Genomic DNA, 53,131 nt, shown 5'->3' on the forward strand with positions numbered 1-53,131 from the left:
CGGAAGCGGGAGGTGATGAACAGCGCGTAGTCGATGCCGACCGCGAGACCCAGCATCAGCGCCAGGATGGCGACGGTGGACGTCAGCCCCAGCGGGACGGCCAGCGCGCTGACCAGGCCGAAGCTGATCGCCACGCCCCAGAACGCGGTCAGCAGCGACAGCCCGGCCGCGACCAGCGACCCGAGGGCGAGGATCAGTACCACCGCCGCGACACCGACGCCGATGAGCTCCGTCGTGCCGCCCGGCGCCTCCTCGGAGTCCAGGGCCGAGCCGCCGACCTCCACGGTCAGCCCCGCGTCCCGTGCCCTGCCCGCCGCGTCCGCCAGCGCGCGCCTCGCGTGCTCGGTCAGGTCGACGGCGTCCACCGCGTAGGTGATCGTGGAGTAGGCGATGGTGCCGTCCTTGCTGACGGCGCCGCTCTGGTAGGGGTCGGTGGTCGAGGCGACCTGGTCGCCCTTCGCCAGCGAGCCGAGCGCGGCGGCGACGGCCGTCCTGCTCCGCGCGGACGTCATCCGCTGGCCGTCGGGCGCCTGGAACACCAGGCGGGCCTCGGCGCCCTGGGAGTTGCCCTGCGGAAACCGCTGATCCAGCAGGTCGAACGCCTTCTGCGACTCGGTGCCGGGCATGGCGAGGTCCTCGTCCTGGCCGGACGGCGCCAGGGCGGCGGCGACCACCGCCAGCACCAGGCCGACCAGCCACAGGGCGCTCACGAGCCGGCGCCGCCTGAAGGCCCACCGTCCGATCCGATAGAGATATGCCGCCACCTGTTGATCACTCCAGACGCCGTTGGAAAGGGGAGTGCGTGAGATTCACGCGCCTCCCAGATTTCCCTCCGGCGCCTACGCCCGGCATCGTCTCCCGCCGCCGTCTTTTCCCTGGTGCGCCTGGACCAGCCGCTCGTATCGCCTAGTGCATATGCACCAGGCCGAGCCGTCCGTTCCCCGCGGGACGCGGGCGCCGAAATCCGGTTGGACGAGCGGCAGGCCGCCGCTAGTGTTCGTCGCACCTCACGGCTGCTGAACCTCGGGGGAGCCCATCGCCCACCGGCGATGTCCCGTGCGTCCACTGCGGACGATCACGTGCCTGACCCATGCCCGAATTCCAGCAGCCACGAAGGAAAAGCCCATGAGCGCATCCCGGCAGGATCCGCGCCTTGTCCGCGCCGACGAAAGTTGGCTCACCCTCCCCAACCGCTGGGGCATTCCCGTCGACATCTGCGCCGGCACCGATGTGCCGATCGAGTCCAGCGCCGTCGACGAGATCCTCACCGTCCTCGAAACCGCCGACACCCTGGAGAGGCTCGCCGCCGCGACCGGGCAGGGGGAGGCGGCCATCGACCGCGTCGCGCTCACCCCGGACCTGCACAAGGGCGCCGGAATCCCGATCGGCACCGTGCTGCGGACCAGCGGCGCGCTGATCCCGCAGGCGGTCGGCAACGACATCAACTGCGGGATGCGCCTGGAGGCGACCTCGCTCACCGTCGACCAGGTCCGGCCCCGGCTGGGGGCGCTGGAACGCCGGCTGCGGCACCTGTTCTTCGAAGGCGGCCGGCGGATCGCGCTGACCGGGGTCCAGCGGGAGGCCCTGCTCCGCGACGGGCTGCCCGGCCTGCTCGGCGTCCCGGGGGAGCGCGCGGACGGGATCTGGTCGCGGCACCGCCGCGAGGACGGGCGGCCGGGCCGGATCCACGGCGAGCGGTACCCGACCACGACCGCCGAGCCGTTCCGCGACTGGATCGCCAGCGCGGGCGGCACCAGCCACGACAGCATCATCGGCAGCGTCGGCGGCGGCAACCACTTCGCCGAGCTCCAGTACGTCGCCTCGATCCACGACCGGCAGGCCGCCTACGCGTGGGGGTTCGAGCTCGGGCAGGTCGTGCTGATGGTGCACAGCGGCTCGCTGTCGCTGGGGCACCAGGCCAACGCCGAGGGCCTGGACCAGGCGAGGAAGGCGTGGCCCGCGTCCGTCCGGGTCCCGGACAACAAGATCCTTCCGATCCTGTCCGGCGGGCGGAACGAGGCGGCGCTCCAGCGCTACCTCGACGCGTTCGGCAACGCCGCGAACTTCGCGGTCGGCAACCGGTACTTCCTCTCGCTCATGCTGCGCCAGGGGCTCGCCGCCGAGTGCGGCGACCTCACCGCCGACCTGGTGTACGACGCCCCGCACAACCTGCTGTGGCGGCACGACGACGGATCGGTCGTGCACCGCAAGGGCGCGACGCCCGCGGGCGGGTACGCCGACGTGGTGGACGGGCCGTACGCCATGTGGGGCGAACCGGTCATCGTGCCGGGGTCGATGGGGGCGGCCAGCTACGTGCTGCGCGGGCACGGCAACGCGCGGACGCTGGCGAGCGCGTGCCACGGCGCGGGACGCCGCGTCCCGCGCGGGGCGGCGTCGCGGGCGAGCGACGCCGACCTCGACGCGTTCCTCGCCGGGTTCCGTGTGGTGACGCCGCTCGACCACCGCGACCCCTCGGTCGCGCGCCGCGCGGACGTGATGGCCGCCTGGCGGCGCGACCTCAAGCAGGAGGCGCCGTGGGTGTACAAGGACATCGGCCCGGTCGTGTCCAGCCTCGAAAGGGCGGGCGTCGCGGACCCGGTGGTCGAGCTGCGGCCGCTCCTGACCGTCAAGGAGTAGCGAGAGGCCGCCCGGACGCGGGTCAGGTGCCGATGCCGTCGAGGAGTGATTCGACGACGGCGTCGGCGCCCTTGGCCGGGGTGAGCTCCGGCATCTCGTGCGCGGCCAGGTTGGTCAGGTGCACGAGCAGGGACCGGGCCCAGCGGTCGGGGAGACCGGGCCGGACCACGCCCTCGCGCGCGGCGCGGTCCATGAACGCGTCGAGGCGGCCGAGCAGCTCGCGCAGGCGTGGGGCGGACTCCGCGTCGTCCGGCAGGCGGCCCAGGTCGATGGGCCAGCGGCGACTGACCCCGATGATGCCCTCGGCGTACCGGTGCAGCGCGACGGTGACCGGCGCCTCGTCCAGCCGGGCGTCATCGACGACCTCCCAGCAGGCGTCGAGCTTGGCCCGGTGGATGGCGGCCACCAGCGCCTCACGGGTGACGAACCGGCGGTAGACGGTGCGCCGGTCGACGCCCGCCCTCGTCGCGATCGCCGCGATGCTCGCGTTCGGATCCTCCCGCAGCAGGAGCGCGGCGGTCTCCAGAACCGAGTCCAGGTTGCGTGCGGCGTCAGCTCTCATGGCGACCCCGATCCTACCCATCCGGCAGGCGGATCCACGCCGAAGAGACTCACTATGGTGGCGCATATTCACCTAAGTGCTACATTGATGTGACAGTATTCAGGTGCGGGAGGGCGTTGCCGATGAAGAACTTCGTCATCACGGGCGGCACGGACGGCATGGGACGCGCGCTGGGGCTCACCTACCTGGAGCGCGGCGACGCGGTCGCGGTAGTCGGCCGCGACGCCGGCAGGGGAGCCGCTTTCCTCGACGCGGCCCGGCGCCTCGGCGCCGCCGAGCGGGCCCGGTTCGTCCGCGCCGACCTGAGCGTGATGGCGGAAACCCGCGGGGCCGTTCAAGAGGTGAGAGCGCATTTCGCCAAGGTGGACGCGCTGGTGCTGTGCGCCCGCCATTTCCGCTCCACCCGCCTCGTCACCGCCGAGGGGTTCGAGAACACGTTCGCGCACTTCTATCTGAGCCGGTTCCTGATGAGCTATGAGATGACCGACCTGCTGGACGCCGCGGACCGGCCGGTCATTCTCAACGTCGCGGGACCGGGGCCGAACCCCGAAGCGGTTCGGTGGGACGACCTCGGCCGCGAACGGGACTACGACGGCCAGGGCGCGCTCATGCAGGGCGGCCTGCTGAACGACCTGCTCGGCACCGGATACGTCCGAATCCGCCCCTCGAAGAAGGTGCGGTACGTGCTGTACAACCCCGGCAGCGTCGCGACCGCCCTCTCCGGCGAATACCACCCGCACGTCGCGGCCCAGATCGAGGTCATGCGCAGGCACGCGCAGCCGGTCGACAAGGCCATCGTGCCGATGCTCGACCTGTTGGACGACCCGCCCGCCGAGCCGCTCAGCGCCGTGGTCATGGGCCGGCCGATCCCCCTGGACGGCCCGGGCTTCGATCCCGGGGCCGCCCGGCGGCTCCACGACCTGACCCGCGAACTCCTCGCCCCCACGCCCTAACCGGAGCGGTCGGCGGCGTGATACTGGCGGATGAGCCAGGTCCCATCATGGTTTTCAGCGACGACGGACAGCCGCACGGGACGGTGCTCGCCGGTGGGAGAGGTGAAGGTCACCTCCGCGAACCCACTTACCAGACGTTCGCCCAGGCGGGTTTCGCCGAGCACTTCGACCTTCGCGGTCGTACCGGTGGGGACATCGCTGTAATAGCCGACGATTTCGGCCGTGCCTTGGCGCAGGACCGGACTGACACCTTGGAAGAGCGCGTCGGGGCTGAACAGCGCGCCCAGATCGGCTGACCTGTGCTGGTCGAAGGCGCGCTGCCAATCGTCGAGTAGTCCCGTGAGGATCCCGGCCGGCGCGGCCCGACCGGTGTGCAGAATTTCGTGCTCCCACCGGTGGCGCGGCTGGGTGTGCAGGCGCCAGTAGTGCTCCGCGATGTCGTCGGGATCGAAATCGGTGCCCGGGGCCACGGGGCCGGCGACGGTGACACTGGCGGCGTGCACCCCGGCGGCTCCGTACTGCTGGTGGAGGAGCCGCACCAGGGTCCGGACCCCTGCCTTGCCCAGCGACAGGCTCACATACTGCGGCTTCGGCTCGGGCATGCCTCCGGTGATGAGAATCGATCCGCTCCCGCGGCGCGCCATTTCCGGCGCCAGGTGACCGGCGGCGGTGAGCGCGCCCACGACGTTGATCGCCCATGCGTCCGCCTGCGCCCGCGCCGACAGTTCCCCGGGCGCGTCGGGCCGGACGAGCGCGGCGTTGTAGACCACGACGTCGGGCACGCCGAACTCGGCGACGGCCCGGTCGAGGGCGGCGCGTAGGGCGTCCTCGTCGGTGCCGTCGGCCGCCGACGTGAGGACCGGCACCCCGCTGGGCGCGACACCGTCGGCCGCGCCGCGCAACGTCTCCTCGCTTCGGGCTATGAGGGTGATCGGCAAGCCCTCCCGGGCGAACCTGCGAGCGACCGCCTGACCGATCCCCGGCCCGGCTCCGACGACAACCACTCCGGACATGACTCCTCCTCGAATATCCCCTGGTCGGGAATATCCGGCACGCTAAGGCGTCACATTCATGTGAAGGTCAACCCGGAGGGGGAGCGGATGCGGATCGGTGAACTCGCCAGCACGACGGGGGTGAACCGGCGGCTGCTGCGCTACTACGAGGACCAGGGGCTGCTGCACCCGACCCGGCTGGCCAACGGCTACCGGGAGTACGACGACGCCGACGTCGCCGCGGTGCGCCACATCCGCGCGCTGCTCACCGCCGGACTCCCCACCACGGCCATCGCCGGGCTCCTGCACTGCGTCCACGACGAGGACGGGCGGATGGTCCCGTCGCCGTGCCCGACCATGATCACGAAACTGCGGGACGAGCGGTCCCGCATCACCGAGGCGATCACCCGCCTGCGCACCTCCCAGGAGGCGCTCGACTCGATACTCGACACCGCGTTGCGGCAACGGCCGGTACCGCTCGCGTGAGCGGCGGAAGAGTCAGGCGCGCGCGGTGAGGAGGCGGCGTCCCGCGTAGACGGCGGCGCCCAGCGCGATCACCGCGGCCCCGGAGATGACCGAGGTCGCCGGTAGGGCGAAGGCCAGGACGAGGCATCCGGCCAGCCCGGCGGCGGCGACCAGGCGGTGGGGGCGGCCCTCCTCGGGGGCGAGGGTCCAGGCGGAGGCGTTGGCGACGGCGTAGTAGAGCAGGACCCCGAAGGAGGAGAAGCCGATCGCTCCTCGCACGTCCGCCGTCGCCGCGGCCAGGGCCACCACGGCGCCGACGAGGAGTTCGGCGCGGTGCGGAACCTGGAACCTCGGGTGCACGGCGGCCAGGGCGTGGGGGAGATGCCGGTCACGGGCCATGGCCAGGGTGGTGCGCGAGACGCCGAGGATCAGCGCGAGCAGGGAGCCGAGCGCCGCCACGGCCGCGCCGGTGCGGACGGCGGGGACCAGCCACCCGGCGCCCGAGGCCCGCGCGGCGTCGGACAGCGGCGCGGCCGCCTCGGCCAGCCCGCCCGGCCCCAGCACCATCAGCACGGACCCGGCCACGGCGCCGTAGACGACCAGGGCGATGCCGAGCGCGAGCGGGATCGCGCGCGGGATCGTGCGCGCGGGATCACGGACCTCCTCGCCCAGGGTGGCGATGCGCGCGTACCCGGCGAAGGCGAAGAACATCAGGCCCGCCGCCTGGAGGACGCCGCCGGCCGTGGCGTCGGAGCCGACGTCCAGCCGCGCCGCGTCCGCCGTGCCGGCGGTGAGGGCCGCGACCACCACGGCGGCGAGCACCGCCAGGACCACGGCCACGATCGCCCGGGTCAGCAGCGCGGACTTCCGCATCCCGGCGTAGTTCACCGCCGTCAGCGCCGCCACCGCCGCGACCGCGACCGCGTGCGCCTGCCCCGGCCACACGTACGAGCCGACGGTGAGCGCCATCGCCGCGCAGGAGGCCGTCTTGCCGACGACGAAGCTCCAACCCGCCAGGTAGCCCCAGAACTCGCCGAGCCGCTCGCGGCCGTACACGTACGTGCCGCCCGAGGCCGGGTAGCGGGCGGCCAGCCGCGCGGAGGAGGTGGCGTTGCAGTAGGCGACCGCGGCGGCCAGTGCCAGCCCGACCAGCAGCCCCGAGCCCGCGGCGCGGGCGGCCGGGGCGAGCGCGGCGAAGATCCCCGCGCCGATCATCGAGCCCAGGCCGATCACGACGGCGTCGGGCACGCCGAGCGTCCGCCGCAGTTCCCGCGGGACGTCGCCTGCGGTGGACGGCCTGCTCATGGGCACACTCCAGGCGACATCAGGCCGGACGCGCTACCGACAACCGACAGCGAACCACATGCCGCCCTCGGCGGCCACCGTCAGCGGCGGGTGGTGCTACCGGAGCCGCTGCTTGCGCGCATGGGTCCGCGCTTTCATCCGGTTGCCGCAGGTCGCCATCGAGCACCACCGCGCGGTCCCGGGACGGCTGTGGTCGATGAGGAACAGGTTGCACTCCTGGTTGGCGCAGGCCCGCAGCCGCCCCGGCAACTCCGTGCCGACGCGCGACCACGCGAGGACGACGCGAACGGCCAACTCGTCCTCGGGCGCCGCGTCCAACCGCCACGACACGCCCTCGGCCGAGACGGCGGGACGCAGCCGCGCCTGATCGAGCACCGAGGCAAGGTCGCCGACCTCCGAGGACGTCCGCCGGATGAGCCGTTGCAGGGTGTCACGCACCAGCCGCAGGCGGTCGCGTTCCCCGCTCGTGCCGCGTCCTCCCAGAGCCCGTGCCCAGTCCGCGGCCCCGTCTCCGGCCAGGACGTCCGTGGAGCGCCCGTCGACCACCGGGGTGCTGTTCAGCACGGCGAGCAGCAGTTCCTCGTCCTCGACCACGGCTCCCTCTCCTTGACACGCCGTCGGGCCCTGTGCATGATGAGCATAACCTAACCAGTTAAATCCATTTAAGGGGTTACCGTGGTCGCTGTTCATCACCGCACCGTGGACGTCGACGGCCTCACCGTCTTCTACCGGGAGGCGGGCCCCTCGGACGCCCCCGTCCTCCTGCTGCTGCACGGCTACCCGACGAGCTCGCACATGTTCCGCCACCTCATCCCGGCGCTGGCCGGGCCCTACCGGGTGATCGCGCCCGACCACATCGGCTTCGGCCGCTCGTCGGCGCCCAGCACGGAGGACTTCACCTACACCTTCGACAACCTCACCGAGGTGACCCGCGGCTTCCTGGACCGCCTCGGCGTGGAGCGCTACGCGATCTACGTCCAGGACTACGGCGCACCCATCGGCTGGCGCCTCGCGCTGGCCTCCCCGGAGTCGGTCACCGCCGTCGTCTCGCAGAGCGGCAACGCCTACGAGGACGGGTTCGACCAGGAGTTCTGGAAGCCCATCTGGGCCTTCGGAGCCGAGCGCACCCCGGAGAACGAGGCGGGCGTGCGGGGCGCCCTGGACCGGGAGGCCATCGAGTGGCAGTACACCCACGGCGTCCCCGACCCCAGCCTGATCGACCCCGACGCCTGGGAGCACGATCTGGCGCTCCTCGCCCGGCCCGGGATCGACCGCGCCCAGGTCGCCCTGTTCGGTGACTACGCCGGCAACCGCCCCCTGTACCCGGCGGTGCATGAGTGGCTGCGGTCGAGCCGCGTCCCCGTCCTCGCGGTCTGGGGCCGCAACGACGAGATCTTCCTGGCCGCGGGCGCGGAGGCGTTCCGGCGGGACGCGCCGGACGCGGAGATCACCCTGCTCGACGGCGGCCACTTCCTCCTGGAGAGCCACCTCGACGAGGTCGCCACCGCCATCGTCAAGTTCCGCCCCCGCGTCCTCGAAGCACTGGAGGCCCCCCCGGGGCCGTCCCAGCGCTGACACCACGGGTAGACACGGCCACCACCGCGGCCGCTCGCCGCGGTGGTGGCCGCCGTGTCCACCAAGGTCAAACGAAAAACCGTTTGTCACCTGCGCGGACCTCCTGTGATGATCTTGGTTCTATGAGCCTTCCCGTCATCGCCGAGATACCGACCGGCCCCGTGGACGTACCCGAAGCCGTCGCGGCCCTCGCCGGAGGCGACACCGTCACCCCGGTGTGGCGCAACGAGCTCGGGGGGCTGACGTTCCGCCTCGCGGGCGACGCGGTCAGGTACGTCAAGTGGGTCGCCGCGGGCACGCCCGAGATCGATCTGGCCGGGGAGGCGGAGCGGCTGGCCTGGGCGAGCCGGTGGGTCCCCGTTCCGCGGGTCATCGAGCACGGTGCGGACGACGACGGCGCCTGGCTGGTCACGGCGGAGATCCCGGGCCGCTCCGCCGTGGACCCCCGGTGGAAGGCCGAGCCGGAGAGGGCGGCGGCCGGGATCGGGCGGGGGCTGCGCCTGCTGCACGACTCCCTGCCCGTCGATCGCTGCCCGTTCGACTGGAGCGTCGAGCGACGGCTCGTCCGCGCCGATGAGCGCATCGCCGACGGGGAGGGACCGGGCGACTGGTCGCCCGAGTACCGGCACCTGGACCTCGCGAAGGCCCGGGCACGCATCGGTGAGCCGCCCGAGATCGACCGGCTCGTCGTCTGCCACGGGGACACCTGCGTCCCCAACACGCTGCTGCACGACGACGGCGGGTTCGCCGCGCACGTGGACCTCGGCTCGCTCGGGACGGCCGACCGGTGGGCCGACCTCGCGGTCGCGGCGTGGAGCACGGAGTGGGACTACGGTCCGGGGTACGACCGCGTCCTGTACGAGGCCTACGGGGTCGCCCCGGACCCTGAGCGCATCGACTACTACCGCCTGCTCTGGGACATGGCCTGAGCGCCCCGGGGCGGTCCGCGAGGTTCGGGGCCGCCGACCCGTGTGCGAGGGTGGGCGGCATGGCCGACCACGAGCGCGCCCCGTCCGCACCGCCCAGGCGGTACGTGCTGACCGGGGCGCCGGGCGCGGGCAAGACCACGATCGCGCACCGGTTGCGGGCTCGCGGGTACACGGTGATCGACGAGGCGGCCACCGACGTCATCGCCCGCCTGCAGGCCGGCGGCGAGGCAGAGCCCTGGACGCGCCCCGGATTCGTCGAGGAGATCCTCCGGACGCAGGAACAGCGGCGGCGGGCGGCCGACGCGTCCGGCGCGGTGGTGCAGATCTACGACCGCTCACCGCTGTGCACGCTGGCCCTGGCCCGCTATCTGCGGCACCCCGTCCCCGCCGCGCTGACGGCGGCGATCGACCGCATCACGCGCGAGGACGTCTACCAGCAGGTCTTCCTGATCCGACCGATCGGCTTCGTCACCCCGACGGAGGCGCGCCGGATCACCTTCGAGGAGTCCCTCGCCTTCGCGCGCGTGCATGAGCAGGTCTACCGGGACCACGGCTACGAGCTGATCGACGTGCGGCCCTCGCCCATCGAGCAACGTGTGGCGGCGATCGAACACCACATCCGATCCGGGGTCCCTTCGGCGGCGGAGGGCTGAGCGCGAGCCCGCCTCGTGCCCCTGGGGCCTCGCCGTTCGCCGGACGCGGTCGCGCCCGGCGAACGGCGGAGAGATCAGGCGGTCAGCGCCACGTCTCCTCGTCGGCGACGCCCGGGACCGGCTTGCCGATCACGGCGACCGCGGACCAGAAGGCGACCTGGCCGATCCCGATCATCAGCGTGGCCAGCGCCTTCTCGTCGAAGTGCTCGGACGCCTCGGCGTACAGGGCGTCGGAGACCCGCTCCCCGCCGGCGGCGGGCAGGAACACGCCCTCCGCCAGCGCCAGCGCGGCACGCTCGGCGCCCGTGAAGTAGGGCGCGTTCCGCCAGGACACCACGGCGGCGATCCGCTCCTCGGTCTCCCCGGCCTTACGGAGCGCCTCGGTGGACCGAATGATCAGATAGGTGCTGCCGACGATCTGGCCGATGCGCAGGCCCGCCAGGCCCATCGGTCCCTCTGGCAGCGAACCGCTGCCGGTGGCCTTGGCCAGCGCACCCGCCACCGGGATGAGTTCGGGCACCAGGACGGTGGGGTTGGACATCCGCGATCCCATGGTTCCTCCATGATGTTCAAGACCGGCTCTCTGACCGGCGTCCTGTCGGTCGGACGGCGCTACGACGTCCGGACGCGGCGGAAGGTAACGCCGGTGCCGCGCGTTACCTCACCGTCGTGCGGTGCGTCCTGGTGGTGACACCGTCCTGGACCGGGGGAGACCATGACCGAAGAAGAACAGCTCGCCGCGAGGTTCGAGGACCAGCGTCCCTATCTCCACGCGATCGCCTTCCGCGTGCTCGGCTCGCACGCGGACGCGGACGACGCCGTCCAGGAGGCGTGGCTGCGGCTCGTGCGGAACGGCGGCGGCGACATCGAGGACCTGCGCGGATGGCTCACCACGGTGACGGGCCGGATCTGCCTGGACGTGCTGCGCAGGCGCGGGACGCGCGGCGAGCAGCCGCTGGAACTCGACATCGGCGCGCTCCAGCGCGAGCCGGTCGGGGGCGCGCGGCTCGATCCCGAGGAGGAGGCGGTGCTGGCCGAGTCGGTCGGCCTGGCGCTGTACGTCGTCATGGACGCGCTCACCCCGGCGGAGCGGGTGTCGTTCGTCCTGCACGACGTCTTCGAGGTTCCGTTCGACGCGATCGCCGCCGTCCTCGGACGCAGCACCGCCGCGTCGAAGATGCTGGCCAGCCGGGCCCGCGGAAGGTTGCGGTCGGGCACGCCCTCGCCCGACTCCCACGCCGCGGCGCGGGAGGTCGTCGAGGCGTTCTTCGCGGCGGCCGGCCGGGGCGACGTCGCCGGGCTGCTCAGCGTCCTCGCCCCCGACGTCGAGGTGCACGCCCAAGGGCTGGAGGGGGAGTTCGTCGTGCGGGGCGCGGAGAGGCTCGCGGCGCGGGCGACGACGTTCGCGCGCCCGGACGCGCGGGTGCATCCGGCGCTCGTCGGCGGGGTTCCCGGGGTCCTCATCACCGTCGAGGGGCGGCCGACGACGGTGATGGCCTTCACCGTCGCCGGCGGTGTGGTGACCGCGATCCGCACCGTCACCGACCCGGCCCGGCTGGAGCAGGTCGTCCCCTCCTGGGTCGCGTGACCGCTCGGCATCGCCGCACCTTTGGAGGTGCGGCGCGCCGAGGGCTGCGTTCTTCTGTCCCTGTCGGTGCCGATTCGCCGTGCCCCCGCCGACCCCGGCGAAGGACACGGTCACACCCCTCCGCCGCCGTTCGTCACGGCGGCGACCCATCAGAGAACCTAGTCAGGCGGAAAATGACACACACAACACAGCGGCGCGGGCTCGCGCTCGCCCTCCTCGCCGCCACCCAGTTCGTGCTCGTGCTCGACGCGTCGATCGTCGGCGTCGCCCTTCCCTCCATCGGCAAGGACCTGGAGTTCGCGCCCGAGGACCTCTCCTGGGTCGCCAACGCCTACACGCTGACGTTCGGCGGACTGCTGCTCCTCGGCGGACGCGTCGCCGACCTGGTCGGACGGCGCCTCATGTTCATGGTCGGCATGGGGCTGTTCTCCGCGACGTCCCTGGTCGGGGCGCTGTCGGTGAACGCCGGGATGCTGGTGGGGGCCCGCGCCGTGCAGGGCGTCGGCGCCGCGATCGTGGCCCCGGCGGCGCTGTCGCTGATCATGACGATCTTCACCGCGGGTCCGGAGCGCAACAAGGCCATGGGCGTCATCGGCGCGGTCGCCGGGGCGGGCGGCGCGGCCGGGTCGATCCTCGGCGGCGGCCTGACCGAGTGGCTCGGCTGGGAGTCCACCCTCTACGTGAACGTCCCGATCGGGATCCTGGCGATCGCGTTGTCGCCCTGGCTCCTGCCCGAGGCGAAGGACCCGGGCGCCCGCGGCTTCGACCTCGCGGGGGCGGTGACGGCCACCGGCGGGCTCGCGTCGCTGGTCTACACGCTCGTCGACGCCAACAACGCGGGCTGGCGGTCCGCGCAGACGTTCGGCCTGGGAGCGGTGTCGCTGCTGCTGATCGCGCTGTTCTTCGTCATCGAGTCCCGGGCCGCGCAGCCGCTCATGCCGCTGCGGATCTTCCGCCTGGGGATGCTGCGCGGCGCCAACATCATCGCCCTGCTGAGCACGATGGCGATGTTCCCGATGTTCTTCTACATGACCTTCTACATGCAGCAGGTGCTCGGCTACGGGCCGGTCAAGGCCGGGATGGCCGCGCTGCCGCTCGCGCTGACGATCGCGGTGACGGCGGGGGCGGCGTCCGCGCTGATCACCCGGATCGGCGTCCGGGCGCCGATGGCGGCCGGGCTGGTCGTGACCGGCGCCGGGCTGGCCTGGTTCTCCCGCATGTCGGTCGACGGGAGCTTCCTGGTGGACGTCCTCGGCCCGTCCATCGTGATCGGGGTCGGCAGCGGGCTGGCGTTCGTCACCACCACCGTCGGGGCGACGTCGGTCGCGCGCCAGGAGGAGGCCGGACTCGCCTCCGGCCTGTTCAACACCGCCCAGCAGTTCGGCGGCTCGCTCGGCCTGGCGGTGGTGGTCGCGATCGCCACCGCCCGCACGACCGACGTCCTGGAGGGCGGCGAGCGCGTCGCCGCCGTCGCCCTCACCGAGGGCTACCGGATCGGCATGCTGACCGCGGCGGGGATCGCGGTGGCGGCGGGCCTGCTGGCGCTCGCGCTGATCCCGGGCCGTTCGGCGGCGGGCCAGGGCCAGGAGGTGACGGCCACCGCCGATCCCGCGACGATCTGACTTGTGGCGGGTTCGCCGCCCGTGGTGGGCTGTGCGTGGTGGGCTGTCCGTGGCGTTCGCCACGGACAGCCATTCTTTGCGACGGCGGAAATTGGTCGCCCCCTCCACTTCGCGGGTCCCGTATATCGCGAGCGTATTGAAAAGCGAATACGCCATGGCAACAGGCATTCCTCTTCAGTGGAGGTATGCACAACGCACCACTGCCATCGCCGTCCCACCGAAGACGCTGGATCGTGTTGGTCGCTCTGGCGACGATCCTCAGTGCGGCGATCGCCGTGTTCGCCGTGGTGCGGTCGCTCGGGTCCTCCGAGTCCTCCGACCCGTCGGGCACGGCGGGTGTGTCGGTGGAGATCAGCCAGTCGACCAGGCGGCTGACCCCGGACGAGGCCAACGGCGTCATTCCCGAGAACGCGCCGTTCTCGGTGTTCGACCGGAGGCCGGCGGTGAGCAGGCTCGACCCGGACCTCCGCGCCGCCCTGCGCCGGGCCGCGCAGGCCGCGCAGGCCGCCGGCGTCCGTATCCGCGTGAACAGCGGCTGGCGGTCGCCCGCCTACCAGCGGCGCCTGCTGCGGAACGCCGTCACGAAATACGGTTCGGAAAGGGAGGCGGCGCGGTGGGTGGCCACCGCGGAGACCTCCGCCCACGTGTCGGGCGACGCGGTCGACCTCGGCCCTTACGCGGCCACGAATTGGCTTTCCGAACACGGCGCCGCATACGGGCTGTGCCAGATCTACCGCAATGAACCATGGCATTACGAACTGCGCCCCGGCGCCGCCGGCGGCGGTTGCCCGTCGATGTTCCCGGACCCGACCTTCGACCCGAGGATGCGGCGGTGAGCCGGAACCCGGTCGCGCTGGAGCGCCGGACGGGCGCCTTCCGGCCGCCGACCTTCCAGACGCTCCCCGCCGCGGTGGCGGCGAACGTGGCCGAGATCCGCGCGCGGACCCAGAGCACGATCATCGCCCTGGTGAAGGCGGACGGCTACGGCCACGGCGCCGCCACGGTCGCCCGCGCCGCCGTCGCCGCCGGCGCGGAGTGGCTCGGGACGACGAGCATCGCGGCGGCCTCCGAGCTGCGCGCCGCGGGTCTCACGGTGCCGATCCTCACCTGGCTGCACTCCTCCGGAATCGACGCCGGGGCGGCGGTGGCCGGCGGGATCGACGTCGCGGTCGGGTCGGTGGACGAACTCGACGCGCTCGTCTCACAGGCCGCGTCAACGGTGCGGGTCCACCTCCATATGGACACCGGAATGGCCCGGGGCGGCTGCCCCCGCTCCCGGTGGAAGGAGCTGGTCGGTCTCGCTCGGCGCGGTCAGCAGGCGCGCAGGATCCGTGTCGCGGGTGTCATGGGGCATCTGCCGCTGGCCGATCATGCCGATCCCCTCGCGAACGCCCCGGCGGTCTCGGAGATGGAGGAGGCGCGGCGGGCAGTCCGGGAGGCGGGGCTCGGGTCGCCGCCCGCCCATCTCGCGGCCACCTCGGGGACGCTGACCGATCCGGCGACCCACTTCGACATGGTCCGCGTGGGCGCGGGGCTGGTCGGGATCGATCCGTCGGGGACGGTGAAGCTGCACGGCGCGTCCCGCCTGACCGCGCCGATCGCGCACACGGCGGCGGTGGAGGCCGGTACTCCGGTCGGCTACGGCGGCGCGTACGTCACGGAGCGTGCCACCCACCTGAGCATCCTGCCGGTCGGCTACGCCGACGGAATCCCGCGGGGGTGCTCGCCCGAGGCCGGCGTCGAGATCGGCGGCAGCCGTTTCCCGGTCGTCGGACGGGTCTCGATGGACCAGATCGTGATCGACACCGGCGCCGCGCCGTTCCCGGTCGGCACGTCCGCGACCGTGTTCGGGCCGGACGGCGGCGCGACGCCGACCGTCCAGGACTGGGCGCGCTGGGCCGGGACCATTCCCCACACGATCGTCACCGGCATCGGACCGCGCGTGAGAAGGAGTGTCGCGTAACACCGCGTTACCCCGGTGTCGTCCCCCCGTACAAACGACCACCGTACGTCACCATATGTCAGCGATATGCCGTGACGCATAAGCTTCAGGGATGCGCGTGTTGATTGTGGAGGATGAGCCCTACCTGGCCGAAGCCGTCCGGGACGGCCTCCGGCTGGAAGCGATCGCCGCCGACATCGCGGGCGACGGGGACTCCGCGCTGGAACTACTCAGCGTCAATTCCTACGACCTCGCGGTCCTGGACCGGGACATCCCCGGCCCCTCCGGCGACGAGGTCGCGCGGCGGATCGTCGCCTCGGGCAGCGGCATCCCGATCCTCATGCTGACCGCCGCCGACCGGATCGACGACAAGGCGTCCGGTTTCGAGCTCGGCGCCGACGACTACCTGACGAAGCCGTTCGAGCTCCGGGAACTGGTTCTGCGGCTGCGGGCGCTGGACCGGCGCCGCGCCTATGCCCGGCCCCCAATCAGCGAGATCGCGGGCATCCGGCTGGACCCCTTCCGCCGGGAGGTGTTCCGCGACGGGCGCTACGTCGCGCTCACCCGCAAGCAGTTCGCCGTGCTCGAAGTCCTCGTCACCGCCGGGGGCGGCGTCGTGAGCGCCGAGGAGCTGCTGGAGCGGGCCTGGGACGGGAACGCCGACCCCTTCACCAACGCGGTCCGGATCACCGTCTCCGCGCTGCGCAAGCGCCTCGGTGAACCGTGGATCATCGCCACGGTGCCCGGCGTCGGCTACCGGATCGACACCGAGCCGGGAGGTACCGATGAATAGCCGCCGCTCATGAACAGGCGCCCGGGGCTGAGCGCCCGGCTGAAACTCACGGTCAGCTACGTCGGGTTCCTGCTGCTCGCCGGTGCGCTCCTGCTGGCCGTGGTGTGGGCGTTCCTGCTGCGCTACGTCCCCGACACCACGCAGTACGGGCCCGGCGGGTTCAGCCCGAGCCGCACCGACCTCACGCGCGCCTTCACCCCCGCCGCCGTCACGGCGATGATCTTCCTGCTGGTCTTCGGCTCCCTCGGCGGATGGGTCCTCGCCGGCCGGATGCTCTCGCCGCTCACGCAGATCGCGGAGGCGGCGCGGTCGGCCGCCAACGGATCACTGTCCCACCGCATCCGCATGCGCGGCCCCCGGGACGAGTTCCGCGAACTGGCCGACGTGTTCGACACCATGCTCCACCGGCTCGAATCCCACGTCGCCCAGCAACGGCGCTTCGCCGCGAACGCCTCCCACGAACTGCGCACGCCGCTGGCGATCTCGCGGACGCTCCTGGACGTCGCCCGCAACGACCCCGCGCGGGACAAGGGCGAGCTCATCGAGCGCCTCCACACCGTCAACACGCGCGCGATCGACCTCACCGAAGCCCTTCTGCTGCTCAGCCGGGGCGACAGCGGGAGCTTCACCCGTGAGCCGGTCGATCTGTCCCTCATCGCCGAGGAAGCCGCCGAGACGCTGCTCCCCCTCGCCGAGCAGCGCCAGATCACGCTCGACGTCACCGGCGAGAGGACACCGGCCGTCGGCTCGGCCGAACTCCTCCTGCGCGTGGTGACCAACCTCGTCCAGAACGCCATCGTCCATAACCTGCCGATCGGCGGTACCGTGCGGGTCCACACCGAGTCGCTGTACGACGCGAGCGTGCTGTGGGTCGAGAACACCGGCGCTCCGCTCCCGCCGGAACTGGTGCCGACGCTCACCGAGCCTTTCCAGCGCGGAACGGAACGCGCCCGGAGCGACGAACACGCGGGCGTCGGGCTGGGGCTGGCCATCGTCCAGAGCGTCGTCGGGGCACACGACGGGACGCTCACCCTCACGCCCCGCCCTGATGGCGGTCTCCTCGCGCTGATCCGGCTACCCGTGACGCCGCGCGCATCGGCCTCGACCAAGGCGACGAGATGGCTGACCGGAGACCCGGTGCCCTCGCCGGACTGAGCCTTCCCCCGATGTGATTGGATCAGCGGCCAGCCGTCACGAGGGGGGACCAGCGCATGAACACGCCGTCGTTTCGAGCGGGACAGGCCGACGGGACCTCCATCCGGATCGGCGCTCTCGTCCCGCTGACGCGACCCGGTTGGATCGAGGCGGGCCGGCATCTTCTCGCCGGGCTCGAACTGGCCGTCCGCGAGGTCAATGACGCCGGCGGCGTCGCCGAGCGGCCGATCGACCTGGTGGTCCGCGACACCGCCGCCGACCCGCGGAGGGCCGCGGCGGCCGTCGAGGAACTCGCTCGGCTCGGTGCGGTCGCGTTGGCGGGGGAGTACCACAGCGTCGTCGCCCGAACGGCCGCCACCAAGGCCGCCGCCCTTTCCCTGCCCTACCTTTGCTCGTCAGCGGTTCTCGACGAGCTCACCGAGCAGCCGACGGAATGGGTCGCGCGCATCGCTCCGGCGCAGTCCCGGGGCTGGCGTATCTACGCGGACTTCCTGCTCGGCGCGGGACACAGCCGGATCGCCGTGGCGGCCGAGTCGAGCGTCTACTGGACGGCCGGAACCCGCATCCTGCGCGACCACCTCGCTCCCCGCGACGGCACCGTCATCGAATTCGACATGCGCGCGCTCACCCCCACGGCACTGTGCGACGAACTCGCCGACAGCCGCGCGACGGCCCTCCTCCTCCTGGTCGGCAACCCTGATCCGGCGGTGCCGATCGTGAAGGCCGTCCGCCGCGACCGCCGTCTCACCGAGGTCCTGATCGGCGCCCCGGCGGGGCAGCCGGAACTCCCCGCATGGGCGGAACTCCTGGGCGCGGACGGCGCCGGGATCCCGTTCTTGCGCTACCTGCCCGAGCACCTCGGCCCCCTCGGCGCGCGGATCGGGACGGCCCTCCGGGAACGGCTCGCCGAAACCCCGTCCTTCGTCGCCTTCGAGGGTTACGACACGATCACCGTCCTCGCCGCGATGATGAACGAGTACGGCGCCGACCGGCGGAGCCTTGCCCGGGCCTGGCCGCGCATCGCGGTCGAGGGCACACGTGGGCGAATCCGGTTCTCCCGCACGCCGGGGATCAGCGTTCGGCAATGGACGTGGGCGCCGATCCACGTCGCCGACCGGGACCCGGCGGATCCCGATCGCTTCCGGTTCCTTCACGCGGGGTGATCCGACCATCCCGGCTGAGCGCCCGGAGAGAACAAGGCGGTGGCCTGACGGCCGGAGGCGGTTCCCAGGTGGGCGGGAGGCCGAGCCTGGCGAATAGATCGGGGCCGCCGGAGAACACGGTGACGCGGGCGATGCCCCGGGGGGTCGCGGTGAGGACGCCGAGGCCGAACGCGCGGTGGGTTCCGCCGGCGTCGCGGAGGTAGGCGGCAGCGGCGGGCTGTCCGTTGGCGAGAGTGGGGGTCATCCGCCAGTCGCCGGGTGGTCCGCTCACCCGGGCGAGGTAGCGCAGGCAGGTCGCGACGCCGGAGAACCAGGTGCGGGTGCCGACCATCTCGATGGCGGCGTCGGTGCGCAGGGCTCGTTCCAGGGCCCCGGTGTCGGCGTTCTGGAATCCGACGATGTACTGCTCCAGCAGCGCGCGGGCGTGGGGAGCGGTGGGCTCGATGAGCCGCTCGCGGTCGGGGGCGGCCTCGTCGAGCCGGGCGCGGGCCCGTTGCAGCGCGCTCTTGACCGCTGGGACCGTGGTGTCGAGCATGGCCGCGACCTCTGCGGCGGAGAAGCCGAGCACCTCGCGCAGGAGGAGCACCGCGCGCTGCCGAGGGGGCAGGTACTGGAGCCCGGCGATGAGCGCGAGCCGCAGGTGCTCGCGCGCGGCGGCGATCGCCCCGGGATCCTCCTCGCACGGGGTGACCAGCGCGTCCGGGATGGGCTGCAGCCAGGCCACGTCCGGGTCGGCCCCGTGCTCAGGTGGGACGCCGGGGTCGTCGGCCGGAGCCCCGAGTCCGGACGGCAACGCCCGCCTGCCGCGGTCGCGCAGCGCGGTCAGGCAGGCGTTGGTGGCGATGCGGTACAGCCAGACCCGCACCGACGACCGCCCCTCGAAGGTGCCGTAGGAGCGCCAGGCCCGCAGGTAGGTCTCCTGGACGAGGTCTTCGGCTTCGTCGAGCGATCCGAGCATCCGGTAACAGTGCGCCAGCAGCTCGCGCCGGAACGGCTCGGTACTGCGGGCGAACTCGTGCTCCTCAGGCACCCGTCCCTCCTCTTCCTTTCCCGGCGGCGGGCTGGTCACAACCCGAGCCGGGGAGCCACCCACGCGGCCATCCTGCCGATCGCGTCATCGGCCTCCGGCGCCCTCCCCGCGGCCATCTGGAAGGTGTGCTGCATCCCGGGAAAGACGTCCAGCCGCACGTCGACGCCGGCCTTGCGGGCGTGCTCGTCGAGCATGCGTGCGTCGTCCAGCAGCGACTCATCCCCTCCCGCCTGAATGTAGATCGGGCCGAGGCCAGCCAGATCGGCGTACAGCGGGCTCGCCGGCGGGTCACGGGGATCGCCGCCCTCGCCCAGGAACGTGGCCGCGAGCGTCCGCACGGTCTCGGGGTAGAAGAAGGGGTCCTTCTCCTGGTTGGTCTCGTAGGACTTCCCGGCGGCCTCCAGGTCCGTCCACGGCGAGAACGGCATCGCGGCGGCGGGCAGCGGCAGGCCCCGCTCCCGCGCCCGGAGCTGAGCGGTGACCGACAGCGCGCCCCCGGAGGAGTCACCGGTGAAGGCGATGTGGGCGGGGTCGATGCCCTGGTCGAGCAGCCACCGGTAGGCGTCGGCCGCGTCGTCCACCTGCGCAGGGTGGGTGTGGGCGGGGGCCAGGCGGTAGTCGACGACCAGCGCCCGCACCCCGGCCGCCTTGGCCAGATGACCGAACATCTTGCGGTGCGTGTAGAGCGAACCGCCGATGTAGCCGCCGCCGTGCAGGCACAGCAGCACCCGGTCCTGGACCCGCCGTTTGGGCACCAGCCACATCGCGGGCAGGCCGCCCGCCTCCACCTCGATGTAGTCCACCCCCCGCGGTTCGGCGGTGAGGTCTCCCCAGGACTCACCGTCGGGCTGCTCGGCGTCCGGGCGGACCATCGCCAGCCGCGCCGCCGCCCAGTGCCGCCTGACCGCTTCGGACTGCTTGCTCGCCATCGCCGCTCCTCCGTTCAGGCCGCGCGGTTGTGGAAGGACTCGGCGCGCCGGGCGCCGTCCCGCTCGCGGGCGGGCAGGTGCGCCCCCGGCGGGACCGCCGCGGCCGCCTCGGCGTGGACCTCGTCCAGCACCGCGAGCACCTGTCGTTCATCGGTCATGGTGAGCCTCTTCCGTTCTTTCGGGCGTGCCCTTCACCCGTGCAGACCGCCGTCCGCCCGGAAAGGAATCGCTCGTGCGAGACTCCGGGGACCGCTCAGCCCGCAGGACGGCGGTCGCGGCGGATCGAGTACAGCGCGATGAGTAGGCCCAGGGCGGTGAGGGCGGCGGCGGCAGGGTAGATGGAGCGCGGCCCCGGGCCGTCGATGAGCCGCCCGCCGAGCCATCCGGCGGACGCGGCGGCGAGCTGGAAGCCGGAGGCGTTGACGGCGACGGCCAGGGTCGGCGCGGCCTGGGCGGTGGTCACCACCCGGGTCTGGAGGCCCGGGATGATCGCGAACGCCAGCACGCCGAGGGCGAACCACAGCGCGGCGGACGGCACCCGGTGGACGCCGGCCGTCCAGCCCAGTGCGAGGACGCCCGCCAGCACGGCGAGCAGTCCGGCGAGCGAGGGCATGAGCGCCCGGTCGGCCAGCCATCCGCCGAGGAAGTTGCCGGCGACCGCGCCCGTCCCGTACACCAGCAGCAGGAGCGGCAGCGCGCCCTCGGAGAAGCCGCTGACGTCGGTGGCCAGCGGCGCCAGGAAGCTGAAGACGGTGACGGCCCCGAGGTTGCCCACCGCCGTCAGGGCGATGGCGAGCACGACGTCCGGACGGGTGAACACGCGCAGCTCGCCGAGCAGCGAACCGATCCTGGGCGCGGGCTGGTCGGGGACGGACCGCAGCACGAGCACCAGGGCGACGGCGCTGAACACCGTGATCGCGGCGAACGGCGCGCGCCAGCCGAGGTGGTGGCCGATGAGCGTGCCGAGCGGGGTGCCCGCGACGATCCCGAGGTTCATGCCGAGGGTCAGCCGCGCCACCGTGGACGCCTGCCTGCCCGGCGGGGCGGTGGCGAGGGCCGTGGAGATCGCGACGGCGAAGAACGTGGCCACGACCAGGCCCGCGACGAAGCGCGAGGCCAGCAGGACCGCGTAGCCGGGGGCCAGGGCGGACGCGGCGTTCCCGGCGATCGAGACGAGGACGAGGCCGCCGACGAGCGGGCGGCGGGGCAGCCGCGCGGTCAGCGTCGTGACCGCCGGCCCCCCGACGATCATGCCGAGCGCATAGGCGCTGACCAGCAGGCCCGCCGCCGGGATCGAGACCGACAGGTCGTCCGCGACGTCCGGCAGGATCCCCGCGATGACGAACTCGCCCGTGGTCAGGCCGAAGACCACGAGCATGAGCGAGAAGACCAGAAAGGGCATGCGCGTCCCAAGTAATTCGAGTTCGAATGATTCGAGTCATAACTATCATGACTCGAATCAGTGTCGCTAGACTCGGGGCATGCCGAACAGTCCTTCGCGGTGGCGGGCCCGGTGACGGAGCAGCAGATCGACCGGGAGGTGTGCAAGCTGGTCCACCGGTTCGTCCAGCGGCTTGAGACGCATGTGCGCCGCGCCGCCGACGACCTCGGCCTGACCCCCACCCAGGTGGTGGCGCTGCGGGAGCTGTCGGAGCCGATCACCGCCCGGGAGCTGGCCGACCGGATGTCGTGCGAGGCGTCCAACGCGACCTTCGTCCTCGACCGGCTGGAGGAGCAGGGCCTGGTCGAGCGGCGGCCGCATCCGACCGACCGGCGCGCCAAGCGGATCGTGCTCACTCCCGCCGGTGAACGGCGAAGGGGCGAGGTCCTGGAGCGGCTGGGGACGTACTCGCCGCTGACCGCGCTCAGCGACGTCCAGCAGGAGTCCCTGCGCGACCTGCTCCGCGACCTGGTCGTCTGACGCTCACGCGGGAGCGGCGCGGTCCGGGAAGAGGGCCGCGGCGACGTGCCGGGTGTCGGTGTACTCCACGACGGAGGCGATGCGTCCGTCGCGGACGGTGAAGACCCCGGCGCACCGGTTGTCGTAGACCGTGCCGTGGACCGTCCTGGCCCTGGACGTCCACTCGGCGGCCACGCGGTCGCCTTCGGTGATCGTGCCGAGCAGTTCGATCTCCAAGCTGCCGGGGACCAGCAGCGGTCCCATGCCGCCGAGGAAGTCGTCGATGATCGCCTCGCGGCCCCGCCACACCTGCGAGATGGGCAGGTCGCCCGGATAGTGCCAGGTCGCGTCCTCGGTGAAGCTCGCGCGGACGGTCTCGGCGTCGCCGTCGCGGACGGCCTCGACGTAGCGGACGACGACGGTGCGCGGGTCGGTCATGGTGGTTCTCCTCCGGGTGCCGTTGGGGATTCGCCTGCCTGCTCGGCGGTGCCTCGCCTCCACCCCACCGGGCGCCGTGGGGACCTGGCCAACAACGCGCCCGGTCGGCCGACAACGGATCGTTGTCGCATATGGTCAGGGACGTGGATCTCGACCTGGCGCTGGTCCGCGCGTTCGCCGTGACCGCCGAGACCCTGCACTTCGGTCGCGCCGCCGAGCGGCTGGGCACCAGCCAGCAGGCGCTGTCCAAGCGCGTCGCGCGGCTGGAGGCGCTGCTCGCGGTCGGGCTGTTCGAGCGGGAGGGCGGCGTCCGGCTGACCGGGGCGGGCGAGCGGTTCCTGCCGGTCGCGCGGGAGGCGCTCGCGGCGGGCGAGCGCGCGGTCGCGGCCGTGACGGGCACCGGGGCGGTCGTCCGGATCGACACCTGGGGCCATCTGTACGCGCCGATGCGCACGGTCGCCCAGGCGGCCCGGGAACTCGGCGGGCTCCGGTTGGAGCCGGGCCCGGGACGGGACTGGCCGTCGGTCGCGGCCGCGCTGACACGCGGCGACACCGACCTGGGATTCGGCCGGGTGCATCCGCTGCCGGACGGCCGCGACGCGGGCCTCGCGGTGCGGGTCGTCCGGCTGGAACCGGTGGACGCGGTGGTCAGCGCCTCCCACCCGCTGGCCGACGCCGGCGAACTACGCCCGGCGGACCTGCGCGGCAGCGCGCTGTGGTGCCCGGCCGAACTCGACCGCCTGGACTTCCTGCGCCGCTTCGCCGAGGAGTTCCAGATCACGCGGCGGCAGGACGGCCCCAACCTGGGCCTGGACCACCTTCTCCAGCACGTCCGCGCCGACGCCTCGTGTTTCACGCTGTTCCCCGCCGACGCGCCGCCGCCCGGCGACGCGGGGCTGCGCTCGATCCCGCTCGTCCGGCCGACCCCGCTGTACGCGTGGTCGCTGGCCTGGCGCTGGACGCACCGCCACCCGGGGCTCGACCCCCTCCTGCGCTGTTTCAGCGAACTGGGCCGCGCCAGCCGCTGGCTGGACTACGCCCCCGAGCGCGACTGGCTCCCCGACTCCGACCGCGCGAGACTCACGAACCCATGAGATCGAGCGCGGCCGCGCTCGGGCCGCCCGGTTCCGCCGTGTAGAGGACGAGCCGCAGGTCGGTGCCGGGCACCAGCAGGGTCTGGCAGTCCAGGTCGAGCGGGCCGAACCTCGGGTGGCGCAGGCGCTTGCGCAACGTCGGCACGGGACGCACGTCATGGTCGCGCCAACCGGCGGCGAAGTCGGGGCTGTGCGCGGCGAACGCGTTGACCAGCTCGCCCAGCACGCGGTCGGACGGGTAGCGGGCGTGGGCCGCGCGGAGCTGGGCGGCGGACTGCCGGGCGAACTCCGCCTCCGCTCCGGCGGGCGCCGAGCAGAGGGTGCCGCCGAGCCGGATGGACAGCCGCACGGTGTTGCGCTCCCCGGGGGGCAGCGACCCGAAGTCGATGATCAACGCCGCCGCCGCGTCGTTCCAGGCCAGGATGTCCTGCCGCGCGTCGACCAGGTAGGCGGGCAGCGGGGCGAGCCGGTCCAGCAGGCGGCGGGCGTCGTCCGGTACCGGCGTCCGGTCGGGCTCCCTGCCGGAGGGGACCTGCCCGGCCAGCCGCGCCAGGTGCTCGCGTTCCGCGGCGGTGAGCCGCAGCGCCGTGCCGAGCGCGGCCAGCACCTGCGCGGACGGACGTCGCGCGCGGGCCTGCTCCAGCCGCTCGTAGTAGCTGGTCGAGACCCCGGCCAGCGCCGCGACCTCCTCGCGGCGCAGCCCGGGAGTGCGCCGGGCGCGGCGTCCCGGCGGGTGGACGGCCGTCGCCGGCATCAGCTCCGGGCGCAGCGCCTCCCGCCGGCGGCGCAGGAAGTCGGCCAGTTCACCGCTGCTCACCCGCCCAGGCTGGCACAGGCCGCCCGCCTTAGCCACGGACCGCCGGTCCGGGGCTGGACCGTCCGTTCCCGGGCGGCGGTCACGCGTCCAGTCTGGCCTGGTCATCATCCGCCGACCACCGGAGGACCACGTGTCACGCACTCCCGAGGAGACGTTCCGGCTGCTGCTGGACCTGCTGCTGGCCAAGGACATGGACGCCGTCGCCGACCTGTGGGCGCGGGACGGCGTCGGCGAGTTCCCGTTCGCGACGGGGGCCTCGCCGAGGCGCCTGGCCGGACGGGAGGAGGTCCGCGCCTACCTGTCCGGATACCCGGACCGGATGGACGTGCGGGCGATACCGGCGATCACCGTGCATCGCACCGAGCGTCCGGGCACCATCGTGGTGGAGTTCGCGGCCGACGGGCGCACGGTGCGCACCGGCGAGCCCTACCGGCTGGACTACATCTGCGTCGTCACCGTCCAGGACGGTCTGATCACTTGCTACCGGGACTACTGGAACCCGCTGGCCGCCGCCGCGGCGGCGGGCGCGCTGCCCGAACTGCTCGGCCTGTCGCGTCCGGAGACCCACTGATGGCGGGCGTGCTGGTCACCGGTGGCACCGGCAAGACCGGTCGACCCCTGGTGGACGTGCTGCGCCGCGCGGGAGCGCCGATCAGGGTGGCGAGCCGCCACCCGTCCGCCCACGATCCCGACGCGGTCCGGTTCGACTGGGACGACCCCGCCACCCATGCGGACGCGCTGCGCGGGATGGACCGGATCTACCTGGTGCCCCCGGCGAACAGCGTGGACCCGATGCCCCGGGTCGGCCCGTTCCTGGACGAGGCGGAACGGCTCGGCGTGCGCCGCGTGGTGCTCCTCGGCTCCGCCATCGTGCTGCCGGACGCCCCCGGCCCGCTGGAGCTGGCCGAGCGGATACGGTCCCGGCCCGGGTGGGCCGTGCTGCGCCCGTCCGGGTTCATGCAGAACTTCGTGGGCGCGCATCCGGTGGCCGAACGCATCCGGCGGGACGGTGAGATCCGCACCGCCGCGGGTGACGGACGGCTGGGCTGGATCGACGCGCGCGACATCGCCGCCGCCGCGTCCGCCCTGCTCACCGGCCTTCTCGACCCCGATGGTCCGCGCGACCATCTGCTCACCGGGCCGGCGGCGCTGAGCTACCGGGACGCGGCGGCGATCATCACCGCCCGTACCGGCCGTCCGATCCGTGTGCGGCACATCAGCGTGGACGAGCTGGCAGGGAACTACCAGGCCGCCGGCATCCCGGAGGTGTTCGCCACCGCGCTCGCCGGTGTGGACGCGGGGATCAGGGCCGGCCGGGAGGACCTGGTCAGCACGGCGGTGCTCGACCTGACCGGCCGTCCACCCCGGTCCTTCGCCGACTTCGTCCAGGACCACGCGGGGGAGTGGGCGCGCTCGGCGCCGCCCGGGCGGTGACCCCATCCGGACACCCGCCTCCACCGCGCATAGGCGGAACCTTGGGGCTGTAGGCGGACATAGGGGGGTGTGAACATCTCCGTCGACAGTCCCGGGTTCGGGAGCGCACACGACCGGCCGCGCACCGACGCGGCGCTGTGGTCCGCCGCGGCTGACGGTGACGCCAACGCGTTCGGCGCGTTGTTCGAGCGCCACTCGGACGCGGTCTACAACCACTGCTTCCGCCGCACCGCCGACTGGGGCGTGGCCGAGGACCTCACCTCGCTGGTGTTCCTCCAGGCGTGGCGGCGGCGCCGCGCGGTCGCGATGACCGGCGAGTCGGTGCTGCCGTGGCTGCTGGCGGTCGCCAACAACCTGCTGCGCAACGCCGACCGGATGAGCCGGCGGCAGCGGCGGCTCATGGCGCGGCTGCGGCCCGCCGCCGCGCCCACCGCCGAACCCGGCATCGAGGAGGATCTCGCCGCCCGGCTCGACGACGAGCGCACCATGCGGCGGATCCGGGACGGGTTCGAGCGCCTTCCGGCGGCCGAGCGCGAGGTGCTGTCGCTGGTCGCCTGGGCGGGGCTGTCCTACGCCGACGTCGCCGTCGTGCTGGAGGTGCCGGTCGGCACGGTCAAGTCCAGACTCGCGCGGGCCAGGTCGCGGCTGCGCCAGATGCTTCCCGACGACGCCCTCGACGGCATTCAGGAGAACAGACTGCGATGAACGAGCCCCTGGACGAGACCCCTCCTCCACCGGCGAGGCCGATGCCGCCGCGCCGGCGCGCCGCCCGCGCCGAACTGCTGACCCGGGCGATCACCCGCCGTCCCTGGTCGTGGCGGCGCCGGACGGCGGTCGCGGTGCCGCTCGCCGGCGCCGTCGCGCTCGGCACCACCGGCGCCTTCGCCTTCGTCGCCCACAAGGAGCCCGCCGCGCAGCGGAACATCATCCGCTGCTACAGCACCAGCAAATGGGACGACAACGGCTTCTACAGCGAGGTCGCCAAGGCGGTCCCCGCCGGCGAGGGCATCGGGTCCAGCGCGATCGGCGATGTGCTCGACGCCTGCGCGACGCTGTTCCGGCAGGGGTTCCTGCGGGAGGGGGAGGCCCGGCTGCACGACGAGACCGACGGCGCGGCGACCCGCCCGGTGCCGAGGCTGGCCGCGTGCGTCCTGCCGTCCGGGCAGGTCGCGGTCTTCCCGAACGCCACATGCCGCCAGCAGGAACTGCCGGACCTGGCCGACTAGGAGTTGAGGGCTTGCCATTCGCGAGGGCCGGCAAGCCGCCCCCGACTTCGCCACCGCCCTCAGATACCACCGTCTTCTCGAAACCCTCCTACGCGCCGATACCGACCACACTCCCATCCCCCCGGTGGAATGAACTGTGATCCAAAGGCGCGGAGCCATGGCGTTCGCCATGGCTCCGCGCCGAGGTCATCCGGCACGGCCGGCTTCAAAGAAGCCGATCAGATCCATTTGATCGAGGACGTCCTGTCGTTCATGGCGTCGCCGATGTAGGAGGTGGTGTTCCGGTAGCCGGTGCTGGAGCCCTGGAAATTGATGTCCTCCCAGTGGTTGCTCTGGCAGTCGGCGTAGTTCCGGAACGAGGAGATCCGGTCGTTCCACCATCCGCTGACGTTGGCCGCCTGCCAGTCCACGTCGCTGGAGTTGTCACAGCCGGCGGACGTCTCCCACGTCAGTGAATTTCCCTTGAAGTCCGCGTGCTCGAAGGAGATCTCGATAACGGTCGAGGCTATTGCGGCTGACCGCCGGTTCGTCTTCGCGAGGGCGTTCAAGCGGCCGTTGAAGCCCTTGTCGGCCACGGCGGATCGTGCGTTACGCGGAGCGTTGGCGATTTTACCGTTGGTGGCGTCACTGATGGCCTCGGTAAAGGTGGCATAGCAGCTCACGCGACCGGATTCGGTCAGGTGGACGACGCAGTGCCGGACGGGGGACGAGGCCGCGCCGGACGACGGCGACGGCGCCGCGCTCGCCGCGGGCTGGGCGAGGAGAGCGCTGGTCGCGGCCACGGCGGTGGCTGCTGTGAGCAGGATGGAGCGCATCGGTTGGTCGACCTCCAGGAATCGGATCTGCTGTTGGCTCGGATCTCGTTCTGGGATGCACGGGATAGGGGTTTTCCACGATGGTCGCGCCGCCGGGACATCAGTAGCTTTCGGCTACCCGTCAAGGAAACCGTTGACCGGCCGCACCGTCTACACGCATCGCCCGCCGCCGTTCGCTGCATCGGCGGCCAAGATCTTTGGATGTGCTCCGTGGACCGAGACTTCGACGATGGCTTCTCCACCTACGTCAAACAGGTCAGACCCGAGCTGCGACGGAGGGCGTTCTTACTCTGCGGCGACTGGTTCGAGGCCGACGACCTGACTCAGAAGACCCTGGTCAAGGTGTTCCTCCAGTGGCCGCGCCTGGACAACCGCGAAAAGCTGACCGGTTTCACACGCACGGTCATGGTCCACATCTACATCAGTGAACGCCGGGCCGCCCGCTGGACGCGGGAGGTGCTCGCGGACCGCGACCCCGAACCCGCGCCCTGTGATCAGCACCCTTTCGACCACCAGCCATTGCTGTCCGCGTTGGACAGGCTCGCCCACCGGCAGCGCGCGACCATTGTGCTGCGTTTCTGGGAACAACTCAGCGTGCGTGAGATCGCGGACGTCCTCGGTTGCGCTCCGGCCACGGTGCGCAGCCAGACCTCGCGCGCGCTGGCCACCCTCCGTTTCCTCCTGCGACGCGATTCCCCCTTCCGCAGCGACGGGGGCCAGGACCTGATCCGAAGTTGACGCATCCATGAGCGAGTCCCCGCACACCCCGCCCTGCGACCGCCGAAACGAGGGGGCGATCGAACGGATAATGGCGAGGCTCTTCCGCGAGTTCCGCGCGTCGCCTCCTCCGCCGCCCGAGCGCAGCGACGACGAACTGATCGCCGACATCCGCGCCGCCTGCCGAGGTAAGAAGCCGCCTCAGAACGATGATCTTGGTTCTGGGCTCTGACGATCTGCCGGGCGCAAGCCGGGGTCTGGGCGGGATGCCTGGTGTCCTGTACAGGCGGCCAGGCCCGCACCCGGGTGGATCGGCTGATGGCCTCGACGATCCACCCGGGCGACGGAGATGCCCGATGACGACGACGTCTTGGACCAGACCACCGGCGTCCGCACGGCGGCGGCAACTGACCAGCAGGAGCCCGAGGATGCGCCGCCGAGACGTGGACGACGCGATCAGGTATTCGGTCGACGACGGGATCAAGTGGCACGTTATTGCGAATACGCAGTAACGATCACCTCCCCGTCGCCCCCGGAGGCGTGTGGCCGTGGCTCGTCAGGCTGTCGGTGTGAGATGACAGACTTCCCGGCATGACCGGACCGGATCCCAAGGCTGACCTTCGGCAGTATTTGCAGGCTGGACGTGACGCCTTGGTGTGGAAGATCGAGGGGCTCTCGGAATACGACATCCGTCGTCCGGTCACACCGACCGGCACCAACCTGTTGGGGCTGGTCAAGCATGTGGCCAGCATGGAGTTGGTCTACTTCGGCGATACCTTCGGTCGGCCGTCCGGTGAGGCTATGCCCTGGTTCGCCGAGGACGCCGAAATCAACGCGGACATGTGGGCGACGGCCGATGAGTCCCGTGATCAGATCATCGGACTGTACCGCCGGGCGTGGATGCACTCTGACGCCACGATCGACGCGTTGGCACTGGACGCGGTCGGTCAAGTGCCGCATTGGCCGGCCGGGCGGAGTGAGGTGACGCTGCACCGGATCCTGGTGCACCTGATCGCTGAGACCGATCGGCATGCCGGTCACGCCGACATCGTCCGGGAACTGATCGACGGAGCCGCCGGGTTGAGCGTCGGCAAGGACAGCATGGCGTCCGGCGACAAGGCTTGGTGGGAGGACTACCGGGATCGGCTTGAGCGCGTGGCAAGAGAAGCCGGTCAGCGCTGAGCGTGCCCCGATCACGAGTTGCCTCCTGGCGTGCGGCGCGAGGCGCGGTGAGGGAGACGAAGGCGCTGTCGCCGCCGAGTCGGTCGGGGTTGGACCTGCTGGGGTGGGGAGCTCGGAGAGGCGCTTGGAACCCCTGGCGGATCACATCTGGCCGCGACCGATGAGTTCTCCGCCCGCCCGTGGTCTCTCCTGGTACAACGACATGATCGACGCGGCGGAGGCGAGATGGGCAAGGTTGTCGCGCAGGCATCGGTGTCTCTGGACGGGTTCATCGCGGGGCCGGGCGGTTCGGGTTTCGACCGCTTGTTCGCGTGGTGCACCGCTGGGGATGTGGCGACGCCGTCGGCGCAACCCGACCGGCTCACGTACCGCACCTCGGCCGGGACGGCGGGCTATCTGCGCGACACGATGGCGCGCACCGGGGCCCTGGTGGTCGGCCGAGGCCAGTTCGATCTGACCGGTGGATGGGGCGGGTCGCATCCGATCGGGGACGTGCCCGTGTTCGTGGTGACCCACCGGCCACCGGCGGGGTGGGTGAATACCGTCACCCCCTTCACCTTCGTCACCGACGGCGTCGAGTCGGCGGTCCGGCGGGCGGTCGCGGCCGCCGGCGCGCGCGATGTCGGCATCGGCCCGGGAAGCCTGGTCGGCCAGGCCCTGGACCTGGGCCTGCTGGACGAGTTGCGGCTGGACCTCGTGCCGGTCGTGCTCGGCGGCGGTGTACGCATGCTGGACGGCGTCGGGGCGGCGCCGGTCGACTTCGGCGACCCCGAGGTGATCGTCGGCGCCGGGGTGACACACCTGATCTACCGGCGTTCCGTCCCCACCACCTGATCTGTTCTCTACCTGGAGTGTGTGTGATGACGCAGATGAAGTTCGAACTCGTACCCGTGCCGGTCGCCGACGTGGACCGCGCCAAGGCCTTCTACACCGACAAGCTCGGGTTCGCGGTCGACGTGGACGTCGAACCCGTGGCGGGAACGCGGGTCGTGCAACTGACCCCACCGGAGTCGGCGTGCTCGATCTTGTTGAGCTCCGGCCTCCCGGGCATCGCGGAGATGACGCCGGGCTCATTGCGCAGCCTGCATCTGGTGGTCGCCGACGCGCGCGCCACCCGCGCCGAGCTCGCCGCGAAGGGGGTCGAGGTGGGTGAGGTCGACGAGCACGAGGGCGCCATGCTGTTCGTGCCGTTCGCGGACCCCGACGGCAACACCTGGGTGCTCCAGGAGATGCCCTGGCGCTCCGCCGACTTCACGCCCTGACCGTCGCGGCGGGACCGGCGAGCTCGGCCCCCCGCGCTCGTCCGCCGCAGACCGCCTCCCCACCCCGGCGGCCCCGGACGAACTCCCAGGCCAGGCTGCGGAGGCGTCCTGGCTACGGCGCTTCGTCGGCCGCCCATGACGGTGTCCAGACCTCGCCGTCGTGGGCGGCGGACCTCCCGGAGCGCAGGTGGTCGCGCAGCACCGCGAGGGCCGGGTGCGGGTTGTCGCGCCGCCAGATCAGCGAGTGCGGGTAGACCGGTGTCGGATCCCGCAGGTCGACGCGCCGCAGGCCGTGGTCGGCGGGCCAGACCAGGCGAGTCCGCTCGCCGACGAAGGTCGCCAGCGACCGGGAGTCGGCGATGGTGTCCAGCAGCGGCTCGGTGCCGAAGTCGGGACCGGTGATCTCGATGGTGAGCCCGAACGCGGCGGCGAGGTCGTCGTAGTAGGCGGCCCACTCGGTGCCGGGGACGATGCCGGGCATCCAGATCCGGTGCCCGGCGAGCCTCGCGGGCGCGATCGAGCGGGCGGCGGCGAACTCGTGGGACGGCCCGGTCAGCACCTGGATCGGCTCGTCGGAGACCCGGACGGCGCCGATGCCGTCCGGCAGGTGCCGTCCGGGCATGGTGACGGCGCGGAAGGACGCGTCGATCGTCCCGGAGCGGACCGCGTCGACGGCCGCGTCGGCGTCGAAGAGCGTCACGACGTCGAGCTCGATCCCGGGGTGCGCGCGGTGGAAGTCGCGCAGCAGCCCGGCGGGGGCGAGCCGCCGCCCGATCACGTCCACGCGCAGTGCCCGGCGCCCGGGGCGGACGGACGCGACGGCCCGCTCCTCGGCCCGCAGGAGTTCACGCGCGTGGGGGAGGAACGCCTGGCCGTCGATCGTGAGCGTCGCCCCGCGCGCGGCGCGGGTGAACAGCCGCACGGCGAGGGCCTTCTCCAGCGTGGCGACGCGCTTGGAGACGCCCTGCTGGGTGATCGACAGTTCGGCGGCGGCGTCCTGGAACCGTCCCGCGTCGGCGACGGCCACGAAGGCGCGCACGGCATCGAGATCCACGCCGTCCATCCTAGGGGTACAACCATCGGTTGTACCGAGGGGGGCGATCGGTTGTTTGATCTCGGGGCCCGCCACTCGCTTGGATGCCGGTGGTCGGTGTCTGGGGGGTTCGGATCGGTGCGAGGTGCGTCGGGCATGACGGGTGGGCGGACGCTCGGGCGGCGGTTCGGTTGGCTCTGGGGGGCCTACGCGGTCAGCGCCTACGGGACGGGGTTCGGGTTCGGCGCGTTCCCGCTGATCGCGGTGCTCGTGCTGGACTCCGGGCCGACCCAGGTGGCGGCCCTCGCGGCCGCCGGACGGGCGGTCGGCGCGGTGGTCGCGGTGCCGCTCGGCCCGTGGGTGGAGTTCCACCGCAAACGGCCCGTCATGATCGCGATGGACCTGGTCCGGTTCACGGCGTTGATGAGCGTCCCCGCCGCGTTCGCGCTCGGTCGGCTCGGATTCGTCCAGCTCCTGGCCGTCTCGGTCGTTGTCGCGGCGGCCGACATCGCCTTCAAGGCGGCCTGCGGCGCGTACCTGAAGGCGCTCGTGCCACCGGGGGACCTGCTGATCGCGAACGGCCGGTTCGAGTCCACGACCTGGAGCGCGACCGTGGTCGGACCGCCGCTCGGCGGCGCCGCGATCGGGGTCTTCGGACCGGTGGCGACCGTGGTCGCCGACGCGGTGAGCTACCTGCTCTCCGCGCTCGGCCTGCGCGCCGTCGGCGGCGGCGAGCCTCGTCCGGAGCGCGGCGGGGGACCCCGCCTGCGCGCCGGTGACCTGGTCGAAGGCTGGCGGCACATCCTGAGGCACCCGGTGCTGCGCCCGCTGCTGTTCAACACCGTCCTGGCCAACGGCCTCATCATGGCGACCGAGCCGCTGATGGCCGTGCTCATGCTGGGACGGCTCGGGTTCTCGCCCTGGGAGTACGGCCTGGCGTTCGCGGCGCCCTGCGTCGGCGGCCTCATCGGCGCGCGCCTGGCGCACCGGCTCGTGGCGCGGTTCGGACGGCACCCGGTGCTGCTCGCCGCCGGGACGCTGCGCGCGTGCTGGCCGGTCGGGCTGGTGTTCGTCGCCCCCGGCGTCCCCGGGATCGTGCTCGTCATGGTCGTCCAGTTCGGCCTGGTGACCTGCTGCGGGCTGTTCAACCCGGTGGTGGCGACCAGCAGGCTCGACCACACCGCCCCCGGCCGGGTCGCCCGGACCCTGACCGCGTGGTCGGTCAGCAGCAGCGCCGCGATCGCGGCCCTGACCGCCCTGTGGGGCCTGCTGGCCGCGCTGACCAGTCCCAGGACGGCGATCGCGGCCGCCGGTGTGCTCCTCCTGGCCACGCCGCTGCTGCTCCCGCGCCGCGAGCACACCGCCGGCACGGAGGCGGGGGAAGCGGCCGACGACCGGGTGATCTCGCGGCGGTAGGGGCGCCTCCCGTCAGGTCGCGGTGGGGTGGATACCGCCGAGAGCGATGTCGAGCAAGCGGTCGGCCTCGGCGGCACCGTCCGGCCGCCGCTCGGTGATCAGGCAGATGCCGGTGACGAGCATGAGCAAGTCCATGATCACGATGTCGGCCCGGACGACGCCGGCCTCGCGGGCGCGGGCCAGCACCTGCCCGCCCGCCCGCACGATCTTGTCGTGCACGGAGGCGCCGCACGCGTCGTGGCCGCCGGACATCAGCGAGGCGGCCAGGCCCCGGCTGGAGGCGGCGTGGCGGGCGACCGCGCGCAGCCACACGTCCAGCGCGTCCGCCGGTTCGGGGCCGGCGGCGAGATCGCGGGCGGCGGTGCACAGGTCCTCGGCGGTGTCCTGGAAGACGGCGTCGAGCAGCGCCTGCCGGGACGAGAAGTGCCGGTGCAGGGTCGCCGACCCGACGCCGGCACGGCGGGCGATCTCCTCCAGGGACGCTTCCGCGCCCTGTTCGGCGACGGCCGAGACGGCCGCGCCGAGAATCCGGTCGCGGTTGCGGCGCGCGTCGGCGCGCATCCGCCGCCCGGCCCGGGACGAGGTGACGCTGCCCTCAGGCATGGGACCTCCAACGTGAGAATTCCAAACGGGGCGGCCCTCCATAACGTACTCACCTCCGAGCGGCGCGATGCCCCGTTTGGCGGTTTCGACACTTAAATCACCGCATGCCCGAATATGAGTGTTTGCCGCCACCCGCCCACCTGGCGAGACGTGCCAGGCCGGACGCGCCATGGCCCGGCCGCGGTCGATCAGGTCCTGCGCGAGATGACCATGATGTATTCGCAGGGGGCGTTCGTTCGGTTGGCGAAGCCGTGGTCCGCGTGGGCCTGGAAGAACAGGGAGTCGCCCGCGTCCAGGGTCTCGCTGATCCCGCCGATCGCGACGGTGAGGGTGCCGTCGAGCACCACGATCTGCTTCTCCGTACCGGGGGGATACGCGGGCAGCAGCCCGGTGGAGACCTGCGCGGGGAGGTAGTGGACGACCATCTCGGCTCCTCCCGCACCCGGGGCCGCTGACACCATGTGCCGCTCGAAGCCGGTCTCCGGATCACGGAAGACGGGGCGTTCGCTCTTGCGCATGACCACGGCCACCCCGGACGCGGCGGCGGCCGGAGCGCCGACCAGGTCCGAGAGCGACGCGCCGAGCGCGTGCGCGATCCTGGACGCGACGCCGATCGTCGGGCTCTTCTCACCGCGCTCGACCTTGGACAGCATCGCCCGACTGACCGACGACCGCGTGGACAGCTGCTCCAGCGTCAGGCCCGCCTCCTCGCGGCGCCGCCGCACGTTGCCGCCGAACGCGCCGGCCAGGTCATCGCCCTGCTGCGGTTCGGCCGCGTTTCCGTCCTGCTCGACCACCGTGCTCCTTGATCGCCGGGTACCTCGCAGCCCGCAGTGTAGTGTTTCTCCTAAAGAAGATAGAGTCTTCTATCGGAGATGCACCCAGTGCGCCCAGGATGACGGAGGGTTCCATGCGTTTGATCTCAAGTGGCAGGCACCATGCCACGTTCGACTTCGGCGACCTGCGGGTGGTCTCGTTGCGGGACGGGTACATCGACATGCCGCCGACCAGGCTCCGCGACGAGGACGGGCACACGCTCGACGAGCTGCCGGACGCCGTTCCGCTGGCCGGCGACAACCTGCGGTTGTCGGTCAACGCCTTCTTCGTCACCGACGGCACGCGGTCGGTTCTCATCGACACCGGCGCGTCCAACGTCTGGCACGACCCCACCATGGGATTGATCTACGACGCGCTCGACGAAGCGGGCATCGACCGCGCGCAGATCACCGATGTCGCCATCACTCACAGGCACGAGGACCACGTGAGCGGTCTGATCGCGCCGGACGGCTCGGAGGCGTTCAGCGAACTCGAACGGGTGTGGATCGGCGCGGCCGACACCTCGGTGTTCACGGGACGGCTCGCGCCGCTCCGCGACCGGGTCGTACCCGTGTCGGAGAAGATCGCGATCAACGACTGGACGACCGCGGTCCCGACGCCGGGCCACACGCCCGGTCACACCGTCTACGAGGTCAGGAGCAGCGCCGGCCGCCTTCTCGCCTGGGGCGACACCGTGCACGTTCCGACACTCCAGTTCGACCAGCCGAAGGTGTCCTGGGAACTCGACGGCGACCAGCCCCAGGCCCGCGCCGCGCGGGCGGCCCTCCTCGAACAACTGACCCGGCCCAACCACTTCGTGGCCGGCGCCCACCTCGATTCACCCGGCATCGCCCGCGTGGCCCCGTCCGGCGACGGATTCACGCTGGAATACCTCGCGCCGGCGATCGGCTGATCGAGCCCGCCGGCCCCGAACCACGCTCACGATCTCGGCCAAAAGAGGCAAGCCCGCCTTGGCCGGCCTCGGAACCGTTACCGGTTGCGGGGCCGGCGGCAAGGGCGGGCCAGATGTTTCGGGATCCCCAGGTCAGTCGGCCGCGCGGGGCCCCCACACCCGTGCCACCAGGACGGCGCCCGCGCCGAACAGCGCCACGCCGAGGGGCACGTGGACCGCGACGTCGCCGCCGGCGCCGACGATGAACTGGACGCTGATCAGCAGGACCATCGACACGGTGACGACCAGGTAGCGCGCCGGGCCGTGACCCACCCGCCACACCAGAAGCGCGGCGGTGAACTGGAGGACCATCGCGAACGAGACGACGGCGGCGGTGGTGTGGTGCAAATCGCGGGGACCCTCGTTCGACAGGAGCAGGCCGGCGGTGATCGCCTGCGTCAGCAGCGCGGTGGCCAGGAACAGCGTGGTCGCCTTCAGCAGGCCGAAGAACCGGGGAATCGGGGTGTGCTCCGTGTGAGCCGGAGAACGCGGCCGGGCCGACGTTGACATGGGATCGCTCCTTGGTGGTCTCTGGGACAGTCGGCGCCGCGCGGCGTCAGGCGCGGGTCTTGGCCAGCAGGTCGATGACCTCGGCGGTGGTGGCGCTCTCACCGAGGAGCGGGAAGATCCGTTCGGTGCTGTTGCGATGCGCCTCCGCGTGCAGGTCGGTCATGGCGTCGGTCACCAGCGTGACGTTGTAGCCGTGTTCGTAGGCGGCGCGGGCGGTGGACTCCACGCCGATGCTGGTGGCGATCCCGGCCAGCACGACCTGGGTGACGCCGCGGCGGCGCAGTTGCAGGTCGAGATCGGTGCCGTAGAACGCGCCGAAGGAGCGCTTGGTCACGGTGATGTCGTCGGGGTGGCCGGCGAGGTCTTCGACGATGACGTCCCAGCCCGCGGGCAGGGGGCCGGGCGGGCGCGGAGTCTCGGTGCGTCCCGGAGCGGCATCCGATCCGTCCGCCCGCGCCGTGACCCGGACCAGGACGACCGGGGCCTTGCGAGCGCGGAAGGCGTCGGCCAGTTCGACCGCACGGGCCACCACCTCGGCGCCGGTGAGGGGTGCGGCGGGACGGGCGACGATGGCGTTCTGCAGATCGATGAGGACGAGCGCGGTCGTGGCGTCGATCGTGGTGACGGGCATGAACGGGTCTCTTTCCGAGGTGAGGTCGTCGGGAGATGGCCCTCGTTCTCGGTGTCGTTGGAGCTCCGGGAACGAGGCCGGGCCATGATGCGGCCGGGTCAGGGCTGGGTGTCGAGCCACTCCTGGAAGGTGGGGCCGGCGAGGACGGCGTGCGGGCCGGGCAGGAACCCGCCCTCGGCGGCGATCTCGGCGTCGGGCATGCCCGAGCCGTCGACGCCGACGACCTTCACGCCCCGGCGGGCGCCGAGGAGCGCCGCCGCTTCCGCCATGGTCTCCGTGCGGGGCCCGGCGATCTCGGGGATGGGCGCACCGGGAGCGGGCGCTCCCGGCTCAAGCGCCAGGTCGACCAGTTCCTCGGCCACGGCGCGGCAGGCCACGAGTTGGGTGGGCAGCGCCGGGACGTAGGCGACCTCGCCCTGCCGCCAGTCCAGGAACTGCCCGACGAATTCGTGGAACTGCGCGGCCCGGAGGATGCGGACAGGGAGCGGGCCGGACAGGAGGAGTTCCTCGTGCGCCTTCTTGGCGGCGACGAACCCGGCGGTCGCCTTGTCGGCACCGATGATGGACGCCACGACGATCCGTGCGACCCCCGCCTTCCCGCCGTACTCGTGCAGGTTGGAGGCCGACGTGGTGAAGAACTCCGTGGCGGCCTCCTGGTCGGAGGCGTGCCACGAGGCGACGTCGATGATGACCTCGGCCCCCGTGAGCGCCTCGGCGAGGCCCTCGCCGGTGACGATGTCCACGCCGGAGGCCCTGGACATCGGAACGGTCTGGTGCCCTCGTTCGGTGAGGACGTCGACGACGTGGCGTCCCAGCCGGCCGGTCGCTCCCGCCACTGCGAATCTGCTCATTGCCGTTGCCCTTCTTGGACGCTGTAGTTCTGACCGGGAGGCATGCCGGGGATCGGTTTGGCGATGAGCGCCGCGGGGGTGAAGAAGCCGAAGTGGGCGATCGCCATGATGAGCGTCCAGAGCGCCTTGTCGTCGTAGTGCTCGGCCGCCTTGGCGTGCAGTTCGTCGGGGACGCGCTCCCCGGCCGGGGACGGCGTGAGGACCGCCTCCACGAGTTCGAGCGCGATTCGTTCGGCGGCGGTGTAGTACGTGGCGTCCTGCCAGGTCGCCACGGCGGTGATGCGCTCCTCCGGTTCCCCGATCTCACGGAGGTTGGCGGTTTCACGGATGGTGAAGTACGTGCTGCCCAGGATCTGTCCCGCGCGGAGCTGCATCAGGCTGACGGTGGCCCGTGGAACAACGCCGTTCTGAATGACCTTGTGCAGGGGTCCTGCGATCTCGACCATTTCGGGGAGGAACTGGATGGGCTCCGGCATGCGCGACCGCAGGTCCTTCTGCTTGGCCGGGGGGAGTGCGGGCATGGTTTTCCTTCTCTCAGGTGCAAGTCATGGCGTCCTGCCGAACACGAGACGCCGCCACCCCCGGCGCCGTAACAGCGTGGTCGTGTGACGTAGGCCACCGGGCACCGGTGTTATGAAGCGGGGAGGGCCGACGTCTAGTGCGTGACGCAGGGGGTACGAACGAACAGGAGCCGGGCATGGACGAGCGCGGCGAACGATCCGCGGGCGCGACCGGGCCGTACGACGGTGCCGACCGCATGGACGCGGCCACCGAGGCGTTCGTCGCGCACCGCAACCTGCTGTTCACCGTCGCCTACGAGATGCTCGGTTCGGCGACCGACGCCGAGGACGTCCTCCAGGAGAGCTGGCTGCGGTGGGCGGACGTCGATCTGGACGCCGTCCGGGAGCGGCGGGCCTACCTCGTGCGGATCGTCACCCGAATGTCGCTCGACCGGCTGCGCGCGCTCGGCCGGCGCAAGGAGTCCTACGTCGGCCCCTGGCTGCCCGAACCGCTGCTGACCACGCCCGACGTGGCCGAGGACGTCGAGCTCGCCGACAGTGTCTCGATGGCGATGCTGCTGGTCCTGGAGACGCTCCAGCCGACCGAGCGGGCGGTGTTCGTGCTGCGCGAGGTGTTCGGTCTCGAATACGAGGAGATCTCCGAGGCCGTCGGCAAGAGCCTCGCCGCGGTCCGCCAGATCGCCTACCGCGCCCGCGCCCACGTCGCCGCCCGCCGTCCCCGCGGCGTCGCCTCCCCGGCCGAGACCCGGACCGCGCTCCAGGCGTTCCAGCGGGCGGTCGAAACCGGCGACCTGCAAGATCTGCTCGACATCCTCGCACCGGACGTCGTCGCCCTCAGCGACGGAGGCGGAGTCAAACACGCCCTGTTGCGCCCCGTCGTGGGTGCCGGCAACGTCGCGCGCCTCCTGGCCGTCGGCTGGTGGAGGCGCGACGCCGAGAGGTCGGTCGAGCTCGTCCAGATCAACGGCGGCCCGGGGCTGCTCGTCCGCGTCGATGGAAAGGTCGACGGCGTGGTGGCGGTGCGCCTGGAGGACGGCTACGTCACCGGCGCCTACCACGTCCGCAACCCCGAGAAGCTGTCACGCGTGGAACGGGAAACCCCCGTGAGCCGATGAAGTGACCACGGTCGGCGAATCGAGGGGTGTTCAGCCGTCCTGCTGGGCCGTGACCAGGACGTCCCCGGCGGCCGTGCGGTAGTAGAGCACCGAGCGGCCCGTCCGCCGCCGTGCGACCAGGCGCGCGTCCAGCAGCACCCGCAGGTGGCGGCCCACCGACCCGAGGCCCTGGCCGGTCAGCGCGACGAGTTGCGTCGTGCTCTTCGGGGTGTCGAGCAGGACGAGGACGCCCGCGCGTCCCGCGCCGAGCAGTCGGCCGAGCGCCTCGGGCACCGGGCCCCCCGCCTCGGCCAGGGTGCCCGAGCACGGGTAGACGACCGCGAGGTGGCGCCATGACGCGTCCCAGGCGACCCAGGCGTACCGGTGCGTGACCGGGACGAACATCAGCCGGGCTCCCGACACGGAGCGCGGCGGGTAGTCGTGGGTGTTGACCTGGAGGCGGCTCTCGCCGAGCCAGCGCATGCCGGGGCGCAGGCCGTCCAGGGCCCCGGCCCAGCCGTCGCGGCTGAGCTGCGCGGTGCGCGCCAGGACGTCGGCCTCGATGATCCGGCGCCGCCGGGGCCAGGAGGGCAGGACGGTGTGCGTCCACACCCATTCCAGGATTCCGGCGGTACGTTCGGGCAGGTCGTCGCGGTGCAGCTCGGGCGGCAGCGGGCCGCCGAGCGAGACCGTCAGGTGCTCGCGCGCCTCGTCCGGCGGAGTCTCGCGGATGGGCCGCAGCTCCTCGGCGAAGCTCGCCTCGCCCTCGTGGACGGGCGGGGGAGTGAGGTAGTCGGCGTTCCAGGTCGCGCCGAGCGCCGCCCGGACGGTCAGCGCGGTCAGCGGATCACCGGCCAGCCGCTCCCGGTAGGCGGGCAGGTGCAGATCGAGCCACGCGCGCTCGGCCGGATGCGCCGCGGTGGCACGTTCCAGAGCCTTCAGCGTCGCGATCGTCTCGGCCAGCGGGGACACCACGAACCGGCTGCCCGCGAGCGTGTCGGTATTGATCTCCCACAACCCCATGTTTCGCCCCCCTGCGAAACTTTACCGGCTGGTCCGCCCCGCCCCGGAGACTCCCGGAATGCGCACGTACTCGGAACTCTTCCGGACCCCGGAGTTCACCCCGCTGTTCCTGACGTCGGCCGCGCAGGTCGCGGCGCAGACGGTGAGCGGCCTGGCCCTCGGCACCATGGTCTACGACCGGACCGGGTCGCCGCTGCTGTCCTCGCTGGCGATGTTCGGGCAGCCGCTCGCCCAGCTCATCGGCGCGACCACGCTGCTGTCGGCGGCCGACCGGCTGCCCCCGCGTGCGGCGCTGGCCGGGCTGGGCCTGCTGTTCGGTCTCGGCACCGCGGCACAGGCGGTCCCGGGGATGCCGGTGTGGGGGGTGTTCGCGCTGATCCTCGGCCTCGGCATGGCGGCCTCGCTGGGCGGCGGCGTGCGCTACGGCCTGCTCAACGAGGTGCTCGAACGGGACGGCTACCTGCTCGGCCGCTCGGTGCTGAACATGTCGGCCGGAACGATGCAGATCGTCGGATTCGCGCTCGGCGGCGCCCTGGTGGCCGCGCTGTCGGCGCGCGGGACGCTGCTGACCGGCGCGGTCCTGTACGCGGGGGCGGCGGCGGTCGCCCGGTTCGGGCTGACGCGCCGTCCGCCGCGCGCGTCCGGCCGGGCGTCGGCGACCGAGACCTGGCGCAACAACGCGCGGTTGTGGTCGTCGCGGCCGCGCCGCTACGTCTACCTCGCGCTGTGGGTGCCCAACGGGCTGATCGTCGGCTGCGAGTCCCTGTTCGTCCCCTACGACCCCGAGCACGCGGGCACGCTGTTCGCGTTCGGCGCGGTCGGCATGCTGGCGGGGGACACGCTGACCGGGCGGTTCGTCCCGCCGCGGTGGCGGGCCAGGCTCGACGCCCCGCTGCGGCTGCTGCTCGCCGCGCCGTTCCTGGTCTTCGCCCTGGAGCCGGCGCTGCCGTTCGCGCTCGCGGCGGTCGCCGTCGGCGCGTTCGGGTACTCGGCGACGCTGCTGCTCCAGGACCGGCTGATGGCCCTCACCCCGGACGAGTTGAGCGGGCACGCGCTCGGCCTGCACTCCTCCGGCATGCTCGCCATGCAGGGCGTGGGCGCGGCGCTCGCGGGCGCCGTGGCGGAGTGGACGTCGCCGTCGACGGCGATCACGGTGATGGCCGCCGCGTCCGTCGCGGTCACCTTCGCGCTGGCGCCCGGCCTGCGCGTCCGGCCGGCGGCCGCCACCCCGGCGTGAGACGTGCGTTCGGGCGGATGTGGCAGACTCGATGACATGGTCACGCCCCGGATCTCCTAGCTCAGGCACACGCCTCCACGCCACACGTGTGTCCCTGAGCCTTTCCGGAGCGTCATCCCATGCTTGCCTTCCGTGGCGTCGACGTGCGCGTCGGCCCCCGCCTCCTGCTGGCGGACGTCACCGCCCACATCGCCCCCGGCGACCGCATCGGCCTGGTCGGCCGTAACGGCGCCGGGAAGAGCACCCTCATGCGCGTCCTGGCGGGCGAGGTCGCGCCCGCCGCCGGGACCGTCACGCGCACCGGCCCCGTCGGGTACCTGCCGCAGGACCCGGCGGCGGCCGCCCCGTCCGTCTCCGTCCAGGACCGCGTCCTGTCCGCCCGGGGCATGGACGAGGCCGTCCGCGCGCTGCGGACCGCCGAGACCGCGCTCGGCGAGGGCGGCGAGCGGGCGATGCGCCGCTACGTCCGCGCCGAGGCCGAGTTCCAGGCGCGCGGCGGGTACGCCGCCGAGGCCGAGGCCGCGCGGATCGCCGCGGGTCTGGGCCTGCCCGCCGGCGCGCTCGCCCGGCCGATCGGTTCGCTGTCGGGCGGGCAGCGGCGCCGGGTGGAGCTGGCGCGCGTCCTGTTCGGCGAGCGCGGCACCCTGCTGCTGGACGAGCCGACCAACAACCTCGACCCCGCGTCCCGCGCGGAGGTCCTCGCGGCGGTCGGCGGGTACCGGGGCGCGGTCGTGATGGTCACGCACGACGAGGAGGCGGTCGAGGCGCTGCGTCCCGGCCGCGTGCTCCTGCTGCCCGACGGCGTCGAGGACCACTGGAACTCCGGCTACGCCGACCTGGTCGCCCTGTCCTGAGGGCGCCGCGCCGGCCCGGCCTGTCCCAGGAATGGCAACAGAAGTTGTCGATTCCCCGCCGGGATCCGCACCATCGGGGCCGGAGGCGCTCCGCCTCCGGCGCCCGTGCGGCGCACCGCCCCCCAGCGAGGAGTTCCCCATGCCGATGAGCGCCGAGACCGCGTACGAGAAGCGGACGGTCGCGCGCGGGAGGCTGCCGCTCGGCGTCTACCTGCTCGCGTTCTGCCTGTTCGCGATGGGCAGCGCGGAGTTCCTGCTGGCCGGGGTCCTCCCGGCGATCGCGGACGACATGGAGGTGTCGCTGTCCTCGGCGGGCGCGCTGATCTCGGCGTTCGCCGTCGCCGTCGTCATCGGCGGCCCGCCGTTGGCGATCATGACGTTGCGCTGGCCGCGGCGGACGACGCTGGTGGCCGCCCAGGCCGTCTTCGCCGTCTCCGTCACCGTCGGGCTGCTCACCCCCAGCTACGCGGTGCTGCTGGGCACCCGGTTCGTCTGCGGGCTCGCCTACGCGGGGTTCTGGGCGGTCGCGGCGGTCACCGCGATCGGCCTCGTCCCGGCCGACCGCACCACGCGGGCCTCCGGGGTCGTCGTCAGCGGCCTGAGCCTGGCGATGATCGCCGGTGGCCCGGCGGGTGCGCTGCTCAGCTACTTCACCGGATGGCGGGGCGGGTTCTGGGGCGTGGTCGCCCTCACCGCGGTCGGCGCGGCCCTGACCCTGATGACGCTGCCCGCGACGAGCGCGGGCACCGAGCCCAGCGTGCGGCGCGAGCTGCGCACGATGCGGCGCCCGCGGCTCTGGGTCGTGTTCGCCGCCACGATCCTGAGCACCGCCTCCTACATGATCACGTTCAACTACCTCGCGGTGCTGTTGACCGACGTCACCGGCCTTCCCGAGGTCTGGGTGCCCGCGGTCCTCACGCTGTTCGGCGTCGGCGCGTTCGCCGGCCTGTCGATCGGCGGCAGGATCTCCGACCGGCGGCCCTCCCACGCGCTGCTGGCCGGGGCGGTCGGGATCCTGGTCTGCTCCGCCCTGCTGGGGGCGCTCGCCGGGCGCGCGGTCGCGGCCGTCCCGCTCGTCCTGCTGCTCGGGGTCGCCGGGTTCGTGCTGAACCCGGCCATCTACGGGCGGGTGTTCGGCATCGCGTCCGAGGCGCCGACGCTCGCCGGGGCCACCACGGTCTCGGCGTTCCAGCTCGGCATCAGCCTCGTCCCCGCGTTCGCCGGGGCCGCCCTCGACGCGGGCGCCTCGATCACCTCCGTCACCTGGATCGGCGCCGGGCTGGCGGCGGCGACCGCGCTGACCGCCCTCCTGGACCGGGCGCTCTCGGCCCGCTCGCCGTTGTCTTAGCCCGTCGGTTGGCGCCGGTTGATAATCTCAATGTTGAGATACCGGAGGTGGCCGATGGCGGACGCGGTGGACGAGATCCTGGCCCAGTGGGGACGTGAGCGGCCCGACCTGGACGTGTGGCCGATGGGCATCATCGGCCGCGTCGCCCGGCTCCAGCTCGTCCTGCACCGGGAGCTGAAGGATTTCTTCGCCGGGCAGGGCCTGGAGACCTGGGAGTTCGACGTCCTGGCCACGCTGCGCCGCTCGGGCGAGCCCTACGAGCTGACGGCGGGGGCGCTGCTGAAGGCCGCGATGGTCACCTCCGGGGCGATCACCAACCGGATCGACCGGCTGGAGGCGAAGGGGCTGGTCGAGCGGGTCCGCGACGCCGACGACCGCCGCTCGGTCCGGATCCGGCTGACCTCGCGCGGGCTGTCTTTGGTCGACCAGGTGGTCGGGCTGCACACCGCCAACGAGGCGCGGCTGCTGGAAGCCCTGGACCCGGCCGACCGCGACCGCCTGGCGGGGCTGCTGCGGGGGCTCCTGGAGTCGCTGGGCGACACGTCCCCGCGCTGACGCGCGCCGACCGCTCAGAGCCAGCCGCGCTCGTCGGCGACCCGCACCGCCTCCATGCGGTTGCGGGTCGCGGTCTTGGTGATCGCGGCCGACAGGTAGTTGCGGACCGTGCCCTCCGACAGGTGCAGCCGGGACGCGATCTCGGCGACGGCCGCCCCGCCGCGCGCCACGTTCAGCACGTCGCGCTCGCGCCCGGTCAGCGGCGACTCGCCCACCGCGAGGGTCGCCGCGGCCAGCGCGGGATCGACGACCCGCTCGCCCGCCGCCACCCGGCGGATCGCGTCGGCGAGCGCCTCGGCCGGGGCGTCCTTCACCACGAACCCGACCGCCCCGGCCTCCATCGCCCGCCGCAGGTAGCCCGCGCGGCCGAAGGTCGTGAGGATCACCACGCGGACCCGCGGCGCCCGCGCGGCGAGCACGGCCGCGGCGGCCAGGCCGTCCAGCCCCGGCATCTCGATGTCCAGGAGCGCCACGTCGGGACGGTGCGCGCGGACGGCGTCCGCCACCTCGTCGCCCCGCCCGACCGACGCGACGACCTCGAAGTCCTCCTCCAGGCCCAGCAGGGCCGCGAGCGCGGTGCGGATCAGCTCCTGGTCGTCGGCGAGCAGCAGCCGGATCGTCATGCCCCGTCCCCGCCCTCCCGGCCGTCCCCGTGCGCCGGGCCGAGCGTAACGCGCAGCCGCCAGCCGGGCGCGCCGTCCGGGCTCTCCGCGTCGAGGGCGGGCCCGGCCTCCAGCGTGCCGCCCGCGGCCGCGACGCGTTCGCGCAGGCCGGTCAGCCCGTGCCCGGACGAGGAGGGCAGGAGGGCGGACGGCCCGCCGGACCCGTCGTCGCGGATCTCCACCCGTGTCGCCGTCAGCGTGACCGTGCAGCGGGTGGCGCGCGCGTGCCGGACGACGTTGGTCAGCCCCTCGCGGACGATCCAGCCGAACAGCTCGCGGTGCTCGGCGTCCACCACGTCGGCGGCGGTGGGCAGGTCGGCGACGACGCCGGAGGCCCGCAGCAGCTCGCGGCCGCGCGCCAACTCGCCCGCCAGCGTCACGTTCCGGTAGCCCGACACCGCCGCGCGCACGTCGGCGAGCGCCTGCCGCGAGAGGCGCTCGACCTCGGTGATCTCCTCCAGCGAGCGCGCGGGGTCGTTCGCGGCCATCCGGCGCGCGAGGTTGCTCTTCACCGTGATCACCGTGAGCGAGTGGCCGAGCAGGTCGTGCAGGTCGCGGGCGATCCGGGCCCGTTCGGCCTCGGAGGCCAGCCGGGCGACCTCGGCGCGCGCCTCCACCAGCGCGAGGTTGGCGCTCGCCATCTCCAGGAACGCGTGGACGGTCAGCGCCGTGAAGACGATCATCAGCGCCTCCAGCCAGCCCGGACCCTGGTGCCAGGGCCGCACCGCCCACGGCACCACCAGCGCGGCGAGCGCGCCCGCCCCGGTGATCAGCGGAACGTGCCGTTTCAGCGCGACGACCGTGAACGACACCACGACCGCGCCCAGATAGGCGGCGACGTTGCGCGCGAACGGGAACGCGCCCGCGGCCAGCACCACCATCGCTCCGAGAAAGGCCCACATCCGGCTTCTGGATCCCCGCGTGAACGAATACGCCGCGAGCGCGTAACAGCAGCAGAACGCGAACACGATCGAATATCCCGCGACGGCCGCGGCGCCATGCGAATACTGCGCGACCCCGACCGCCGTGACGGCCGGATAGACGAACATCCCGGCCGCCAGGACGCCGCGCCGCCAACCGCTCGTCCAGCGCAGCGAGTCGCCCTCCGCGCTCCCGAGGGCCCCGCGCCCTCCGGCGTCCTCCATGGCGCGGACGGTAACACCGGCGGTCGGCGCCGCGTCCGCCCGGCCGGTCATCGCGCGGGGAGGCCGACGCCCATGTAGGCGTCCGCGAGAATCTTGACGGTGCGAAATTCTTCGAATGCCTGCGTCCGGCCGGTTTCACCGGCGATCACGTTCATGCCACCATCGTGTTCGCGGCGGGGACGTCGCGAACAGTGAGATCGCCCATCGCTTTCCGATGACATTTGTCATGGCGGCCCCGGCGGTTCCGTGAACGCCTCGACCGCGCGGGCCGCGCGGCCCGCGATGGCGGCGAGGTGCGGGGCCAACTCCGGCGGGTCGAGCAGGGTGTAGTCGACGGTCAGCAGGGCGATCCGCGAGGCGAGGAACCACAGCGAGTCCGACCGGGAGTGCAGCAGGCACGACCGGTCGTCGACCGGCTCCAGGAACCCGTTCCACGCGGTGACGTGCTCGGCCGCCTCTTCGGCGGACACGTGCAGCCGCAGCCGGGCGCGGATCGTGCCGGAGCCCCCGGCCAGCGAGTCCATCGCCCAGGACGCCGCGTCCAGGCCGCCGGGAAGCTCGCGCGGCGCGGCGCGGACTCCGGTGCGCTGAGGCTCGCCGATCCGGTCGACGCGGAACGTCCGCCAGTCCTCGCGGTCCTCGTCGAAGGCGACCAGGTACCAGCGGCGGCCCGCCGCCACCAGCCGGTGGGGCTGCGCCAGGCGCCGTCCCCGGGTGCCGTCGGCGCGGGTGTAGGCGAACCGGATCCGCTCGTGCGCCACGCAGGCGGCGGCGAGGGTGGCGAGGAGGTCGGGGTCGATCGGCGCGGCGCCGTCCCGCATCGGGAGGGCGACGGAGGCCCGCGACAGCGAGGCCACACGGTGCCGCAGGCGGTGCGGGAGGACCTGCTCCAGCTTGGCCAGGGCCCGCAGGGAGGTCTCCTCGATCCCGGTGGCGGCGATCGCGGTGGCGGTGCGCAGGCCGAGCGCGACGGCGACGGCCTCCTCGTCGTCCAGCAGCAGCGGCGGCATCGCCGTCCCGGCGGTGAGGCGGTAGCCGCCGGTGCTGCCGTGCGTGGCGTGGACGGGATAGCCCAGCTCGCGCAGCCGTTCCACGTCCCGCCTGATCGTGCGGGGGGTGACGGCCAGCCGCTCGGCCAGCTCGGTGCCGGGCCACTCGCGCGGGGCCTGGAGCAGGGACAGCAGCCGCAGCAGCCGCCCGGAGGGATCACGCATACCCCCATCCTGCCGCCCCAATAGGACGTTCACCGACCCGATGGCCTCAGCCACCCGTCCGGCAGGCCGCGTCGAACGCGTGCTGGACATGGATGCGTGTCGAGTCGAAGACGGGGACCGGGCTGTCCTCCGGCCCGATGAGCAGCGTGATCTCGGTGCAGCCGAGGACGACCCCGGCGGCACCGCGCCGAGCGAGGTCGGCGATGACCCGGCGGAACGCGGCGCGGGAGGAGTCCTCCACCCGGTTCATGGTCAGTTCCTCGTAGATCACCCGGTGCACCAGCTCGCGGCCGTCCTCGTCCGGGACCAGGACCTCCACGCCGCGTTCGCGCATGCGGGAGCGGTAGAAGTCCATCTCCATCGTGAACCTGGTGCCGAGCAGCCCAACGGTCTTCAGCCCGGACGCGAGGATCCGGTCGGCGGTGCTGTCGACGATGTGCAGGAACGGCACGCCGATACCGTCCTCGATCGTCCCGGCGACCCGGTGCATCGTGTTGGTGCACAGCAGCACCATCGCGGCCCCCGCGCGCTCCAGGTTCCTGGCCGCCTCGGTGAGGATCGCCCCGGCGGTGTCCCAGTCGCCGGCGCGCTGCAGCGCCTCGATCTCCGCGAAGTCCACGGTGAGCAGCACGCTCCGGGCGCAGTGGTGGCCGCCGAGCCGCCGCCGGGCCTCCTCGTTGAGCAGGCGGTAGTACTCCGCCGACGACTCCCAGCTCATCCCGCCGATCAGGCCGATGGTCCGCATGCCCCCATCGTGCGGCGACCGCCCGACCATCCGGTAGACGTGAGGTTCTTGGCCGACCCCCAAGGGATACTTATGTCCCATGGACGTCCGGCGGCTCCTCGTCTTCCGCGAGATCGCGCGATGCGGGTCGATCGCGGGTGCGGCCCGGTCGCTCGGCTGGACGCAGCCCGCCGTCAGCCAGCACCTTCGGGCGCTGGAGCGGCAGGCGGGTCTGCCGCTGGTGGTGCGCCGCCCCCGGGGCGTCCAGCTCACCGAGGCGGGCGGGGTGCTGCAGCGCCACGCCGAGGCCATCGCCGCGCGGCTGCACGCCGCCGACGACGAACTCGGCGCGCTGGCCGGACTGCGCGCGGGGACGGTCCGGCTCGCCGCCTTCCCCTCGGCCGGCGCCACCCTCGTCCCCGCCGCGATGAGCCTGTTGCACCGGACCCACCCCGGCATCGACGTCCGGCTGCGCCAGGCGGAGCCGCCGGAGGCGCTCGACCTGCTCATGGACGGGCAGGTCGACCTCGCCATCGTCTTCGCCCACGAGGGCCACGAGCCGGTCGGCCCGGCCGGGCTGGAGCAGACACCGATCGGGGAGGATCCGCTCCGGCTCGTCCTGCCGGACGCGCACCCGCAGGCCGCCGATCTTCCCTCCGAGGTGGGTCTGCGGTCGTTCGCGGGGGAGCGGTGGATCTCGGGCTGCGAGCGCTGCACCGCCCACCTGCTCCGCGCGTGCGAGGACGCCGGTTTCGTGCCGGACGTCCGGCACAGCACCGACGACTACGTGGTCACCCAGGCGTTGATCGCCCGGGGGCTCGGGGTCGGGCTGCTGCCGCACCTCGCGCTCGGAGCGTTCCGGCATCCCGAGGTCACCGTCGCGGCCGTGGCGGGGCTGCGCCCCCGGCGCCTGTACCTGGTCCACCACCCGGAGGCCGACCAGATCCCCGCCGTGGGCCGCGCCGTCCACGCCGTCCGGCGGTCGGCCATCGGCGGGGGCCCCGTCGCGAGCACGGTCCGCGACGGTGCATCCTTTGTGGATCACACCGCTGACCAGGAGGACGACGCAGATGACCCCGCCCGCACGGACGAACGACCAGCGCAAGCGTGACACCCTGCACCGGCTCGACCACGATGTCGACACCTGGGTCAGCACGGCGGACCCGGCGGGCGGCACCCCGTACCTGGTGCCGCTGTCGTTCCTGTGGGACGGCTCGACCGTGCTGATCGCGACCCCGGCCGAAAGCCCGACCGGGCGGAACCTGAGGGCCACCGGCCGGGTGCGCCTCGGGCTCGGGCCGACCCGCGACGTCGTCCTCATCGAGGGCGTCGCGGAGCCGCTCGCCGCCGCCGATCTGCCCGAAGGCGTCGGCGACGCGTTCGCCGCCAAGACCGGCTTCGACCCGCGCGACCTCAGCACCCCCTACCTGTACTTCCGCGTCACCCCTCGGCGGATCCAGGCGTGGCGGGAGGTCAACGAGCTGAAGGACCGCGACCTCATGCGCGAGGGCGCCTGGCTCGTCTGAGCCGAGCCAGGCCGCCGGTCGGCGCCCGGGTCAGGCGACGTACTCGCGCAGGTGGCGGGCGGTGAGCGAGTCGCTCTTGGCCACCAGCTCGGCGGGCGTCCCGGTGAAGACGATCTCGCCGCCGTCATGGCCCGCGCCCGGCCCGAGGTCGATGATCCAGTCCGCGTGCGCCATGACGGCCTGGTGGTGCTCGATGACGACGACGGTGTTCCCGGCGTCCACCAGCCGGTCGAGCAGGGCGAGGAGCTGGTCGACGTCGGCCAGGTGCAGGCCGGTGGTCGGCTCGTCCAGCACGTAGGTGGCGGCCTTCTCCGCCATGTGGATGGCCAGCTTGAGCCGCTGCCGCTCGCCGCCCGACAGCGTGTTGAGCGGCTGCCCGAGCCCGAGGTAGCCGAGGCCGACGTCGGCGAGGCGGTCCAGGACGGCGCGGGCCTGCCCGGTGGTGAAGAACTCGCGGGCCTCGGCGACCGGCATCGCCAGCACCTCGCTGATGTCCTTGCCGCGCAGCTTGTAGGTGAGCACCTCGGGCGTGTAGCGCTTGCCGTCGCACTCCTCGCACACCGAGGCGACCCCGGCCATCATCGCCAGGTCGGTGTAGGTGACGCCGATGCCCTTGCAGGTGGGGCAGGCGCCCGCCGAGTTCGCGCTGAAAAGGGCCGGCTTCACGCCGTTGGCCTTGGCGAACGCGGTGCGGACCGGGTCGAGCAGGCCGGTGTAGGTCGCCGGGTTGCTGCGCCGCGAGCCGCGGATCGCGGACTGGTCGACGACCACGACCCCGTCGCGTCCGGGCAGCGACCCGTGGATCAGCGAGCTCTTGCCCGACCCGGCAACGCCTGTGACCACGGTGAGGACGCCGAGCGGGATGTCGACGTCCACGTCCTTGAGGTTGTGCTGGTTCGCGCCGGTGATGGACAGGTGGCCGGTAGGCTCGCGGACGGTTTCGCGCAGCCGGGCGCGGTGGTCGAGGTGGCGTCCGGTGAGGGTGCCGGACGCGCGGAGCCCCGCGACGTCGCCGGTGAAGCACACCCGCCCGCCCGCCGCGCCCGCGCCGGGCCCGAGGTCGACGACATGGTCGGCGATCTCGATGGTCTCGGGCTTGTGCTCGACGACCAGGACCGTGTTGCCCTTGTCGCGCAGCCGCAGCAGCAGGTCGTTCATCCGGCGGATGTCGTGCGGGTGCAGGCCAACCGTCGGCTCGTCGAAGACGTAGGTGACGTCGGTGAGGCTGGACCCCAGGTGCCGGACCATCTTCACCCGCTGCGACTCGCCGCCCGACAGGCTCGTGGACTCGCGGTCCAGGCTGAGGTAGCCGAGGCCGATCTCGACGAGGGCCTCCAAAATGTCGCGCAGCGCCGCCAGCACCGGCGCGACGGAGGGGTCGTCGATCTCGCGGACGAACGCGGCGAGGTCGCTGATCTGCATGGCCGAGCACTCGGCGATGTTGCGGCCGCGGATCCGGCTCGACAGCGCCGCCGGGGCGAGCCGCGTGCCCTCGCAGGCCCGGCACGTGCTGAAGGTGACGGCGCGGTCGACGAACGCGCGGATGTGCGGCTGGAGCGACTCCTTGTCCTTGCTCAGGTAGAGCCGCTGCACCTTGACGAGTAGGCCCTCGTAGGTGGTGTTGAGGCCGCCGCTCTTGACCTTCGTGGCGGGCTTGTGGAGGAAGTCCTCCCACTGCTGCTCGGTGTAGTCGCGCAGCTTGACGTCGGGGTCGACGAAACCGGACCCGGCGAGGACCTTCCAGTACCAGGAGTCGACCGCGAAGTTCGGGACGGTCACGGCGCCCTCGTTGAGCGAGCGGTCGCGGTCGACCAGCTCCTCGACGTCGATCTGGGTGGCCCGGCCGAGGCCCTCGCACTCGGGGCACATGCCCTCGGCGTTGTTGAAGCTGAACGCGCTGGAGGTGCCGACGTGGGGGTCGCCGAGGCGGCTGAACACGATCCGCAGCATCGTGTGCGCGTCGGTCGCCGTCCCGACCGTGGAGCGCGCGTTGGCGCCCATCCGCTCCTGGTCGACGATGATCGCGGCGCTGAGGTTGCGCAGCCCGTCGACGTCGGGACGGCCGAGCGTCGGCATGAACGACTGGACGAACGCGGTGTAGGTCTCGTTGATCATCCGCTGCGACTCGGCCGCGATCGTGCCGAACACCAGCGACGACTTGCCCGAGCCGGACACCCCCGTGAACACGGTGAGGCGCCGCTTCGGGACGTCCAGGCTGACGTCGGCGAGGTTGTTCTCCCTGGCGCCGCGGACCTCGATGACATCGTGGCTGTCGGCGGCCGTCCGGGACGTCGGCTGGGTCATCATCTTCCTTCGGCTTGATAAGCTTAGGCTGTAAGGAGTTGGGTGTGTCGGATCAGTTTATGCCATAAGGAGTCGTACTTTGGTCGTCTTCGCCGGGCAGGGCGACGCGCGCCGCACGATGGACCTGCTGTGGCGTCCGGATGCGGGGTCCGGTCCGCCGCGTCCCGGCCCGAGACCCGGTCTGAGCGTGGACGTCATCGTGGCGGCGGCGATCGCCGCCGCCGACGCCGAGGGCATGGCGGCGCTGTCGATGCGCGCGGTGGGGGAGCGCCTCGGCCGCACCGCCATGGCCCTCTACACCTACGTCCCGGGTAAGAGCGAGCTGGTCGACCTGATGTACGACCGTGCCCTCGCAGAACTACCGGACGCCTACGACATTTCGGCGGGCTGGCGTCCGGCGGTCATGGCCTGGGCGGAGGACTCCTGGGCGTTCTACCTGCGCCACCCGTGGATGCTCCAGGTCTCGCAGGCCAGGCCGGTGCTCGGCCCGAACGAGTACCGCGCGCTGGAGACACTGCTCGGCGTCCTGTCCGGCACCGGGCTCGGCGCCCGTGACACGCGGCGCGCGGTGGCGGCGCTGTCGCAGGTGGTGCGCGGCTCGGCCCAGACGCTCACCGAGTCGCGGCAGGTGGTCGGCGCGAGCGGGACGTCGGAGGCGGACTGGTGGTACGCGCGCACCGACGTCCTGGTGGAGGTCGCTCCGGACTTCGCGCACCGCTACCCCGCATTGGCGCGGCTCGAAGCCGAGAGCCCCCCGTACACCCCGGACGGCGAACTCGCCACCTACCTGGAACTGGCGTCCCGCGAGGCGTTCGAGGGCGGCCTGGCCCTGGTCCTGGACGGCATCGAGACGACGATCGCCCGCACCGCCTGAGCCTGGGCCGTCCGATCGCCACCAAGCAGGCATGGCCAGGCCGTGACCGCAGGTCGCGGA

The 53,131-nt window shown here is 72.6% G+C and carries 59 protein-coding genes (1 of these 59 running past the window's edge); 33 read left to right on the forward strand and 26 right to left on the reverse strand.

The features are described from left to right. On the reverse strand, nucleotides 1–710 hold the beginning of the coding sequence (locus tag GNZ18_RS12355) for an MMPL family transporter (RefSeq protein ID WP_312874459.1). It extends 1,462 nt beyond the left edge of the window; only the first 710 of its 2,172 coding nucleotides appear in the window; it begins with the start codon at nucleotides 708–710; its stop codon lies beyond the left edge, outside the window. A 415-nt stretch (nucleotides 711–1,125) separates the two neighbouring features. Between GNZ18_RS12355 and GNZ18_RS12360 the strand changes: the two genes are divergently transcribed. Then, nucleotides 1,126–2,637 (forward strand): RtcB family protein, encoded by a 1,512-nt coding sequence (locus GNZ18_RS12360; RefSeq protein ID WP_156216444.1) that lies wholly within the window; start codon nucleotides 1,126–1,128, stop codon nucleotides 2,635–2,637. 22 nt (nucleotides 2,638–2,659) lie between these two features. On the opposite strand, the gene GNZ18_RS12365 is transcribed toward GNZ18_RS12360, so the two are convergent. Further along, entirely contained in the window at nucleotides 2,660–3,199 is a 540-nt protein-coding gene (locus tag GNZ18_RS12365) for a TetR/AcrR family transcriptional regulator (protein WP_156216445.1), read from the reverse strand. 122 nt (nucleotides 3,200–3,321) lie between these two features. Between GNZ18_RS12365 and GNZ18_RS12370 the strand changes: the two genes are divergently transcribed. Next, entirely contained in the window at nucleotides 3,322–4,152 is an 831-nt protein-coding gene (locus GNZ18_RS12370) for an SDR family NAD(P)-dependent oxidoreductase (protein ID WP_156216446.1), read from the forward strand. On the opposite strand, the gene GNZ18_RS12375 is transcribed toward GNZ18_RS12370, so the two are convergent. Next, nucleotides 4,149–5,165, reverse strand: coding sequence for an SDR family NAD(P)-dependent oxidoreductase (locus GNZ18_RS12375; RefSeq protein ID WP_156216447.1), 1,017 nt, complete (start codon nucleotides 5,163–5,165; stop codon nucleotides 4,149–4,151). The two genes, GNZ18_RS12370 and GNZ18_RS12375, sit on opposite strands and share 4 nt — an antisense overlap. An 87-nt stretch (nucleotides 5,166–5,252) precedes the next feature. Between GNZ18_RS12375 and GNZ18_RS12380 the strand changes: the two genes are divergently transcribed. Then, nucleotides 5,253–5,630, forward strand: a complete 378-nt coding sequence (locus tag GNZ18_RS12380; RefSeq protein ID WP_156216448.1) for a MerR family transcriptional regulator — start codon at nucleotides 5,253–5,255, stop codon at nucleotides 5,628–5,630. A gap of 12 nt (nucleotides 5,631–5,642) precedes the next feature. On the opposite strand, the gene GNZ18_RS12385 is transcribed toward GNZ18_RS12380, so the two are convergent. Together GNZ18_RS12385 and GNZ18_RS12390 are read right to left on the reverse strand one after the other, a co-directional pair. After that, nucleotides 5,643–6,914, reverse strand: a complete 1,272-nt coding sequence (locus GNZ18_RS12385) for an APC family permease (protein WP_156216449.1) — start codon at nucleotides 6,912–6,914, stop codon at nucleotides 5,643–5,645. A 96-nt stretch (nucleotides 6,915–7,010) separates the two neighbouring features. Next, nucleotides 7,011–7,508, reverse strand: coding sequence for a CGNR zinc finger domain-containing protein (locus GNZ18_RS12390; protein ID WP_312874460.1), 498 nt, complete (start codon nucleotides 7,506–7,508; stop codon nucleotides 7,011–7,013). Nucleotides 7,509–7,589: 81 nt separating this feature from the next. Between GNZ18_RS12390 and GNZ18_RS12395 the strand changes: the two genes are divergently transcribed. From GNZ18_RS12395 to GNZ18_RS12405, 3 genes are all read left to right on the forward strand, one after another. After that, complete coding sequence (locus GNZ18_RS12395) at nucleotides 7,590–8,489, forward strand: alpha/beta fold hydrolase (RefSeq protein WP_214619429.1); 900 nt, start codon at nucleotides 7,590–7,592, stop codon at nucleotides 8,487–8,489. A gap of 122 nt (nucleotides 8,490–8,611) precedes the next feature. Further along, nucleotides 8,612–9,418, forward strand: coding sequence for an aminoglycoside 3'-phosphotransferase (locus tag GNZ18_RS12400; protein WP_156216451.1), 807 nt, complete (start codon nucleotides 8,612–8,614; stop codon nucleotides 9,416–9,418). Between the two features lie 59 nt (nucleotides 9,419–9,477). After that, on the forward strand, nucleotides 9,478–10,071 hold the full coding sequence (locus GNZ18_RS12405) for an AAA family ATPase (RefSeq protein WP_156216452.1): 594 nt from the start codon (nucleotides 9,478–9,480) through the stop codon (nucleotides 10,069–10,071). An 82-nt stretch (nucleotides 10,072–10,153) separates the two neighbouring features. Here GNZ18_RS12405 and GNZ18_RS12410 read toward each other — a convergent pair whose 3' ends face one another. Then, nucleotides 10,154–10,624 (reverse strand): carboxymuconolactone decarboxylase family protein, encoded by a 471-nt coding sequence (locus GNZ18_RS12410; protein WP_156216453.1) that lies wholly within the window; start codon nucleotides 10,622–10,624, stop codon nucleotides 10,154–10,156. 162 nt (nucleotides 10,625–10,786) lie between these two features. On the opposite strand from GNZ18_RS12410, the gene GNZ18_RS12415 reads away from it, so the two are divergent. The 7 genes from GNZ18_RS12415 (at nucleotide 10,787) to GNZ18_RS12445 (ending at nucleotide 18,334) form a co-directional block, all read left to right on the forward strand. Next, the gene (locus GNZ18_RS12415; RefSeq protein ID WP_156216454.1) at nucleotides 10,787–11,659 is read left to right on the forward strand and encodes a sigma-70 family RNA polymerase sigma factor; all 873 of its coding nucleotides are present in this window, start codon (nucleotides 10,787–10,789) and stop codon (nucleotides 11,657–11,659) included. A 173-nt stretch (nucleotides 11,660–11,832) separates the two neighbouring features. Beyond that, nucleotides 11,833–13,281, forward strand: coding sequence for an MFS transporter (locus GNZ18_RS12420; RefSeq protein ID WP_156216455.1), 1,449 nt, complete (start codon nucleotides 11,833–11,835; stop codon nucleotides 13,279–13,281). A 233-nt stretch (nucleotides 13,282–13,514) separates the two neighbouring features. Continuing rightward, nucleotides 13,515–14,117: a M15 family metallopeptidase gene (locus GNZ18_RS12425; RefSeq protein WP_308166265.1), complete on the forward strand. Its 603-nt coding sequence runs from the start codon at nucleotides 13,515–13,517 to the stop codon at nucleotides 14,115–14,117. Further along, nucleotides 14,114–15,244 carry an alanine racemase gene (gene alr, locus GNZ18_RS12430; RefSeq protein WP_216651261.1) on the forward strand — a complete coding sequence of 377 codons (1,131 nt, stop codon included), beginning with the start codon at nucleotides 14,114–14,116 and terminating at the stop codon, nucleotides 15,242–15,244. Before GNZ18_RS12425 ends, alr begins: the two co-directional genes overlap by 4 nt. Before the next feature lie 91 nt (nucleotides 15,245–15,335). Next, complete coding sequence (locus GNZ18_RS12435) at nucleotides 15,336–16,016, forward strand: response regulator transcription factor (protein ID WP_156216458.1); 681 nt, start codon at nucleotides 15,336–15,338, stop codon at nucleotides 16,014–16,016. 9 nt (nucleotides 16,017–16,025) lie between these two features. Then, on the forward strand, nucleotides 16,026–17,171 hold the full coding sequence (locus GNZ18_RS12440) for a sensor histidine kinase (RefSeq protein WP_156216459.1): 1,146 nt from the start codon (nucleotides 16,026–16,028) through the stop codon (nucleotides 17,169–17,171). Between the two features lie 56 nt (nucleotides 17,172–17,227). After that, nucleotides 17,228–18,334, forward strand: a complete 1,107-nt coding sequence (locus GNZ18_RS12445; RefSeq protein WP_156216460.1) for an ABC transporter substrate-binding protein — start codon at nucleotides 17,228–17,230, stop codon at nucleotides 18,332–18,334. On the opposite strand, the gene GNZ18_RS12450 is transcribed toward GNZ18_RS12445, so the two are convergent. The 4 genes from GNZ18_RS12450 to GNZ18_RS12465 all read right to left on the reverse strand — a co-directional run bounded on the left by GNZ18_RS12450 (nucleotide 18,243) and on the right by GNZ18_RS12465 (nucleotide 21,695). Next, the gene (locus tag GNZ18_RS12450) at nucleotides 18,243–19,427 is read right to left on the reverse strand and encodes a sigma-70 family RNA polymerase sigma factor (protein WP_312874461.1); all 1,185 of its coding nucleotides are present in this window, start codon (nucleotides 19,425–19,427) and stop codon (nucleotides 18,243–18,245) included. The genes GNZ18_RS12445 and GNZ18_RS12450 overlap by 92 nt on opposite strands. Further along, nucleotides 19,400–20,293, reverse strand: coding sequence for an alpha/beta hydrolase (locus GNZ18_RS12455; RefSeq protein ID WP_156216461.1), 894 nt, complete (start codon nucleotides 20,291–20,293; stop codon nucleotides 19,400–19,402). Before GNZ18_RS12455 ends, GNZ18_RS12450 begins: the two co-directional genes overlap by 28 nt. Before the next feature lie 14 nt (nucleotides 20,294–20,307). Further along, nucleotides 20,308–20,451 carry a hypothetical protein gene (locus GNZ18_RS12460; protein WP_156216462.1) on the reverse strand — a complete coding sequence of 48 codons (144 nt, stop codon included), beginning with the start codon at nucleotides 20,449–20,451 and terminating at the stop codon, nucleotides 20,308–20,310. A gap of 95 nt (nucleotides 20,452–20,546) precedes the next feature. Continuing rightward, complete coding sequence (locus GNZ18_RS12465; RefSeq protein ID WP_156216463.1) at nucleotides 20,547–21,695, reverse strand: MFS transporter; 1,149 nt, start codon at nucleotides 21,693–21,695, stop codon at nucleotides 20,547–20,549. Nucleotides 21,696–21,755: 60 nt separating this feature from the next. Here GNZ18_RS12465 and GNZ18_RS12470 point away from each other — a divergent pair, with 60 nt between their 5' ends. Beyond that, entirely contained in the window at nucleotides 21,756–22,214 is a 459-nt protein-coding gene (locus GNZ18_RS12470; protein ID WP_308166264.1) for a MarR family winged helix-turn-helix transcriptional regulator, read from the forward strand. Nucleotides 22,215–22,217: 3 nt separating this feature from the next. Here the strand turns inward: GNZ18_RS12470 and GNZ18_RS12475 are convergent, their stop codons facing one another. Then, on the reverse strand, nucleotides 22,218–22,631 hold the full coding sequence (locus tag GNZ18_RS12475; protein ID WP_156216464.1) for a nuclear transport factor 2 family protein: 414 nt from the start codon (nucleotides 22,629–22,631) through the stop codon (nucleotides 22,218–22,220). A 143-nt stretch (nucleotides 22,632–22,774) separates the two neighbouring features. On the opposite strand from GNZ18_RS12475, the gene GNZ18_RS12480 reads away from it, so the two are divergent. Continuing rightward, complete coding sequence (locus GNZ18_RS12480) at nucleotides 22,775–23,725, forward strand: LysR family transcriptional regulator (protein WP_312874462.1); 951 nt, start codon at nucleotides 22,775–22,777, stop codon at nucleotides 23,723–23,725. Here GNZ18_RS12480 and GNZ18_RS12485 read toward each other — a convergent pair. Continuing rightward, nucleotides 23,712–24,542: a helix-turn-helix transcriptional regulator gene (locus GNZ18_RS12485; RefSeq protein WP_312874463.1), complete on the reverse strand. Its 831-nt coding sequence runs from the start codon at nucleotides 24,540–24,542 to the stop codon at nucleotides 23,712–23,714. The genes GNZ18_RS12480 and GNZ18_RS12485 overlap by 14 nt on opposite strands. 130 nt (nucleotides 24,543–24,672) lie before the next feature. On the opposite strand from GNZ18_RS12485, the gene GNZ18_RS12490 reads away from it, so the two are divergent. The 4 genes from GNZ18_RS12490 to GNZ18_RS12505 all read left to right on the forward strand — a co-directional run bounded on the left by GNZ18_RS12490 (nucleotide 24,673) and on the right by GNZ18_RS12505 (nucleotide 27,202). After that, entirely contained in the window at nucleotides 24,673–25,113 is a 441-nt protein-coding gene (locus GNZ18_RS12490) for a nuclear transport factor 2 family protein (RefSeq protein ID WP_312874464.1), read from the forward strand. Continuing rightward, complete coding sequence (locus tag GNZ18_RS12495; RefSeq protein ID WP_156216466.1) at nucleotides 25,113–25,976, forward strand: NAD(P)H-binding protein; 864 nt, start codon at nucleotides 25,113–25,115, stop codon at nucleotides 25,974–25,976. The genes GNZ18_RS12490 and GNZ18_RS12495 overlap by 1 nt, the downstream gene beginning before the upstream one ends. A gap of 69 nt (nucleotides 25,977–26,045) precedes the next feature. Further along, nucleotides 26,046–26,681, forward strand: coding sequence for an RNA polymerase sigma factor (locus tag GNZ18_RS12500; RefSeq protein WP_216651262.1), 636 nt, complete (start codon nucleotides 26,046–26,048; stop codon nucleotides 26,679–26,681). Beyond that, nucleotides 26,678–27,202 (forward strand): hypothetical protein, encoded by a 525-nt coding sequence (locus tag GNZ18_RS12505; protein WP_156216467.1) that lies wholly within the window; start codon nucleotides 26,678–26,680, stop codon nucleotides 27,200–27,202. The genes GNZ18_RS12500 and GNZ18_RS12505 overlap by 4 nt, the downstream gene beginning before the upstream one ends. A gap of 218 nt (nucleotides 27,203–27,420) precedes the next feature. Here GNZ18_RS12505 and GNZ18_RS12510 read toward each other — a convergent pair whose 3' ends face one another. Further along, nucleotides 27,421–28,017, reverse strand: coding sequence for a beta/gamma crystallin family protein (locus GNZ18_RS12510; protein ID WP_156216468.1), 597 nt, complete (start codon nucleotides 28,015–28,017; stop codon nucleotides 27,421–27,423). A gap of 210 nt (nucleotides 28,018–28,227) precedes the next feature. Between GNZ18_RS12510 and GNZ18_RS12515 the strand changes: the two genes are divergently transcribed. The 4 genes from GNZ18_RS12515 to GNZ18_RS12530 all read left to right on the forward strand — a co-directional run bounded on the left by GNZ18_RS12515 (nucleotide 28,228) and on the right by GNZ18_RS12530 (nucleotide 31,178). Continuing rightward, the gene (locus GNZ18_RS12515) at nucleotides 28,228–28,755 is read left to right on the forward strand and encodes an RNA polymerase sigma factor (protein WP_374225483.1); all 528 of its coding nucleotides are present in this window, start codon (nucleotides 28,228–28,230) and stop codon (nucleotides 28,753–28,755) included. Between the two features lie 570 nt (nucleotides 28,756–29,325). Continuing rightward, nucleotides 29,326–29,916, forward strand: a complete 591-nt coding sequence (locus GNZ18_RS12520; protein ID WP_156216469.1) for a DinB family protein — start codon at nucleotides 29,326–29,328, stop codon at nucleotides 29,914–29,916. Nucleotides 29,917–30,141: 225 nt separating this feature from the next. Beyond that, a complete protein-coding gene (locus GNZ18_RS12525) occupies nucleotides 30,142–30,750 on the forward strand; it encodes a dihydrofolate reductase family protein (protein ID WP_156216470.1) in 609 nt (202 codons plus the stop codon). A gap of 26 nt (nucleotides 30,751–30,776) precedes the next feature. Next, on the forward strand, nucleotides 30,777–31,178 hold the full coding sequence (locus GNZ18_RS12530) for a VOC family protein (protein WP_242893033.1): 402 nt from the start codon (nucleotides 30,777–30,779) through the stop codon (nucleotides 31,176–31,178). Nucleotides 31,179–31,290: 112 nt separating this feature from the next. On the opposite strand, the gene GNZ18_RS12535 is transcribed toward GNZ18_RS12530, so the two are convergent. Continuing rightward, a complete protein-coding gene (locus GNZ18_RS12535; protein ID WP_156216472.1) occupies nucleotides 31,291–32,241 on the reverse strand; it encodes a LysR family transcriptional regulator in 951 nt (316 codons plus the stop codon). 126 nt (nucleotides 32,242–32,367) lie between these two features. On the opposite strand from GNZ18_RS12535, the gene GNZ18_RS12540 reads away from it, so the two are divergent. Beyond that, complete coding sequence (locus GNZ18_RS12540; protein ID WP_156216473.1) at nucleotides 32,368–33,627, forward strand: MFS transporter; 1,260 nt, start codon at nucleotides 32,368–32,370, stop codon at nucleotides 33,625–33,627. A gap of 12 nt (nucleotides 33,628–33,639) precedes the next feature. Here the strand turns inward: GNZ18_RS12540 and GNZ18_RS12545 are convergent, their stop codons facing one another. Both GNZ18_RS12545 and GNZ18_RS12550 read right to left on the reverse strand, forming a co-directional pair. Further along, nucleotides 33,640–34,230 carry a TetR/AcrR family transcriptional regulator gene (locus GNZ18_RS12545; protein ID WP_246249722.1) on the reverse strand — a complete coding sequence of 197 codons (591 nt, stop codon included), beginning with the start codon at nucleotides 34,228–34,230 and terminating at the stop codon, nucleotides 33,640–33,642. A 188-nt stretch (nucleotides 34,231–34,418) separates the two neighbouring features. Beyond that, nucleotides 34,419–35,027: a helix-turn-helix domain-containing protein gene (locus tag GNZ18_RS12550; protein WP_216651263.1), complete on the reverse strand. Its 609-nt coding sequence runs from the start codon at nucleotides 35,025–35,027 to the stop codon at nucleotides 34,419–34,421. Nucleotides 35,028–35,140: 113 nt separating this feature from the next. Between GNZ18_RS12550 and GNZ18_RS12555 the strand changes: the two genes are divergently transcribed. Then, nucleotides 35,141–35,959, forward strand: coding sequence for an MBL fold metallo-hydrolase (locus GNZ18_RS12555; protein ID WP_156216475.1), 819 nt, complete (start codon nucleotides 35,141–35,143; stop codon nucleotides 35,957–35,959). Between the two features lie 132 nt (nucleotides 35,960–36,091). Here the strand turns inward: GNZ18_RS12555 and GNZ18_RS12560 are convergent, their stop codons facing one another. The 4 genes from GNZ18_RS12560 to GNZ18_RS12575 form a co-directional block, all read right to left on the reverse strand. After that, nucleotides 36,092–36,508 (reverse strand): hypothetical protein, encoded by a 417-nt coding sequence (locus tag GNZ18_RS12560; protein ID WP_156216476.1) that lies wholly within the window; start codon nucleotides 36,506–36,508, stop codon nucleotides 36,092–36,094. A gap of 46 nt (nucleotides 36,509–36,554) precedes the next feature. Then, nucleotides 36,555–37,139, reverse strand: a complete 585-nt coding sequence (locus GNZ18_RS12565; RefSeq protein WP_156216477.1) for an isochorismatase family protein — start codon at nucleotides 37,137–37,139, stop codon at nucleotides 36,555–36,557. A gap of 98 nt (nucleotides 37,140–37,237) precedes the next feature. Further along, nucleotides 37,238–37,990: an SDR family oxidoreductase gene (locus tag GNZ18_RS12570; RefSeq protein ID WP_156216478.1), complete on the reverse strand. Its 753-nt coding sequence runs from the start codon at nucleotides 37,988–37,990 to the stop codon at nucleotides 37,238–37,240. Beyond that, the gene (locus GNZ18_RS12575) at nucleotides 37,987–38,511 is read right to left on the reverse strand and encodes a carboxymuconolactone decarboxylase family protein (protein WP_216651264.1); all 525 of its coding nucleotides are present in this window, start codon (nucleotides 38,509–38,511) and stop codon (nucleotides 37,987–37,989) included. Before GNZ18_RS12575 ends, GNZ18_RS12570 begins: the two co-directional genes overlap by 4 nt. 176 nt (nucleotides 38,512–38,687) lie before the next feature. Here GNZ18_RS12575 and GNZ18_RS12580 point away from each other — a divergent pair, with 176 nt between their 5' ends. After that, nucleotides 38,688–39,626 (forward strand): RNA polymerase sigma-70 factor, encoded by a 939-nt coding sequence (locus GNZ18_RS12580; RefSeq protein ID WP_156216479.1) that lies wholly within the window; start codon nucleotides 38,688–38,690, stop codon nucleotides 39,624–39,626. 30 nt (nucleotides 39,627–39,656) lie between these two features. Here GNZ18_RS12580 and GNZ18_RS12585 read toward each other — a convergent pair whose 3' ends face one another. Next, nucleotides 39,657–40,628 carry a helix-turn-helix domain-containing protein gene (locus GNZ18_RS12585; protein ID WP_156216480.1) on the reverse strand — a complete coding sequence of 324 codons (972 nt, stop codon included), beginning with the start codon at nucleotides 40,626–40,628 and terminating at the stop codon, nucleotides 39,657–39,659. A 58-nt stretch (nucleotides 40,629–40,686) separates the two neighbouring features. On the opposite strand from GNZ18_RS12585, the gene GNZ18_RS12590 reads away from it, so the two are divergent. The 4 genes from GNZ18_RS12590 (at nucleotide 40,687) to GNZ18_RS12605 (ending at nucleotide 44,622) form a co-directional block, all read left to right on the forward strand. Beyond that, a complete protein-coding gene (locus tag GNZ18_RS12590) occupies nucleotides 40,687–41,865 on the forward strand; it encodes an MFS transporter (protein ID WP_156216481.1) in 1,179 nt (392 codons plus the stop codon). Between the two features lie 119 nt (nucleotides 41,866–41,984). After that, nucleotides 41,985–42,719 carry an ATP-binding cassette domain-containing protein gene (locus tag GNZ18_RS12595; RefSeq protein ID WP_156216482.1) on the forward strand — a complete coding sequence of 245 codons (735 nt, stop codon included), beginning with the start codon at nucleotides 41,985–41,987 and terminating at the stop codon, nucleotides 42,717–42,719. 139 nt (nucleotides 42,720–42,858) lie between these two features. Then, nucleotides 42,859–44,067 (forward strand): MFS transporter, encoded by a 1,209-nt coding sequence (locus GNZ18_RS12600; RefSeq protein ID WP_246249724.1) that lies wholly within the window; start codon nucleotides 42,859–42,861, stop codon nucleotides 44,065–44,067. Nucleotides 44,068–44,121: 54 nt separating this feature from the next. Further along, nucleotides 44,122–44,622 (forward strand): MarR family winged helix-turn-helix transcriptional regulator, encoded by a 501-nt coding sequence (locus tag GNZ18_RS12605; protein ID WP_156216483.1) that lies wholly within the window; start codon nucleotides 44,122–44,124, stop codon nucleotides 44,620–44,622. A 14-nt stretch (nucleotides 44,623–44,636) separates the two neighbouring features. Here GNZ18_RS12605 and GNZ18_RS12610 read toward each other — a convergent pair whose 3' ends face one another. The 4 genes from GNZ18_RS12610 to GNZ18_RS12625 form a co-directional block, all read right to left on the reverse strand. Next, nucleotides 44,637–45,245, reverse strand: coding sequence for a response regulator transcription factor (locus tag GNZ18_RS12610; protein ID WP_156216484.1), 609 nt, complete (start codon nucleotides 45,243–45,245; stop codon nucleotides 44,637–44,639). Further along, nucleotides 45,242–46,429: a sensor histidine kinase gene (locus GNZ18_RS12615; RefSeq protein WP_156216485.1), complete on the reverse strand. Its 1,188-nt coding sequence runs from the start codon at nucleotides 46,427–46,429 to the stop codon at nucleotides 45,242–45,244. Before GNZ18_RS12615 ends, GNZ18_RS12610 begins: the two co-directional genes overlap by 4 nt. 224 nt (nucleotides 46,430–46,653) lie before the next feature. Beyond that, complete coding sequence (locus tag GNZ18_RS12620; RefSeq protein WP_156216486.1) at nucleotides 46,654–47,643, reverse strand: helix-turn-helix transcriptional regulator; 990 nt, start codon at nucleotides 47,641–47,643, stop codon at nucleotides 46,654–46,656. Nucleotides 47,644–47,689: 46 nt separating this feature from the next. Further along, nucleotides 47,690–48,388, reverse strand: a complete 699-nt coding sequence (locus GNZ18_RS12625; protein ID WP_156216487.1) for an aspartate/glutamate racemase family protein — start codon at nucleotides 48,386–48,388, stop codon at nucleotides 47,690–47,692. A gap of 79 nt (nucleotides 48,389–48,467) precedes the next feature. Between GNZ18_RS12625 and GNZ18_RS12630 the strand changes: the two genes are divergently transcribed. Beyond that, nucleotides 48,468–49,478 (forward strand): LysR substrate-binding domain-containing protein, encoded by a 1,011-nt coding sequence (locus tag GNZ18_RS12630; protein WP_156216488.1) that lies wholly within the window; start codon nucleotides 48,468–48,470, stop codon nucleotides 49,476–49,478. Continuing rightward, nucleotides 49,438–49,893 (forward strand): pyridoxamine 5'-phosphate oxidase family protein, encoded by a 456-nt coding sequence (locus GNZ18_RS12635; protein WP_156216489.1) that lies wholly within the window; start codon nucleotides 49,438–49,440, stop codon nucleotides 49,891–49,893. Before GNZ18_RS12630 ends, GNZ18_RS12635 begins: the two co-directional genes overlap by 41 nt. A gap of 30 nt (nucleotides 49,894–49,923) precedes the next feature. Here the strand turns inward: GNZ18_RS12635 and GNZ18_RS12640 are convergent, their stop codons facing one another. Then, nucleotides 49,924–52,200, reverse strand: a complete 2,277-nt coding sequence (locus tag GNZ18_RS12640; protein ID WP_216651265.1) for an ATP-binding cassette domain-containing protein — start codon at nucleotides 52,198–52,200, stop codon at nucleotides 49,924–49,926. Between the two features lie 76 nt (nucleotides 52,201–52,276). Here GNZ18_RS12640 and GNZ18_RS12645 point away from each other — a divergent pair, with 76 nt between their 5' ends. Continuing rightward, on the forward strand, nucleotides 52,277–53,071 hold the full coding sequence (locus GNZ18_RS12645; protein WP_156216491.1) for a TetR/AcrR family transcriptional regulator C-terminal domain-containing protein: 795 nt from the start codon (nucleotides 52,277–52,279) through the stop codon (nucleotides 53,069–53,071). The last annotated feature ends 60 nt before the right edge of the window (nucleotides 53,072–53,131 follow it).

The sequence above is a fragment of the Actinomadura litoris genome (genome assembly GCF_009733595.1).
Lineage (GTDB): Bacteria > Actinomycetota > Actinomycetes > Streptosporangiales > Streptosporangiaceae > Spirillospora > Spirillospora litoris.

Excerpts from the sequence above, each read along its gene's own strand:
- GNZ18_RS12360 (WP_156216444.1), top strand. The coding sequence starts at position 1,126 with ATGAGCGCATCCCGGCAGGATCCGCGCCTTGTCCGCGCCGACGAAAGT.
- GNZ18_RS12365 (WP_156216445.1), bottom strand. The coding sequence starts at position 3,199 with ATGAGAGCTGACGCCGCACGCAACCTGGACTCGGTTCTGGAGACCGCC.
- GNZ18_RS12370 (WP_156216446.1), top strand. The coding sequence starts at position 3,322 with ATGAAGAACTTCGTCATCACGGGCGGCACGGACGGCATGGGACGCGCG.
- GNZ18_RS12375 (WP_156216447.1), bottom strand. The coding sequence starts at position 5,165 with ATGTCCGGAGTGGTTGTCGTCGGAGCCGGGCCGGGGATCGGTCAGGCG.
- GNZ18_RS12380 (WP_156216448.1), top strand. The coding sequence starts at position 5,253 with ATGCGGATCGGTGAACTCGCCAGCACGACGGGGGTGAACCGGCGGCTG.
- GNZ18_RS12385 (WP_156216449.1), bottom strand. The coding sequence starts at position 6,914 with ATGAGCAGGCCGTCCACCGCAGGCGACGTCCCGCGGGAACTGCGGCGG.
- GNZ18_RS12400 (WP_156216451.1), top strand. The coding sequence starts at position 8,612 with ATGAGCCTTCCCGTCATCGCCGAGATACCGACCGGCCCCGTGGACGTA.
- GNZ18_RS12405 (WP_156216452.1), top strand. The coding sequence starts at position 9,478 with ATGGCCGACCACGAGCGCGCCCCGTCCGCACCGCCCAGGCGGTACGTG.
- GNZ18_RS12410 (WP_156216453.1), bottom strand. The coding sequence starts at position 10,624 with ATGGGATCGCGGATGTCCAACCCCACCGTCCTGGTGCCCGAACTCATC.
- GNZ18_RS12415 (WP_156216454.1), top strand. The coding sequence starts at position 10,787 with ATGACCGAAGAAGAACAGCTCGCCGCGAGGTTCGAGGACCAGCGTCCC.
- GNZ18_RS12420 (WP_156216455.1), top strand. The coding sequence starts at position 11,833 with ATGACACACACAACACAGCGGCGCGGGCTCGCGCTCGCCCTCCTCGCC.
- GNZ18_RS12435 (WP_156216458.1), top strand. The coding sequence starts at position 15,336 with ATGCGCGTGTTGATTGTGGAGGATGAGCCCTACCTGGCCGAAGCCGTC.
- GNZ18_RS12440 (WP_156216459.1), top strand. The coding sequence starts at position 16,026 with ATGAACAGGCGCCCGGGGCTGAGCGCCCGGCTGAAACTCACGGTCAGC.
- GNZ18_RS12445 (WP_156216460.1), top strand. The coding sequence starts at position 17,228 with ATGAACACGCCGTCGTTTCGAGCGGGACAGGCCGACGGGACCTCCATC.
- GNZ18_RS12455 (WP_156216461.1), bottom strand. The coding sequence starts at position 20,293 with ATGGCGAGCAAGCAGTCCGAAGCGGTCAGGCGGCACTGGGCGGCGGCG.
- GNZ18_RS12460 (WP_156216462.1), bottom strand. The coding sequence starts at position 20,451 with ATGACCGATGAACGACAGGTGCTCGCGGTGCTGGACGAGGTCCACGCC.
- GNZ18_RS12465 (WP_156216463.1), bottom strand. The coding sequence starts at position 21,695 with ATGCCCTTTCTGGTCTTCTCGCTCATGCTCGTGGTCTTCGGCCTGACC.
- GNZ18_RS12475 (WP_156216464.1), bottom strand. The coding sequence starts at position 22,631 with ATGACCGACCCGCGCACCGTCGTCGTCCGCTACGTCGAGGCCGTCCGC.
- GNZ18_RS12495 (WP_156216466.1), top strand. The coding sequence starts at position 25,113 with ATGGCGGGCGTGCTGGTCACCGGTGGCACCGGCAAGACCGGTCGACCC.
- GNZ18_RS12505 (WP_156216467.1), top strand. The coding sequence starts at position 26,678 with ATGAACGAGCCCCTGGACGAGACCCCTCCTCCACCGGCGAGGCCGATG.
- GNZ18_RS12510 (WP_156216468.1), bottom strand. The coding sequence starts at position 28,017 with ATGCGCTCCATCCTGCTCACAGCAGCCACCGCCGTGGCCGCGACCAGC.
- GNZ18_RS12520 (WP_156216469.1), top strand. The coding sequence starts at position 29,326 with ATGACCGGACCGGATCCCAAGGCTGACCTTCGGCAGTATTTGCAGGCT.
- GNZ18_RS12525 (WP_156216470.1), top strand. The coding sequence starts at position 30,142 with ATGGGCAAGGTTGTCGCGCAGGCATCGGTGTCTCTGGACGGGTTCATC.
- GNZ18_RS12530 (WP_242893033.1), top strand. The coding sequence starts at position 30,777 with ATGACGCAGATGAAGTTCGAACTCGTACCCGTGCCGGTCGCCGACGTG.
- GNZ18_RS12535 (WP_156216472.1), bottom strand. The coding sequence starts at position 32,241 with ATGGACGGCGTGGATCTCGATGCCGTGCGCGCCTTCGTGGCCGTCGCC.
- GNZ18_RS12540 (WP_156216473.1), top strand. The coding sequence starts at position 32,368 with ATGACGGGTGGGCGGACGCTCGGGCGGCGGTTCGGTTGGCTCTGGGGG.
- GNZ18_RS12545 (WP_246249722.1), bottom strand. The coding sequence starts at position 34,230 with ATGCCTGAGGGCAGCGTCACCTCGTCCCGGGCCGGGCGGCGGATGCGC.
- GNZ18_RS12555 (WP_156216475.1), top strand. The coding sequence starts at position 35,141 with ATGCGTTTGATCTCAAGTGGCAGGCACCATGCCACGTTCGACTTCGGC.
- GNZ18_RS12560 (WP_156216476.1), bottom strand. The coding sequence starts at position 36,508 with ATGTCAACGTCGGCCCGGCCGCGTTCTCCGGCTCACACGGAGCACACC.
- GNZ18_RS12565 (WP_156216477.1), bottom strand. The coding sequence starts at position 37,139 with ATGCCCGTCACCACGATCGACGCCACGACCGCGCTCGTCCTCATCGAT.
- GNZ18_RS12570 (WP_156216478.1), bottom strand. The coding sequence starts at position 37,990 with ATGAGCAGATTCGCAGTGGCGGGAGCGACCGGCCGGCTGGGACGCCAC.
- GNZ18_RS12575 (WP_216651264.1), bottom strand. The coding sequence starts at position 38,511 with ATGCCCGCACTCCCCCCGGCCAAGCAGAAGGACCTGCGGTCGCGCATG.
- GNZ18_RS12580 (WP_156216479.1), top strand. The coding sequence starts at position 38,688 with ATGGACGAGCGCGGCGAACGATCCGCGGGCGCGACCGGGCCGTACGAC.
- GNZ18_RS12585 (WP_156216480.1), bottom strand. The coding sequence starts at position 40,628 with ATGGGGTTGTGGGAGATCAATACCGACACGCTCGCGGGCAGCCGGTTC.
- GNZ18_RS12590 (WP_156216481.1), top strand. The coding sequence starts at position 40,687 with ATGCGCACGTACTCGGAACTCTTCCGGACCCCGGAGTTCACCCCGCTG.
- GNZ18_RS12595 (WP_156216482.1), top strand. The coding sequence starts at position 41,985 with ATGCTTGCCTTCCGTGGCGTCGACGTGCGCGTCGGCCCCCGCCTCCTG.
- GNZ18_RS12600 (WP_246249724.1), top strand. The coding sequence starts at position 42,859 with ATGCCGATGAGCGCCGAGACCGCGTACGAGAAGCGGACGGTCGCGCGC.
- GNZ18_RS12605 (WP_156216483.1), top strand. The coding sequence starts at position 44,122 with ATGGCGGACGCGGTGGACGAGATCCTGGCCCAGTGGGGACGTGAGCGG.
- GNZ18_RS12610 (WP_156216484.1), bottom strand. The coding sequence starts at position 45,245 with ATGACGATCCGGCTGCTGCTCGCCGACGACCAGGAGCTGATCCGCACC.
- GNZ18_RS12615 (WP_156216485.1), bottom strand. The coding sequence starts at position 46,429 with ATGGAGGACGCCGGAGGGCGCGGGGCCCTCGGGAGCGCGGAGGGCGAC.
- GNZ18_RS12620 (WP_156216486.1), bottom strand. The coding sequence starts at position 47,643 with ATGCGTGATCCCTCCGGGCGGCTGCTGCGGCTGCTGTCCCTGCTCCAG.
- GNZ18_RS12625 (WP_156216487.1), bottom strand. The coding sequence starts at position 48,388 with ATGCGGACCATCGGCCTGATCGGCGGGATGAGCTGGGAGTCGTCGGCG.
- GNZ18_RS12630 (WP_156216488.1), top strand. The coding sequence starts at position 48,468 with ATGGACGTCCGGCGGCTCCTCGTCTTCCGCGAGATCGCGCGATGCGGG.
- GNZ18_RS12635 (WP_156216489.1), top strand. The coding sequence starts at position 49,438 with ATGACCCCGCCCGCACGGACGAACGACCAGCGCAAGCGTGACACCCTG.
- GNZ18_RS12640 (WP_216651265.1), bottom strand. The coding sequence starts at position 52,200 with ATGATGACCCAGCCGACGTCCCGGACGGCCGCCGACAGCCACGATGTC.